Origin of the sequence: Candidatus Nanohalobium constans, from assembly GCF_009617975.1 — an archaeon.
Lineage (GTDB): Archaea > Nanohalarchaeota > Nanosalinia > Nanosalinales > Nanosalinaceae > Nanohalobium > Nanohalobium constans.
Genome location: NZ_CP040089.1, coordinates 165995 through 221416, shown reverse-complemented (window position 1 = coordinate 221416; position 55422 = coordinate 165995). Strand labels below are relative to the sequence as shown.

Here is a 55422-nt window from a genome sequence, read left to right as displayed (position 1 = left end):
TGTATATTTTGTTCTGTTTTCTGTATATCTTGGTTTGAGATTCTTGCATAGGTAAAAAGAGCTTAAGTGAAGAATTAAAACATATGCACTAAATAGAATTTATGAAAAATCAACAGTTCTTGGAAGAAGATTGGGATTATGCAATAATATTGGACTGTGCTAGATATGATGTTTTTCAGGAAGTCTACACAGATTATTTTAGCGGTAATCTAGAGAAGAGGAATAGTAATGCTTCAGCGACGCCAGAATGGGTTGAAAAGAACTTGAACAGGCGGCAAAACATTAACTGGTTTTCTACAAACCCATTTATCAATGGAAGAAACATTAAGTTAAACGAATTTGATTATATTCCCGAGAAATACGAGACTAATCCTTCAAGATACATTGCAAATGTAGTAGACATCTGGGATTCCTCTTGGAACAGCAAAATGGGTACAGTCACGCCAGAAGCAGTAAATAAAGAATTTAAGGATAAAAAAGAGGATATATCTGATCGGAGAACAGTAATACATTATATGCAGCCACATAAACCCTTTATAGGATATGGAAGCAGTCGTATGGAGAATATGAAGAAACAAAGTATTGGAAAGATTGAGTCAGAATCTAGGCAGATACTCCCTGATTCTGTAAGCGAAAGGCTTAGCAGCCTAATTGAGAGACTGGAGAGAAGTGAGACTGCTATGAAAATCGGTTTAATGATGTCTCTTAGCCCAATGAACTTTGTTAAGGCTTTTTTGGGGGATAGCGAAGAAACGATGAAGATTCTCCATGAGGAAAACATGAGAAAAGCGTTGGAATGCGTTCAAGAGCTAGCTACGGATTTAGATGGAAAAGTGGTCATCACTTCAGATCATGGGGAAGCATTTGGAGAACAGGGTGTGTGGGGGCACCACATCGAGACTCATATTCCGCCTCTCATAGAAGTACCATGGCTGGAAGTAGAAAATACTAAGAGTTAGACAGAGACTACTCCTGTTCTACTTCCTCGTATTTTTCCCTGCATTCTTCTCTCAGGTCTTCTCCTTTGTTTTTGTCTCCGTACTGGTCTAGTCGTGCTGCTATTGCCGCCTTATTTGCAAGGAATCTTGCCATTTTTCCTCTTTTGTCTGGGTGTAGTGGGCTTACGTATTCGTGTTTGAAGAGCACACCGTGTTTTGGAGGGTTTCCTCCTTCTCTTAGGAATCTGAACAATGCTTTTTCTGCGCCAAGCATTTGTATTGTGGAGGCAGGTTTCTTCGCCAGGTTTTCCAGCCCCCCTGCCAGATGTGTTATCCTAGCGGCAAGTACCGGTCCAAGCAGTATTGAAAGGTTCTGCATTTCCTGTTTAGCTATCTTCTCAACATAGTCCTCTAAATCCGTGATAAATTCTTGTTTGCTGTTGAGAGAAGTAGCAAACTGTTCAAGTATCTGTTTGTCCTCCTTTTCTAGGTGCATACCTGTTGAGGATTCAGCTAGTTCGCTGAATGCGTCTAGATTATCTTTCTCGATGGTATCGGAAAGTATCTTAAGTAAATGGCTGTCGTCTTCTATTTCTTGCTCCAGCTCCGGGAAATGCACATTGTACCAGTCTCTGAAGGATTCCATTTCCTTGTACTGGTTGTTCTGCAGCTGGTCTAGTGTTTTAACTGCCTTCATCAATAGTTTGATTTTATCAATTTCTTCAAGTTCTTCTCTCGTATCTTTGAGAGCTTTTTTCCTTATCTCTTCTTTATCCATGTTTTTTGTTCACTTCTCTCTTATTTCAGTTCATGTCCTAGTCCTAGCATCTCAATCTTTTTCTCTACTTCTTCTACAGGTCGGTTTAGCTGGTCTGCGATTGTATCAAGGTTTTGGGCCGGGAAGTTTTTCATCACGTATTTTTTCTCGGACCGGGAGAATCTTTCGAATTTGGTTTCTTGGAAATCTGAGTTCTTCATGAAAAACTCCTTTAATTCGTCGTTACTCATGTTCTGGCTGTTGTTCTTCAGGTATTCTATTTCCTGTTCGCTCCAGACACCATCGGTGTTGAGGTCTGTCTCCAGTTTCTCGTCAAACTCATTCTGTTTGTCGACTTCAACCCTGTCACCGCTCATTTCACCGTCTATCAGTTTCTCAGCAGCAACCTCGGCACTTTCCTCAATACTCAAATCTTCAGAACTCATAAACAACAACTGCAATGCAAGATTCAAAAAACCAGCCAAGAACAAGAAAACCATTTTAAGAAACTAACCTACAAAAAACAGTTTTACAGAAAGTCGCTGAAGCACCAGGTTGAATGCGGCTTGATTGCTGCAACAAATCTTTGTTGCGCGGCGATGGTCCAGTGGCTAAGACCCCGGCCTTCCAAACCCTTAGTTCCGTGAGGAACGGGGCACGAGAAAATCTGAGAGGGTTTTCGAAGAAGTTAGCCGGTGACCCGGGTTCAAATCCCGGTCGCCGCATATTTCATATGTGATTTAATTTTTGACCAGACAATCTTCTTTGTATGAAAATTGATGACCGAGTCTATGGGGAGAAAACAATTGAGGAAGATGTTTTAATCGAATTGATTGAATCTAATCCTGTTCAGCGTTTGAAGAGTATCAGCCAGTCTGGTCCGCAGCCGTTTTTTATTGATAAGAGGTTGATGACTCGGTTTGAGCATTCTCTTGGCGTTATGATTCTGCTTAGGGAGCACGGTGCTAGTTTGGAGGAGCAGATTGCTGGTCTGCTTCATGATGTGCCGCATACTGCGTTTTCGCACCTAGTTGATTTTGCTTTCGATAATGAAGACCACGATTATCACGACAATTTTCTAGAGGAAGTGGTAATGGGTTCTGAGATCCCTGAAATATTGAGAAAGCATGGTTTGGATGTTGATTATATTTTGGATGAAGATAGCTTTGGTCTGTTGGAGAGAGACTCTCCTGACCTGTGTGCCGACAGGATCGACTATTTCTTGCGTGATTCTAAAGCTTATGGAGGCTGGGATGTCGGAGAATTTGTTGATGCTCTTGATACCGAAGAAGGCATGTTTGTCTTGACTGACAAGGATGTTGCTGTTGAGTATGGTTTGAAGTTTATTGAGGCTGATGAGAACTGGTGGGCGAATCCACGCGAATCGGCATTGAACAAGGTCTTCGGTCAGGTGATAAATGAAGCTCTTGAAAAAGAGATAATTGAGGAAGAGGACCTGTTTGGAACCGATGAAGAACTGCTTGAAGTTCTAAAAAATAGTGAAAACGATTTGATCCAAGAAAAACTGGATGCCTTGGAGGGCGGATTCGAAATTGTTGTCGGAGCAGATAATCCTGATTTCACAGTTTATCCTAAGCCTCGTTTCGTTGATCCTCCTGTAATTGCAAATCAATCTATCTGTAAGGCTAGCGACTTCTCAGAGAAATTGGAAACGCGAATTAAGGAGCATAGGAACGAAGTCGAATCCGGGTATAGTATTAAGTTGAAGTAAACAAGTTATGCCTTCTTAGAAGAATACCCATATAACCAGCCATATGTACATGAGTGTAAGAAGCAGTCCTATTAGCCGTATCAACATGTTTATACTGAAGATCAGACCAGAGTAGTCTTCCTGCAGTAGCTTCATGTCCTCTGCTTTTTGGTTAGCGAAACCTATTGAAGCTTTAGATAGTTTGTTTTCTGCTTGGTTTACTGCATCGTTTATCCTACTTGTTTCTATCTGTTTGTCGGAGGATAGTTGGTGAATGCTTTGATGAGTATCGGTGGAGAACGCAATGGCATGGTCGTAGTCGTCCCCAAGTTTTTTTCTCAGGTTTCTTACTTCTTCGGAATTGCCATTTCCTTCTAAGCCGAAGAGAACTGTTTTCTGGTCTTTGACTTGTTCTACTAAGGCGAACACAGGTTTTCCTTCTAGTTCTACAGTGAATCCGTTTGAGTAGTCGTATTCTTCCAGGCTCTCTAGCTCTGAAATAAAGTCTTTCAAACATTCTCTCAAGTGTTCTGATTCTTCAGTATTGTACCACACTTCTTCTCTTTCCTCTTCCTTTCTATCCTGGCAGTGAAGATCTACAATAAGCACTTTCTCAGGATCTATTATTTCTCTGAAGACTGAGACCTCATAGTCATCCCATCCAGCATCCATGAAGACCAGTTTTTTACCGCCGACCTTTCTACCATAAAAACTTACCTGTTCATAGTCCTTCCGAACAAGTTTTGATGCCTTACTGGATTCTTCCGGCTTATTCATAGCATCCAGTATTTTGCGGTAGTCCTCAGGATCTGACGGATCTGACTTATGGGTAGACGGCACATGGAAGAAGAAACCCTCCTCATCCTGATTCAACTGTTTTATTATGTCTGATGTTATCCTTCCTCCGCCAAATCCTTCCAGCGGTCCTGGATGTATCCATGGGACGGCGATGCTAGCTTCAGAAGCTTGATTTGAAAGTTTCAAAGTCTGAACATCAGGTTTTGTGCTGTATCCTAAGTCTAGTGCCTCCTGCCTCTTTTGTAGGAGTCCTGCTGTTAGTTGGAGAACAGAAGCATCTTTCAAGTTGGATCTCATCAAGTATTCAGCTACTGCTATAGACAATAGAAACAAGAATCCTCCGATAGCCATTATATAGAGACCCGAAATATAGTTTAAGGCAGTTAAAGTTGTCCTAGCTCCAATAAAGTGGTGAAATGCTGTTAGAATAGTTAAAGGCTGTATGAGTGCTAAGACTGTTATTCTTAGGATGTATTTTTGTCCGAGCGTAAGCAGAAGTACTAAGAGGTTTGAAAGGTATACTGTTGTCAAGCTCAGCCAGAAGATGTGCCAAGCGTTTGTGAATGTGTCTGCTCCCGCCAAAATCAATCCATAAATCGCAAGCAGAGATATATTTGACAGCATCAGGAAGTATCCCCAGTTTCTCGGATAGTTTGGTATAAACCGGTAGAGAAGCTCTCCTGAGAGAACACCTGGCAGTATGAACGCAGATAATGCGATCAACGGTATTGTATATAATGGCAGACCAAATGGCGTGAATAAGTTGAGGCTTACAAAGATTAAAGATGAGTAAACTGTCGAGAGAATTATTATAGCAGCTGATAGCTTCCTTACGCTCGGTATTTTGAATATTACTTTTTTGAAGATATCCAAGTTGTCTGTCATTGTTTTTTACCGTCTAAGTTTTCGTATATTTTTTCTATTTGATCTATGCTAGCCTTTAACGAGTATTTTTGGACCGCCTTCCTTGTCTGCCATTTTTGGTTCAATGCAGTTCTTACCTTTTCCCTGAAGTCCTGTATATTGCCTTTTTCGTATTTAAGACCGTTTCCAGGTTCGATGGTTTTGTCAAATGGGTGTACGTCCGGAGCTACTACCGGTGTTCCGCAGGCATTGGCTTCTAAGGGAGATAAACCTAGTGTGTCTCCTGTTGAGGCAGTGATGAATACATCAAGTTTTGAATAATGATGTGGAAGTTTTTTCCTAGGCAAAAAGTCCTTGAAAACGGTGTCTTCAGGTGCTTCAGCTTCAATTTCCTCCCTGGCAGGTCCTTCACCTACCACAACGAGTTTTGCATCGATTTCTTGACTCATCTCCACAACTTCTTCCAGGTTTTTCTCATTGCTTATCCTGCCGCTGTACCCAATAACCTCCTCTTCCCTAGTATCGGTGTTAGATTCTTGGAAAAACCGCATATCAATCCCTGCATCTATTTTTACTGATGAGACATTTCTTCTGCCTTTCTCTGTATTAGTTATGACCTTATCAAATGTTGAGAGAAATTTTTCCTCTAAGGGGACATAAACTTTCTTCATGAGGTTGGCAAGGCTTTCAAGCTTGACTGCCTGGACAAAGTATTCTTCTATCGGCGTATGATGCGTATAAACCGATGGAACATTATTTCTCATGCTGTAAAGTCTGCCTAACCAACCTACTGGAGCAGGGCTGTGACAGTGAACAACATCAAGATCTGGCAAATCCTGGAACAAAGGTAAAGGAATATTATAGCCCTCATAGAACGGATTAGTTACTGAACGCACAGGAATCTCTCTCCTGCCTGAATCATAGCTCTCAGATTCCGGATATATTATGTAAACTTCGTGACCTCTCTCCTCTAACCTTTCCTTCCAACTATCCAGAGTATATGTAACTCCGTCAATCTCCGGAAAATAACTGTCGGAGAAAAAACCGATCCTCATACCAAAGATTAAACTCGATTACTTTTTCAAACTAGCTCCTTGTAAAGAGAAACCAAATCATCTCCAACAGAATCAAGCTCAAACTCACGGCTCCTGTCCTCAGCATTGCTCCCTATTTTACTCCTTAAACCTTCATCCTTTAATTTCTCAATTTGGGAAGTAAAGTCGTTTTCAGCCTTTAAACAGTTTTCACCATCCTCTAACCATTTATAGACTGAGATATCACGAACCACTAGCGGTTTACTACAGCTCATTGCCTCCAACAAAGCCATCCCCTCATTCTCATTTTTGGATGGGAAGAAAAATATGTCTCCAGCAGCGAAAGCACCTCTGACATCATCTACATAACCTGTGAACTGGCAGTTGTCCGGAGAGTTCTCCACCAATTTCTTGGTATCTCTGCTTTTGAGCAACTCATCAGTGAAGCCTTCTCCTCCAGTCGGGTTCAGAAAACCGAACCACACGAAGTCCGTTTCAGGCATCTCTCTGGCAGTCTCGATGAAGGTTTCTAAGCCCTTCCTCTTGATAACATGACCAACATTGAAGACCACAGGAGGCTTCAAATCGTATTTTTCAAGGTATTCTCCTCTTAGATCTTCAAATCCCTCTAGTTTCTCCGGATCAAATCCGTTGCTGATCACAGTTTTAGAGGCATCAGTATAGTTATCCATTACCTCACGGTTGTATCCTGAAGGACAGATAATATGATCAGCCAAGGAGTAAGCATACTTGAGATAAGGCTTCAAAGGTTTGGATATGACGTTAGAGAATTTAAAGCTGTTCTTAAAGTCTTCAGCCGTCTGATGTGCATGGACAACCACTTTGATATCTTTATTCCTAGCTTTCCTTGCCAGATAAGTCGATCTGGGACCCATGTTGTTGAGATGGAGGATATCCGCGGAGAGATCCGGCTCAGTAGTATACTGTACATCATTTTGCTTCAGAATCTTTCTCTGGTTCTTCACCGACTGCTTTTGACCGCCGGTTATAGTTTCCTCCCATTCAAAGTAGTGGCTGACCCTCACACCTCAAATACTTGAGAACATAACTTTTCAATCAAACGCACCCGTCCAAAGACTTTCCCAGATACCAAAAAATAAAATGCCTGATTAGTCATCTATTTTCCAAATAACCTGGTATAAATTGACTGTAAACTTGGAAAAATTCCATGAGACGTTTAATATTGTAGATAGACCATTAGAGTTGATCAAAGCTAGAAACCATTTACTGATTTAAAAATCAGTGGCAACAACTTTACCATCTGTGGGCAGTCAGAGAATTGCAGAGGAACGGATTAGAATCCTGTTCAACCAGGCGGAAGAGAAGTTTGACTCAGAGCCTGAGCTATCCGACAGATACATGGAGATTGCTCAGAGGATCGGTGAGAGAACACAGACCTCAATACCCGGAAACCTGAAGAAGCATTTCTGCAGCAGCTGCGGCAGTTACTGGAGGCACGGAGACAACTGCGAAGTACGGATTAACTCCGAAAACCAGCTTATAGAGTACAAATGCCTAAAATGCGGTGAAAAGCAGAAACATGGCTACTAGAAAAGTATTGAAAAAGTTAAAGAAGCATAAAGACAACAAATATCTCTGGTTTCTGATTTCTACAGGCATACTAGCAGGTTTAATCTATTTTTCAGACCCTGAGAAATTTCTGCAGTCCATAAGATCCGCAGACCCTCTGCTGCTGATTCCAGCACTGGGTTTCGGCCTAGCCATGTTCCCAGCCTGGAGCTACGTCTGGTACCGAGTATTCCAAAAATCGGAGATACACATGCCCTACAGGAAGGCAGTCCGTATATTCATGGCAGGAAACTTCATGAACGCCATAACACCTCTCGGACAGGCAGGCGGCGAACCCCTGATGGCATACCTAGTCGAACAAAATACAGATGCCAGCTACGAAAGAGCACTTTCCAGCATCTTCTCAGCAGACATAATGAACGGAATGCCGCCAATAACATTTATACTAGGAGGTACGGGCTACCTACTGCTATTCGGATCCCTAAACACCTTCATAATCCAGACAGTATACATGGTCCTGCTCGTAACTGCAGTAGGCAGCATAATAGCATACCTGCTATGGTTCGAATCAGGTACAATAGAAGGAAGTATACTCAAAATAACCCGGAAAATATCCCAGAAAACAGGAAAAGGCAAAGAACTAGTCAAAACACTTGAAGAAAAACTAGAAAAAATAGAAGAAAGCTTCAAAGCCATAGGATCAGACCCAAAATACCTTCTCAAAACATCAATAATCTCACACGCCGGATGGCTGATGCAAGTATTCAACTTCGTAATACTGATGCACGCCCTAGGCTACAACCCGGACTTCACACCAGTATACTTCGTAGTAGTTATCTCAGGTCTCGCAAACTGGAGTCCAACACCAGGAGGAAGCGGGACATACGAAGCAGCAATGGCAACACTAGTAACAATATTCTTCCCACAAATAAACTTCGCAACAGGTCTAACCATAGGAATACTATTCAGACTATCAACCTACTGGCCTGGACTAATCCTAGGATGGTTCGCACTTAACAGTCTCAACGGAGAAGTAGAGAAAAAATGACAGAACTAAGAGTCAAAAACAGAGGACCGAAGACAAGATGACCTACACCTACAGACTGGCAGGAGAAAACCTTGAACTAGCGGAGGCAGAGCTAGAAGGCTTCCTGAAAAGCCAAAGAATAGATGAGAAACCAGAGACAAGAAACAGACTGGCTGAAATAGACTCAGAACCAAACCAATTGAAAAGACTGGCACTGACACACGAAATAACCCAGAAAATAGGTGAAACCAGTAATTTAGATAACTTCACTCCTGATTGGACCCCAGAAGACAGTTTTTCTGTCAAATGCAAGATACTGGAAGGAGAAGCAGACAACCAAAGAATAGAGGAAAAACTGGGAGAAAAACTAAGCACAGAAAATAATGAAGTAGACCTAGAAAATCCAGAGACTGAGATATATGTCTATGTTCTAGGAGGGAATAAGATAATCGGAAAACTGGTCCAAGACATCGACAGAGGATTATTCAACAAGAGGAGCAACGAAAAACGACCCTTCTCATCCCCCGTCTCCCTAGACCCCGTACTAGCAAGAGTACTGGTAAACCTGTCCAAAACACCGGCAGGAGGAAAACTGCTAGACCCATTCTGCGGCACAGGAGGAATACTCATCGAAGCAGGACTCTGCGGAATACAACCACTCGGCACCGACACCAAAAAAGAAATGGTAAAAGGAACCAAAGAAAACCTGGAAAAATACGGCATAATAAGTCATGAAATCAGCCAAAAAGATGCAGAAAAATCACTGTCAAAGTTCGGAAATGTAGATGCAATAGTAACCGATCTACCCTACGGAAAAGCCTCCAAAGTAGAAGGTGAAATAGAAGAAAAATTCCTGGACCTAATCAAAGACTTTGATGGTAAAACAGTCTTTATGTACGACAAACCGAACCTAGGAGACATGAAAGCCGAATTTGAAATCTATGTCCACAAAAATTTGACTAGGTATATCTATAGCCTTAGATGACATGTACCCCTTCATCCAGCTCCTCAACATATTCTGAGACAATTTTACCTATCTCTCTTGGCATCCTATCTCTTTCAGCTGAAGAAACCATTGATGTTAGTTCATGATGACTTACAGAGTCATATTCTAACAGATCATTAGGTGAGGCATTTTCATCCAAATAAGTATCGTCTTCGTGAACTGCTAGAAGCACATCAAATCCCTCAGAATCCTTCCTAACTAAGTAGGTATTATCTTGGAGGAGACTCGAATCCTGAGATATATCATAATCGAGTTCAGGAGAATCATCACGCGGCTCTAGTTCGTGAGCAGAAGGATCTCCGCCGTTTTCGATAACATCAGTTTTCCATTGTGGTTCAGAAACAGCAACCGACTCTTTGGCAGGCTCTATGCCCATACTGTCACTCGAAAATAGCAATTTTATATGGTTTTTCATCATGTGTGATAGGATGTGAATCTTGATATTTCTGAGGGTTTAATTCTTTGATATGAAAGTTTGGACTGTAGGCACTTCAAGCGCCGTACCTTCAAGAAATAGGAATTTGCCTGCTAACTTAATCAGTTTTCAGGGTGAGAGAGTTCTTTTTGATTGTGGTGAAGGCACTCAGAGGACTTTGATGCAGGAGAAACTGGGTTTGATGAAGATAAGCAGGGTTTTTATCTCCCACTGGCATGCCGACCATTTTTCCGGACTCCTAGGGCTTATACAGACCTTGGAGATGGAAGGCCGGGAGGAACCACTTTACATTTATGGTCCACCGAGGACAGAAGAGTTTACAGATAGAATACTTGACACCGGCTACTTTAACAGAAGTTACGATATTTTTGTGGAAGACCTGGTAGAAGGCGATGAGATTGTTGGAGAAGGTTACACTGTGAAGCCTTTCGAAGTTGAACACGGGGTAAATGCTTTTGGCTTTGCCTTTGAGGAAGATACAAGTGTTAAAGCCAATAAAGAGAAGATGAAGGAGCTTGGACTGGAGGAATCGCCCAAGATAGGTAAATTGAAGAATGGGGAAAGCATCGAATGGAATGGAGAAACTATTGAGCCAGAAGAAGTCGTTGAGGAAGTTCCAGGGCGTAAAATAGTTTACTCAGGAGATACAGCAAAGTGCAGAAATACTATTGAGTACTCTGAGAGTGCTGATCTGCTTATTCATGAAGCCACCTGCAGTCATGAGATGATTAAAGATAGGAAAGGCCATACTTCTGCTAGACAGGCGGCAGAAATCGCTGAAGAAGCAGGAGTGAGCGAACTGGTTTTGACACATATATCAAGGAGATACCAGGAAAAAACCGGAGAACTATTGAGCGAAGCTAGAGAAGTATTTAAGGATACTGAGATGGGAGAAGACGGCAGAGAGTTTGACATCAAATCTCATAGACCTGAAGATTAAATCGTGTTTTTGAAAGCTGTTCTCCTGAGTTCTCCCCAAAGCCATTTCAGTTTTTCAGGAGCCGCTACATCATCCCATTTGCCCATACGATACTCCCTGCCACAGCCATCATACAACATAACCGAGTAAGCAGTTCCCCTGTACTGTTCGAACTTTTTGCTGCCTCCTTCCAACATAGCCGCTAACTCATCTCTGTAAACATCTAACTCATCGTTCCCTATCTCAAACCGCACATCTGCCTTATCAGGCTCGACATCCTCATCCGTAACCAGTTGATCTTCTTCAAGGCGTTCACGCATAGCTGCCAAAGACTCGATTTCCCTATAAAGAGCTATACCATTCTCCTCCTCAGGCATTCTATACGCCTCAATTATAGAAGTATCTCCTAAAGGACTGGAATCCTGAGTAAGCTGAAAACTAGGTTCAAGCAGGGACATAACCTGCTTAATAGTAATCCAGGAGTATCGAAATTGTTACAGTTCTTCAGTTATTTTTCTGTCCTCACTTGGATCAACTTTGATATCTGCATCAGAGAAATCCTTCTTCATCTCTCCGTCATTCAGTCTGTCCATGAAGACTGCTAAAGCAGCTATCTCACTGTGAGGCTGATTACCGACCGAGATATTGTAATCGACATGAGTGTAAACCCAGCGAGGAACTTTCTCCGCACCAACAATTATCAAAATATCGTCAGAACTTTCAAACTCTTTCTTTATTTCTTTCATCTCTTCGTTGATCTCAAGACCGTACATCGTCAAGTGCACCTTCAACCCTTCAAAATCTCGGATTTCCTTCTTCCACTCTTCTGTATACCTGATTTCCATGTCTCCACCCCACCGTTCGATTATATCCTCTTGGCTCTCAATCATGTTAGAATCTTCTTCACCAGAGTATACTACTTCATCGGCTCCCCACTGTCTAGCCGTCAAACCAACATGAGTTGAAATACGGTCATCTCTTCCCGCTCTATGACCCAATCTTAACACATTGATCATAAACCTGAAAACGAGGTTCAAAGTATTAAAACCAGATCCACCATCCGCAGATATATTAGCAACAAAACAAGTAAAATCAGTAGACAAGGATCTGCGGATGAACAATACAGCAAAAGGAAAGATAAAGGATTTAGAGACAAACAAGTATTTCTGGTTTTTAATAGCCACAGCCATCTTCACAGCCTTATTATGGATAGCAGACCCTTCAAAAATCCTCTCATCTCTAGAAAAAGCCAATAAACTATACATCCTGCTAGCAGTTGGCGCAGGATTCTAGTCAGCATGTTATGGAGCCTCAACTGGTATGTATTTTTCAGAAGCCTCGGGATAGAATGCTCCTACGCTAAGAGCTTCCGTATCTTTATGGCAGGACAGTTCTTCAACACAGTAACCTCTCTCGGAAGATTTGGTGGACAGCCAATAATGGCTTACCTTATCTCCAAGAAATCTAGCAGTAGCTATGAGAAATCTCTGGCAACAGTAATGTCGGCAGACCTAGTAACAGTCCTTCCAATGTCAATATTCATAGTAACAGGACTATCATTCTTACTAATTTCAGGTTCAGGTTCAGATGAGATCGCTACAGCCGCAGTCACCCTTCTCGGATTTCTGTTGACAGGTGTCGTGATAGGTTTCCTTGCATGGTTCAGATCAGGAACAATGGAAAAATACGGATTCTCCGCGATAAGAAAGCTTACAGAGATCACAGGGAGAGGAGAAAGCTACCTGGAAAAACTGAAATCAAGAATCGACAACTGGGAGAAAACACTGCAGACAATAGGAGAAAACCCCACGACACTGATATACTCCATACTAATAACCGCATCAGCATTCCTGTCAAGAATGGCTGCCTTCTATCTTATACTGGCTTCCCTCAACCTTCAGATGCATCCGCTTGAGATCATGCTCCTCATACCCCTGATAAGCTTCGCCAGCATAAGTCCGACACCAGGAGGAAGCGGGACATACGAAGCAGCAATGGCAGCATCCATAATACTATTAATGGATATCTCATTCGCCACAGCACTGACAGTAACAATCCTATACCGGCTTTGCACATACTGGCAGGTACTAACTATAGGATACATCTCAACCACAACACTGGGGAGAATACCAGGTGTAGACAAGATCGCCCAACAACCAGAAATAAAAGGATAACAAGTATAAGTACAAAATACCAATGAAAGGTGGACATCCTACTCCACGAATGCATGTTTCTCAACCAAGCCAGCTTTAACTCTGGCGCTCAAAACCTTTTCTACAAACAAGCTAACTCTGAAGTTGATTTATAAATGATAGAAGTAGAACTACCTGACGGCTCACAGTTGGAAGTAGAAGAAAACTCCACAGTAGAAGATGTAGCATACGAAATAGGTACCGGACTAGGCGACGACACAGTAGCCGGAAAAATAAACGGCGAACTCGTAGCCAAGGAAGACGAAGTCAGCGAGGGCGACGAAATAGAAATAGTAACAGACCAAAGCGAAGAATACACACAAGTACTTAGACACAGCGCTGCACATGTATTTGCACAAGCACTGAAAAGAATCTACGGAGACCAGGTCAAACTAACAATCGGACCGTGGACAGACGAAGGATTTTACTACGACATCGACGGAGTAGAAATCGAACAGGAAGACTTCGAAGAAATAGAAGAAGAGATGCAGAATATAATCGAAGAAGACCTGCAGATAGAAAGAGAAATGCTCTCAAGAGAAGACGCAGAAGAATTCTTCGAAGACAACGAATACAAAAGACAGATTTTGGACGAAGAAGCTGGAGAAGGCGACACAGTTTCCTTCTACAAACAGGGCGAGTTCAAAGACCTGTGTAAGGGACCTCATGTCGATTCAACAGGAGAAGTAGGCGGCTTCAAGCTTCTAGAAATCGCAGGAGCCTACTGGAGAGGAGATGAAGAAAACGAAATGCTGACAAGAATCTACGGAACAGCATTCTCCTCAGAATCAGAACTAGGAGAATTCATGGAGCAACGCAGAGAAGCCGAGAAAAGAGATCACAGAAGAATCGGAAGAGAAATGGACCTATTCTCAATTCCGGAGTTCGCACCAGGATGCGCACACTTCCATCCAAACGGCATGAAAATCCGCAGAGAACTTGAAGAATACATAAGAGAGAAAAACGCCGAGCTAGGATACACAGAAGTCAAGACACCAGAACTCAACAAAGCAGAGCTATGGAAGAAGACCGGACACTACGAAGCATTCAAGGAAGACGGTGAGATGTTCGCCTGGGAGCAAGACGATACCGAATACGGTTTGAAGCCGATGAACTGCGCCAACCACAGCCACATCTTTGACTCCAACAATAAGAGCTACAAAGAACTTCCAATCAAGCTTTCAGAGTTCGGAACTGTTTATAGAAACGAACAATCGGGTGAACTCTCAGGCTTGATGCGTGTAAGAGGATTAACACAGGATGACGGTCACGCCTACCTTCGTAAAGACCAGATAGAAGAAGAAATCAAGAAGCACCTTGATATAATCATTGAGATGTACGATGAGTTTGGCTTCGAAGTCAACTTCATCATGGAGACCAAACCTCCGAAGGCGCAGGGTCCTGATGAACTCTGGGACGAGGCAGAGGAAGCTCTAGGCAATGCGATGGATGAGAAAGTCGGCGACTACGAAGTCAAGCCGGAAGAAGGCGCATTTTACGGACCAAAGATTGGTGTAGAAGTAGAAGACGCTATCGGAAGAAAATGGCAACTAGGAACAGTCCAGCTCGACTTCGTCATCCCTAGAAACTATGGTCTGAAGTATACAGGAGAAGACAACGAAGAGCATTACCCTGTCATGCTTCACAGAGCCATCCTCGGATCCATTGACCGTTTCATGGGAGTCATGATCGAGCACTTCGCAGGAGACTTCCCGACCTGGCTAGCACCGGAACAGGTTAGAATCCTTCCTGTAACAGATAGAAACCAGGAATACGCGGAAGAAATCAAGGAAGAGCTTTCAGACTTCCGAGTTGAGATAGAAGAAAGAAGTTGGAAGGTTGGTAAGAAGATTCAGAACGCACATGACGACAATGTACCTTACATGCTGATCCTTGGTGACGATGAGGAAGAAGCAGGAAACATATCTGTTAGAGATCGTGAAGAGCGTGAAGAGAAAGAAATCAGTGTGGAAGAGTTCAAGGAAGCGTTAAGAGAGGAAGTTGAGGAGAAGAAGCTGGAGACTGATTTCCTCCAGTAACTGCCCTTCTCTCTTCTTTTTTCCAAAGATTATTTGAATTCTCGAGGTCTAAACTGTGTTTATGAAGGAGTTTGAACTTTCTAGGATTGATCCTATATCGCTTGGTAAAATCTCTGCTGCAATGTATGCAGTTATCGGCGTTCTAATGATCTTAATCTATGCTCCTTTCGTCCTGATTTTTATGATCGGTGCAGGTGAGGCTGCTGTTGCATTAGGCGGATTATTACTTGGTCTTATAGGGGCTGTATTTGGTATAGCTTTCTATGCCGGCTTCGGCTTTGTATTTGGGGCATTGATGGGATACTTCTACAACCTCATTGCAGACCGTTTCGGCGGACTAGAAGTGGAGTTCAAGGAAAACTAAACTTTTTCTCCACCTCCTCTCTTATTTTTGGGATTTAAAAGTTTTTGATTTAAGTCGTGTTGTATGGTAACAGTTTATGATGTAAAAGCAGAGCCTTTGATTATGGAGGCTGCTGAAGATTTGGAAGAGGAGTTCGATGCTCCGGAATGGACTAACCTAGTAAAGACAGGAAGCGACAGAGAAAGACCTCCAGAGCAGGAGAACTGGTATCACATCCGATCAGCCGCAATCCTTCGAAAGATCTACACTGACGGACCACTAGGAGTCTCAAGACTTCGAACAGTATACGGAAAAAGAAAAGATAACGGACACGGACCAGAGCACCAAGGAAAAGCCTCAGGAAAAGTAATCAGAACAGCTCTACAGAACCTGGAAGAAGCAGGACTTGTAGAGACAGAAGAAGGCGAAGGACGAGTAATAACAGAAGAAGGTCAAGCATTCCTAGACGAAAAATCCGAAGAAGTCTACTAAATCTAGGCTCATGGACGAGGATACCGAAGACCTCAGAGAACAGAAAAGAAAAGAGATAGAGAACCAGCAAGAGAATCAGGAAGAAGCTCTGGAAGAACAGAGAAAACAGGTCCAGCAGCAAGCAGCTCAATACCTCACCAAAGAAGCCAAGTCTCGGCTTGGCAACATACGGGCTGCAGACCCGGATAAAGCTGCTTCAGTCGAGATGCAGATTGTCCAACTCGGCAAGAGAGGTCAAATCAGTAAGATAAACGACGATCAGTTGAAGGATATCCTCAAATCAATCAGTGAGGAAGAAAGCGAAAACGAATCGGATATAAAATTCAGGAGGTGACAAAATTATATTATGGGAAGCAACAAGAGCTCAGGAAAAAAGAAGAGACTGGCACGCCTAGCCAACACAGCTAAATCAGCACCACGCTGGGTAAGCCTCAAAGTCCACGGAATGGACAGCGCACAGAAAAAGTCTGTCAAGCCGCGTAAAAGCCGGCACTGGAGAAGAAACGACACAGACGAATAAAAACCGTTTTTCTTTCCTCTCTAATTTTCTAACAGGTACGAACAACAAAAATGGATATCGAAAAATACAACTACACCGGCAACGAAAGCATAGGATTCCACGCCACAGTAACAGAAACACAAGCAATCTTCCCGCCAGACTTCAAGCGGAAAGACAAATTCAATGCTGAAAAAACAGTGGAAACATACATCAACCGTACAAAACTGGTAGGACTGTTCACCGCCGGCAACTCAAACTGCATCCTGATTCCAGAAGAAGCAACAGACAGAGAAAAAGACAAACTAGAAGAAACAGGAATAGAATTCCAAGTTATAGAGACCCCGGACAACGCACTAGGCAACCTAATCCTCTGCAACGATAATGGAGCCTACATCAGTCCAAAGTTGGAAGACCAAAAAGAAGAGATAGAAGAAGCACTCGAAGTACCTGTAACAGTTGGAACAATAGCAGGAATACAGAACCCTGGCGTATGCGGATTAGCAAACAGTAGAGGAGCAGTAATCCACAGAGAAGCCGACGAAGACGACGCAGAAAAAGTCAAAGAAGCACTGGAACTCGAAGACATTGACATCGGAACAATCAACCTAGGATCACCATACATGGGCTCAGGAGGCCTAGCAACAGACGACATGACTTTGGTCGGAGAAAATACCTCAGGACCAGAAATCGGTAGAATCGACCGAACCATGAAATAAATCTTTCAATTTAGCTCTTCTACTCCTTTATTTCAGGAGAAGTTAGTGTGATTAAAGAAATCTTCAAATGTTTAAAGAAAAGTTCAAACTTTCAACTATCTCCAGATAGAGACAATGTACCACCTTTCTATAATAACGGCCGTTTTATATGGCGGCTGGAAGAATTTTCTGGTATGAAGAATGTCCTCTGGTTCGAAGATATCAACTCTGACGACACCGCTAAAGTAGGCGGTAAAAGCGCAAATCTCGGAGAGCTCCGAAACGAAACCGAAGTACCTGTTCTACCTGGTTTCGCGACCACTGCCGATGCATACGACAAATTTATACACGACACCGATCTGAGAGACAAGATCGAGACACTAATCGACGGATTAGACATCGATGATGTCAACAGCCTACAACGAGTAGGCAAGCAGATCCGTGCTCATATCAAGGAAGCTGACATGCCAGAGGATCTAAGAAAAGACTTTGTAAAACAATACGAAGAACTAGAAGAACGATTGGGAGTAGAAAACCCGGAAGTAGCAGTTCGTTCATCTGCCACAGCTGAGGACCTTCCAGGAGCATCTTTCGCAGGACAGCAGGAAACTTATCTAAATGTTTCTGGGAAGCAAGACTTGATCAAGAGGATTAAGGATTGCTATGCTTCTCTTTTCACAAACAGAGCGATTTCTTATCGTGAGGATAAAGATTTCAGTCACTTTGATGTGAAGTTATCAGCCGTTGTTCAGAAGATGGGGCGTTCAGATATCGGTGCGGCTGGAGTAATGTTTACACTGGACCCAGACTCCGGATTCGACAATGTCGTAACAATCAACGGAAGCTACGGACTAGGAGAGTATGTAGTACTCGGAGAAGTCAATCCTGACGAGTTCACTGTGTTTAAGGAGAATCTTGGAATAATTGAGAAAGAAGTTGGCGACAAGGAGAAGAAGCTGGTTAGGAACGAAGATCATGAATCCGGAGATGGACAGGAAAACATTGAGAAGAAAGTGCCTCAGAGCGACCGGGAAAAATTCTGTATAACTGACAACCAGGTAAAAGAACTGGCTAAATACGCCTTACGGATTGAGGAACACTATGGTAAGCCAATGGATATCGAGTGGGTTCTGGACGGACAGACCAACGAACTGTATATTGTTCAGGCAAGACCGGAGACGGTGCAGGCTGAGAAGGACGAAAATGTAATCAAAGACTACAAGCTCGAGGAAGAGTCAGAGGTACTGCTTGAGGGGAGCGCAATTGGCTCCAAGATTGGCTCAGGGAAGGCACATGTCCTCTCATCGCCCAAGCAAATCGACCAGTTTGAAGAGGGAGAAGTACTGGTAACCGACATGACCGATCCAGACTGGGAGCCAATTATGAAGAAAGCAGGAGCTATCATAACCAATAAAGGCGGGCGAACCAGTCACGCAGCAATCGTATCCAGAGAACTAGGAGTACCGGCAGTCATCGGCACGGAGAACGCCACAAGCCAGTTATCCGATGGACAAGAGGTTACTGTAGACTGTTCTTCAAGCACAGGCAGAATCTGGGATGGAGAAATAGAGTTCAATGTCGAAGAACACCACCTGGATGAAATACCAGATACAGATACAGATGTACAAGTCAACATCGGAGAGCCAAGCGAAGTATTCCATGTAGCCCAGCTCCCCGTTGAAGGTGTCGGACTAGCAAGAGAAGAATTCATCATCTCCAGCCATGTCGGAGAACATCCGCTACACTTAATTGAAGAAGGTAGAGACGATGAATATGTTCAGGCGCTCCGAGACGGCCTAGGTAAGATCGGGGCAGCATTCTATCCAGACCAAGTTGTAGTTCGACTTTCCGACTTCAAATCAGACGAATATGCACAGCTTGAAGGCGGTGAAGACTATGAGCCAGATGAAGCGAACCCTATGATCGGATTCAGAGGAGCTTCAAGATACTATGACGAAGTATTCCAGAAAGCATTCGAACTGGAATGTGAAGCACTGCGCAGATGTATCGATGAGCTAGGATTGGACAATATCACCGTGATGGTTCCTTTCTGCCGTACCATCGACGAGGGCAAGAAGGTCAGAGCAAAGATGAAGGAGTATGGACTGGATGAAGGAGATATCGATGTGTATGTCATGGCAGAGATTCCTTCAAACATTATCCGTGCAGAAGAGTTTGCTGAAGTATTCGATGGTTTCTCCGTCGGGACAAACGACTTAACTCAGTTAACACTTGGAGTTGACAGGAACAGCGATAAGATGAAGGAAGTATTCGATGAGAGGGATCCTGCAGTGAAAGAATCAGTCAGGAAACTGATTAGAAAGGCTCACAAGAAGGATAGACATGTCGGCATCTGTGGAGACGCTCCTTCAACCCATGAAGGTTACGCAGAGTTCCTGGTTGAGAACAATATCGATGCGATCTCTGTTTCTCCAGATGTCGCATTGGAGACTATTTTGAAGGTTGCTGATGCAGAGGAAGGAAGAGATTCAGTGGAGAACAGTGATTTCAGTGATGTGAATATTGCAGGTTTGACTCCTGATGATGTTGGTAATGCTGCCGGAGAAGTCTACAATATCTTGAATGACCAGGGCAAAGCTACTGCCAAGAAGCTGAAAAGTCATGCTGACGATGCTATGGATAGTGAAACAGTTAACCAGGCTCTTGGATGGCTAGCAAAGGAAGGTAAGATAGAAGTAGAGGTTAAGAAGGATGGTGAAACTAAGTACCAGTTGGATTAATTCTTAATCCTGATTATCCTTTTTTCTACTCTTTCTCCATTGTGTTTAATTTCTACAGAGTATCTTCCTTCGTTCAGTTCCGAGGTCTCAATATCATACACTCCGGATGCTAGGCAGTCATACCATAAGAAGTCAGGCGCTGCCAGGTTTTGAGACTTAACATTCAATACCATGCTGCTTCCTCCGTTGTAATTGAAGCTCATGTCAGAATTAGTGTTTTCTACCGGAAAGTATCCTTCAAATCTTATAGAGTTATCCTGCTGCAAGCTGATACTCGTTGATTCAGCCCGATCTCCTCGACACTCAGTTTCAAGATCGTTTACATACACCGCATTCGTGTTTCCGGTAGCTGAAAAAATTGTCAGCAAACCAATTACAAAAACTACCCCAACCCCAATCCAGAATCTTGACATAACTACTGTTTAAAGACAAAATGATTTAAAGTCTGCGAAGTAACAAAAACGGTCTGGGTTTCTATGAATTTATTAAACAGCGAATTGCAAAAACTTTCACAAGGATGGCAGATGGAAGAATAGTAGGTCTGATCTCAGGAAAAGGCGGAGTAGGAAAAACCACTTTGACAGTAAACCTGGGAATAGCACTACAACAAAGAGAAAAAGAAGTAACTATAGTCGACGCCGACTTCTCAGCTTCAAACCTAGGAGTTTACCTAGGACGATACGACCACCCTGTCAAAATACAGGACGTACTGCATGGAAACGCAGAAACAGAATCAGCTATCTTCAGACACCCGACTGGGATCAAAGCATTGACCTCAAGCAACGAAATTAACAAGGTGGAACCAGAAACATCCAGCCTCAGAGACATACTTACGGAAGCAAGCAAAGAATCGGACTACGTACTGGTTGACTGCCCACCAGGACTAAATAAGACAGTTGAAAGCATAATAGACGCTTGCGACGAACTAATGATAGTCACAATGCCCACACAGACAGCAGGAATCAACGCAGCACAGATAATCGAAAAATGCAAGGAAATGCAGCAACCAATACTAGGTACAGTCATCAACAAAGTAGAAGACGAACCAGACAAAGAACTAGTAGAAAGAGAAGTCGAAATGATGACAGAAAGCCACATCCTAGGACAAATACCTTACGACGCAGAAATGAAAGAAAGCCTTTTCGAAAACACACCACTCGTGCTCTTCAACGAGTACAGCGAGGCAGCAATCGAAATACAGAAACTAGCAGCCAGTCTAGAAGGCGGAAAATACGAACCACCAAAGTTCGCCAAATTCAAGAGAGGGCTCCGGAATATAAAAAGAAATATCTCAAAATAAAGGAAATTTCTCAGTGAAGCGCCTGTTTGTGAAGCTTCAAACCGGACTCCGTGTCAAACTTATCTCCGCAAGTATCACAGACAAACTCGCCCTCCTCATCGTTTGAACCCGTACCTGAACCACTTTCTTCTTCAACTGATTCTTGCTCCTCTCCGTCTTCAGTATCTTCTTCCTGGTTATCTTGAGGAGAGACATCAGGCTTCTGAACCTTGCCCCTACCAGAGCCACCGGCATGTGATGCAGTGGTCGCACGACCACCCATCCTCCTATCATCCCTATCACCATCATTCTTCCTCTTCCTAACCGTCACAGCCAGGATAGCTCCAAAAATCAGGATAAGCCCTAGAGCCAAGTTCATATCACTTTGACTCTGAATAAACTCTCCGGTCACATTTGAAACATCCTTGGCATCAGGAACATCAAACGAAGAACCGGAGTTATTCCGTTCTTCCGTCTCCGACTCCTGCTGATCTGATTCATCCTCTTGCTGAGCTGGTACAGATGCGTAAACAGTAGCAGAGTTATCCAAGCTCTCATCAGCAGAGTTACCGGAAGCAGATAGAGAAATAGTCTTCCGACCTGGAGCAACATCAGCATCCGAAGGAATATCCAAGTTCAAGGTAGCAGTTACAGAACCCTCCTCACTAATACTGCTTCTACTTGGCAGACTCCAACTATAATATTCCTCATCGATACCCGATACTTCAGTATCAAATGACAGGTCCTCAACCTCCGACTGACCGACATTCTCAACATCAAACTCCACACTGGAAGACTCACCGAACCGAATATCGACATCATCCTCACTGCTGACAGTCAAACCAGTCTCATAATACACTTCCATCTTATCATTATCATCATTCTCTTCTTCAAAAACAAAAGACTCATAAGGACTCTTAGAGACCTCTATATTGGCCGAATAACTGCCAGCCTCACGCACAACATCCGAATACTCAAAATTACCATTCACCCCTGTGTCAATATCCTGGTCAGGAGTAACCTTGTTACCACCACCAGAAACAATCTCAATCGAAACATCAGCATCCTCCACAGCCTCACCAGTAGAACTGTCAATCACAGTACCTGAAATACTAAACTCCTCACCAGCCTGAATCCTACCAGGCAAACCATCCAAACTATTCTCAAGAGTCAAACTAGAACCAACACCCTTAGGAACACCAACCAAGTAAGCATTCCAGAGAACATTCGCATTTCCTCCAAACTGTTCATCATAAGGGTTTATCTGCACATTCAAAGTCTCCTGTCCAAGAGTTCTGACATCCTTCTCCTCCCATTCATTGGCACATGTTTCTCTTTCAAACATCCAGTAGTCACACTCATAGACTACGACATTTCTTGTATCTTCAACTTGACTGCTATCAAATTCAAGGTTCACTCTACTCTCATCAGGATCAGACTCAAAGTCATAATCAGATTCAATTGAGACAAGATTTACTGGTCTAATATCTGAAGCATCTCCCTCAAACTCTATACCCTCAAATTTTTCGTAGTAGTTATATCTGATATCTCTTTCTTGACCATCAGGATACTCTCTGACAAATTCAAAGTTCTTAAGCTCAAACTTTGCCTCTGGGAAATCCATCTCAAATATCGGAGCCTTTGCATCAGGGAAGAACTTCTCAAATGAAGCAGAATCACCGTTCCCAAAAGCAGTATCTCGATTATCAAACTCTGCTGTGAACTTAGCAGGAACCCTGCTTCTCTCTAAGTCACGGACCTCGCCTGAAAACTCGATATCTTTTTCAATTTCTATCTCACCAATGTTGAAAGATTCTTCTTCAAAATCTTGCTCTCTTGGATCAGCACTTAACTCAAAAGTTTCCTCTGTAGGGGCTCTATCATCAACTTTTGGAGTAGATTCAAAGTCAAGGGTATAACTGTCGCCATCAGTACTTACAGAAACAAAGTTATCGCCTGAACCTCCGGCAAATTCAAAGTCATCATCTTCAAAACCGGTGTATGCATCTCCTTTCTTGGTAATCTGGAAAGTTACAGAAAGATCCTGAAAATTCCTGTGCTTAACCTTCTCATCAACCTTATTTTCTACCTGCCAGACAGGTTCAACAGTGATATCTCCTGCAGAAGTCTCATAATTTATCAAACTTATTGAATTTTCACCAGTATCACTCGAAGAAGCATCAACCTGAAAGTCGTACTCTTGATTAACACTTACACCGTTTTCAAAAGATGAATCAAATTCGAGAGAGCTTGGAACAGATTCTATTACACTTCCCTCAGTTGATAGGTCGAGCTGCCCAGATACAGTATCACCAGGGTAGAAGACAGGATCATCAGAACTAGAATCAATACTCCCTACACTGAGTTGGATATTATCGGCAAGAAAACTTGTTTCAGCAGAACTCACATTTTCATTCTCGCACGATGCTTCGATAGTATAATTCGCAGGACCGGAAAGATCGCTTGGAGCAATTTCATAGGTATTCCCGGACTCACTTGTATTCTCAACATCAGTTACCTCCTCTTCACTTGAGAAAACTTCTACAGCAGTATTTTCACATGGGCCGGCGAATTCTACACCGAAACTTTGAATAGCATCATCCTGATTAAGCCAGAACTCGTCTTTGACCTCACCCGTAATGTTATTGGGCTGCGCAGCTGAAATTCCTGTGAATAAGATAAGTGTTAGAAGCAGTATGGTTTTCTTGGATGCCATTAATATTGTATGGTTCGTGACTTTGCTTTAAAGTTTTAACTTGAGTATCGTGGTTAGCGGGTTACGGGTTTCCTGATAGGTGTTTTTTAGTCTTGTTTTTTGAAGTCGGGGAGTTGGTATTCGAGGCTTTGAAGCCTGGCTAAAATACCTTTTTGTTTGAGCACTAGGAGGATATTGAAAAGTATTGAAGCAGTAAGAAGCCCTGTCAGTACCTCTAGTTTCTTGTCGATGATTTTCTCCTTCAGTGTTGGTTCTGGTTTAAATCCTACGGTAGTGCTGCCTATTATCTCTCCGTCTTCTATGACTGTATAGGTTATTTCTTCTTGTCTGTCGAAGATCGGGGCGTCGTACTCTATCTCTGCTGTTCCGTTAATTATCTGTGCTGAACTGGTTTTCCAGTAACTTGGCTCTTCCTGTGGAATAAGCGTATCTCCCTTTATTTCTATCTTTGAACTTTCATGATTTGAGGAAACTGTTCTGGAGTCGACTGTGGAGTTGATTGTGGTGTTTTCTGTTACGTTGAAGTTGAAAGAGTCTATCTGTTTTTCTTGGTCGCAGTACTGCAGAGAGAGATTAGTTTCAATTTTGCCAGTGTAGTTTGTTGGAATGTATTTTATCTCCAATCTCTCGTAGTCTCCCTGCCACAGCGGCTCTGGAGAAGAAAATCGTTCAAAGCTTTCATTTCCCTGTTGGAAATCAGCCTTCATTCTGTAGGTGCAGCCGATGCTGCCGACGTTTTCTACAGTGGCGTTGATTCCCTGAGTTCCGGAAATATCCTCACCATATTCTATATCCTTGACAGAGTGGTCGGTAATTGCTGAGACATCTACATCAAAATTTAATCCAGCAACTGCGGGAAGAATAAAAAGGATTAGAAGTAGTTGTACTGGAAGTTTAGCCATTTCTCTCCCCACTTGTTCTGGGCGGTTTTCAATTCAAGATTTATCTCACCTTCAAAGAATCCAGACTGATTACCGTGTAACTCGAAAGGAATCTGAGTCCTTCCCTCAAAGAGATGTCTCTCCTCGTAATCCAGTCTATCCGAGATATTGCCTTCGACCTCTACCTCGGCAAGAGTCAAGCTATCTGCTGAAAGATTCAAGGACTTGGTCTTGTTAAAATTGGAGGAAAACTTTCCAAAACTCATGCCCTGACCCATAGCAAGACCAGCCGTCAAATTCTCCGACTCATTAGAATCAAGAATGGTAGCATTAGTGCTGAAAGATGCATCCTTATTATTTACATCAACCTGAGAATATGCATAAACCGCACCTGCTGCTAGAAGCACCAAGATTAAGGCTGTTGTTCCCAACAAGATTTTCTTTCTATCCAGCTGTTTCAACTCGTCTAACTCAGGCAGTTCCATGTTTTACATTCCTCCATAGATAACGATACCAACCATGATTAATAATACTACCAACAAGTAATTCGGCAAACCACTCAACAAAACAAACGCCGAAATACCGAGAACTCCCAAAATGGTGACTATCCAGAAAGGCTCAATCTCAAAGCCCCACATCAAAACACCGAGAATAACCAGTACAATAATTACGAACCAGATTGGAACACTGCCCCCATCTTGATTGTCGCTTCCAGGACTATCCTCTGGTCTAACCTCAACAACATCAAAATCTGGCAGCGAGAAGTCTCCTGAGGCAGTAGCGCTCCCAGTCAAATAGTCTACCTGCCCTCCTACTTGGTATTCTCCCTGTTCAATTCCAGAGTTATCTGCCCAGTTTGCCTCCACCCATTGTGATTCTCCCGGAGCAAGCGAAGTTCCTGAAGCAGTCAAGGTTGTCTCTTCATCCCTGCTCGAATCAAGTATATCTAATCTAAGATTCTCTGTAGATGTCGTAACAGTACCTTCATTCACAAGGAGTACCTCGACAGCAGCTTCATCTTCGTCCAATCTAAACCCTCTTACATCCTGCACCTCTATATCTCTTCTTACAGTTCCAGATACTCTAAACGAGTAAGTTAAACGAGTAGGAGATACAATTTTTGCTCCTGAACCGCTGCTTTGGTTAAGAGGAGAAAAGTCAGGGTTTAAGCGAATATGACCATATCGCACTCCTGGTTCTGCATCATTAGGTATTTCCAAGGTAGCAGTTGTAGATCCATGCAGCGTAGGCGGATTCTGAACATTGACCTCTGAATAATCTACTTCAGTTTCAGGGTTTACAAGGCTCCTTTCAAAATTCCACCAGTCCTCCGCACTTTGCTCAGATATTTCTCTTTTGTCTTCAGCATCTCCCGAAAAGAGTGTTGAGGCGTCAACACTGTTTGCACTAGGTCTTATTGAAAAATTTTCAGGCACATTTGTTCCTCTAATATAAATTTCTTGTGTAACTGTTTCTCCTGGATTAACTGTGCCAAAATCAATAGTACCTGGTAATGCGCCTACGGAATTCCCTGCAGCAAGAGTTGAGAACATTAAACCAGATAAAATTAATAGGATGAGTCTTAGCTTCATATATCACAACCTATATTTTTGAAGGATTTTAAACCCAGCGAACAGCATCAGAACAGAATGAAGCGAAAATGGGTAAGTCGGAATATTAGTAAAACCTTTTTATACCGGCTTTGCAAAATCTGAGGTAGGGGATTATGAGGGGCAGAATGAACAAGGTAAATCTAACATGGTAAAAAGATTAGACACATCAACCCAAATTTCCAGTATCGGTTCTTCTAGTAGTTGTTTTGTAGGAATTTTAGATAAGAAATCTTCAACTTTCCAACGGAAAAAACCAGTTATCAAGCATAAGGAGGTGAAATTTTAGATGAAAAGAAAATTAGCACTAACACTATTAACGGCTGCAATAACATTCGGCATGGTCTCTTCAGTAACAGCTCAGGAACAAGAAAGCGATGTAACAGTCAATGTCTCGGATGTGACTCAGATAGATGTTCGCCCTTCCGCTCTAACATACGGAGAAGGTAGCGGCGACTCAGGGATTGCACCCGGTGCAGATGTAGCTATTTCTGACGAAGGATACGAACACATCGACTTAGAAAACATTGGATCTGTTCCAATCGAACAGATACACGCTGAAGCTACAATGCATCAAGACAATCCTTTCGGAGACTCATCAGCAAACAACTTCAACACAGGTAACTTTGTGACACTAAGTACAGAAACGGCATCCAACGAGTATTCAATTCCCGGTGTCAACGGACTAAGTAACATGACCTACCTGAACAGAGTTGAGTACGCTGAAGAGAATCCTCCAGAGTACATCTTCAACGAAGAAACAGATGGAGATAACGATGGAGTACAACTTACAGGAGGAACAACAGCAATTAACGACATTGGCGCTTCAAGAGTAGGAAGATTCCGTGTCGGAGCTGCAGAATATTTCTGGGCACTTTACTCAGAAACAAGCACTCCAAGTACAGGAACAAACGACGACTGGGTACTGAGAGTAGGAGACACTCCTCACACACCAACACAGCTAGGAACAGTAGACTTTAGAAACCCTGACGATGTGGACGGAGAAGTTGACTACACAGAGTACAACGCAAGTAGCCAGTCATCAAGCGGAGAATCAGGAGTCTCAAGAATTGACAGCCATACGCTCGTCTCATTCGACACATCAAGCGACCAGTTCACAGGTCAAAGCTTGATTAACGAAGGATCTGCATCTTCAAACGCAAGCGACATTGACAGTTCAGAAGCTAGAAATTACAATCTTTTTGTAGATGGAGATAACGCTAATGGCACCCAGATTGTCAGAACTCACTTCAACGTCGAGCAACAGAGCCCGCAGCTTTCAAGCGGCAATCCGACATACAGGACAAGTGAGACAAACTCTGGTGCACAGCAGGCAATCTTCTTCGCAAACACTGACGGAGACAGATTACAGCCTGGACAGAACTTCCCAATTAACATTGGAGTTCAGCTACCGAACGGAGTCGACAGAAGCAGAATTGACACAGGTACAGTAACCGTTGTCGCAACTGCAGACTCTCAGCTAGGAAGCAACTAACCTACTTTCTTTTTTCTCTTTCTTATTCAAACACATCTTGAATTAGAGAAACACGAGTGTTTCGCTAGAGCACACAATGATATTTTTTATTTTTTGGCATGGTTAAGCCGAGTGTATGAGTGAGGAAGAGATTACTCTTGAGGATATTCATGAGGATTTAATTCGTGTGAATGAGAGTTCTTGAGGATAGATCTCTGCAGAATTATGTTTTCAGTGCAGGTGTTTTTGTGTTTGCTGCTGTTCAGGTTCTAGACGTTACTAGGCCAGAGTTAGTTGCTTCTCTGGCTAGAGTTTTGTGGGCTGTTTTAGGTTTTCTTGGATTACGTCTTATTGCGGTTTACAGGCCGTTACTTGACTAAAGTTTTTAGCCAAGATATTAGATTCTGTCTTCCAGTTCTTGCCTTGTTTCTGTACCGTAGCCTTTCTGTCTGTGGAAGATTCCTCTGATGTATATCTTGCTGTCTTTTATCTGGTAAAAGATTCTGTGATTTAATCTGGAATTTCTATCTTCTTTTTGCAGTTTCAAACGGAATAAGTCCATGTCGCCGATTTGTATATAGGTTGATTTTTCAGGTGTTGCATTTTTCTGAAGTTTTTCCAGCTCATCTATAATTCTATCTTTGATATCTTTTTCCAGAGCTTCCAGGTCTTCTTCGGCTTCTTCGGTTACTTCAAGCTGCATCAGTTACCTGAGTTCTTCTCTAAGTTCTTCAAGGCTTTTACTGTCTTTTTCTTCTACTTCACCTTGTTTCACCAGTCTTCTTAGTTCGTCCGGGTATAGCTGTGTTTCCTGTTTTATTTTTTCCCTGACAGCCTGTCTGATGTACTCAGAGCTGTTCATGAAGCCTTCTTCCTCCGATCTCTCCTCTATCTGTTTTTTCAGGTTGTCCGGAATCTTGACCGATACAGAAGCCATAATTATTTCACCCTAGTATTCTATAGTTGCACCAAAGTATTAAATCTTTGGTTGATCGTAGTTTTTTATTCCAGAGTTCACGAGTATTCTTTATGGCAAAGTATGATGATCTTTCCGAGTCAGAGATGGAGGAGAAGGCCGAGCATTTCAAGGAGATAATGCACAGGATGGAGAGTGAGATTCAGAAGGGTTACATTGGACAGGAAGAGGTCATCAACAAGATACTACTTACAGTTGCCGCCGGAGGAAACATTTTGCTTGAAGGCGTACCAGGACTGGGAAAAAGTCTTCTGGTCGAACAGCTTGGAAGAGTTGTTGAGAACACAGAGTTCAATCGTATCCAGTTCACGCCGGACAAACTACCTTCCGACATCGTCGGCGTAGAGGCTTACAACGATGACAAAGGTTTCTACGTTGAGAAAGGACCGATTTTCGCTAACTTCATCCTAGCCGACGAAATCAACCGTGCACCGCCAAAAGTTCAAAGTGCTATGCTTGAGGCTATGCAGGAGCACAAAGTATCTATCGGAGATGAAACCTTCCATCTGCCAGAACCGTTCTTCACTATGGCTACGCAGAACCCGGTCGAGCAGGGAGGAACTTATCCGCTCCCAGAGGCTCAGATCGACAGATTTCTTTTCAAGATCTATTTAGACTATCCTAAGAAGAAGAATGAGCAGAAGATCATCGATATGAACGCCAATATCATGGATGACGATGACTTTGATGTTTCGGCTGTTGTCTCGAGAGAGGAAGTGAAGAATCTTCAGGCATTCTCCAAACAGGTTGTTGTACGACCGGAAATCAAGGAATACATCGTTGACCTGGTCGATGCATCCAGAAACCCTGCTGACTATGGCATGGAGTACGCCGATTATATTGAATGGGGCTGTACACCGAGAGCTTCTATTAACCTGGCTTTGGCTGGAAGAGCTCAAGCGCTTTATCAGGGCAGGCATTACGTGACTCCTGAGGACATCAGAGATATTATCGAGGAGGTTTTCGTCCATAGAATCATGCTTAACTACGAGGGAGAGGCTCAGGGAATCGAGGTTGAGGACATCATTGAGAACATCGTGAATCGTGTCCCGGTTAGGTAAGTGGGAAAGAAATTTAATTCTTGGGAACCAAATAAACAATGTGGGATAAAAATGGCTAAAGTTGAAATGGACTCTAGAGGTAGAATCGTCATCCCAAAAGAATATAGAAAGGATGAGAAGGAATATCGTATTGTTAGATTTGAAGGTTCTATCCGGCTTATACCTATACCTGAGGATCCGATAGAAGATTTAAGGGAGAGAACTAAGAGTGTTAGAGAGGACGACAGAAGTGCTAAAGAACTTCAAGAAGAGGCTCGTGAAGCCTTGAAGGAACAGGCAGGTGAGTAGTTATTTACGCCGACTCAGATTTTATCCTAGCAGTCATAAAGGATGAAGATTGGCTGAAGGAAAGCGCTATGGAAGTCTTGGAAGAAAACAGAGGAGATATAGAGACTTCTATATTGGCCTTAGCCGAGGTTGTAATGATTCTTGATAGAGATTACGATATAGAAAATTTCGCACCTCTTGTTAGAGATATACTGAGCTTCTGTGATTTAATGTATACTGATGAAGAGACAGTCCTACAGGCGATGTTCTACATAGATGAGAAGAACTCGACAATATTTGACGCCTTTCACGCAGCACTGTCAGAAGGAATGCCTATACTGAGTTCAGATGAATTCTACGAAGACATTGATACTGAGAACAAGAACTTCAGGAACAAGTAGCTTGATTTTTTATTCCAGAGTTTCCTATCTTCTAATTGTATGACTGAGATGCGTGAGGAGGATTTCTTCGAGACTGACGATGTCGTTGCAGAGGTGGACTCCGAGGTTAAGCGAGTCGCCGATACGTTTCGATTCGCGTTGAAGTACAAGGAGCAGTTCCAGGCTTCGGGCATCGAGTTCTCCGACCTAAGACAGTACAATACCAGTGACGACGCATCAAGAATCGACTGGAAGAACTCGGCCAAGTCAGAAGACCTTTTCGTCAAGGAGTACGAGGAGGAAAAGGACATGGACGTATTCATCGCTCTGGATGCGTCCAACTCCATGATGTTCGGTACTACAGACAAGATGAAGTCAGAGTACGCAGCAGTTGTTGCTGCTGCTATCGCTTACGCTTCTACTGATGCCGGTATTGATGTTGGCTTCGGTCTTTTTGGAGAGGACGAGCTGTATATTGCTCCAGGAGGCGGTAATGCACAGTACCAGAGGATTCTTCATGAGGTGGCTGATTTCGGAAATTATGGCGGCGATTTTAACCTTGAGCATGCTTTAAACAGCATAATTGGACAGATTAAGGAAAATACTTCTGTATTTATTATATCTGACTTTATCAGACCCAAGGGGGACTGGAAGTCTAAGATGCTTGTTGCTTCGAAAAAGTTCCGGCATGTCATGAATGTGATGGTGAAGGACTTGAGGGACTACAAACTCCCGGATAATGGGAACATGCGTTTTGGAGATATCTCTACAGGAGAACAATTAGTCGTCAACACGTCCAAGGTCAAAGAAGAGTATAATGAGGAGGCTCAGAAACGAGAGGAAAGGATTGTTAACAAGGTTGAAGGTGCCGGCGCCTCAATCATAAAGATTGATACACGTGACCAGTTCTCAGCCAAGTTCGCTAAATACTTCGATGAGGCAGGTGAGGACTGGTGAAGCTATCTTTTACCGCAGAATACGCTGGTTTACTACTGTTACTGAATGGTCTGCTAGTATTAATGTTTTTATACGGACGTAAGAAGAAGCGTGAGAGAGTGATGCAATTTGGAAACTACGAGACTTTGAAGAAGGTGGCGGGTGGAAACTTCCTGCGTTCGGATGACCTGATTTTGATTACAAGAATTTTAGCTGTGACCGCTTTACTGATTGGTTTATCGAGCCCTGTACTTGTTCAGGAGGTAATGGGATCTGATTCAGACTTTGTGCTGGTTCTGGATTCATCCGCCTCCATGTTCACATCGGATATTGAACCTAATCGTTTTCAGGCTGCCAAAGATGTTTCAAAAGACTTTGTTTCACAGCTGGGCAACAGTTCACAAGTAGGTCTGATCTCCTATGCTGGAAGTGTAAATGAGGAGCAGGAGTTAACCAACGAGCATTCAGCCTTAAGAAATAGTATAAGCCAGACCAGTATAGGAGGAAGAGGCGGAACTGCGACAGGCGACGCTGTAGCGGCTGGGGTTACGATGCTGACAGGCAACGAAAAGCCTGGAACTGTGATACTGATTACCGATGGTCGTAACACAGTGGGTCAAAGTTTGAATGAATCAGCAAATTATGCCCAGCGACAGAATACCACAGTAAATGCTATTGGGATCGGAGGTAGCTCAAATAACACTCAGGATGATTTCGGAATTATCCAGGGTAACAACGCTTCTCGAATGGAATTTCCTAATCTGAACCGAGATGGTCTGAACAATTTATCGAATTCAACAGGCGGAGAGGCTGTATTCGTGTCAAACAGGCAGGGTCTGCAGGATGCATTCATTGAGTTGGAAGAGAAGAAGAGCAGGAACGATATTTCAACCTGGTTCTTCCTGTTAGCCGGTGGCTTACTTGTTATAGAGGCTGTTTTCAGAACTACGGACTTGCAGGTTATCCCCTAAAATATTATTTAAGCCATGCCAATGATTTTCTATGACCAGTTTGGACAACCTGTCTATAGGGAAAATTTCTGAACTAACAACCAGCGATAGCGAATATTTTAGGGAAGAGGTAAAGAGCATTGACCTGACAGTTCAGGATCTTAAAGCCTTGAAGGAGGCTGAACTATCTGGTAAGAACCGTGAAGAACTTATAAACTTCTTAGACGATCAACTTAACGCGGAGAATGTTGGCAACTATCTTAACCTGGCAGAAAGAGACATGGGACAGGTTGAAAACTTGATCAGTGAAATTGAGAGGGTAGAGGACATAGAACATTTAGATGAAGAGAAAATAGAGATCGATCAGGATAATCTGATAGATCTAATAGGGGGGACAGTAGATGAAATGAAAGAATTTGTCAAAGAAAACCCGTTAACCTCAGAACAACTCGAAAATGTGCTAGATGCAGAAGAAAGAATAAAAGACCGCAAAACAGCTAAACAATTTCTTAAACGACAGATTAAAAAAAGAGAAGTAGGGGAGGATGTAAAGAAAGCTAGAAAGGATGTAGAAAGCCTTGAAAATGATCTTGAAGAGATAAGGAAAGACGAAACAGATGTTTCCAAAACAGAAGATGATAAAGAGGACGATAGAGATGACGAAAATTCTGAGGTGTCTGTTGAAGAATCGGAAGAAGATAAGGAGACAGGAAATAGGAGCCAAGATGAAGACAGAGAAGAAAGTGAAGACAGTTTAGAGCAAGAAAATGAAGGAGAGAAAAATGGGGAAGAGAACTCAGAGCCTGAAGAGGAACCTAGGAATGAGAGTGGCGAGGATAGTAAGCCAGGGGACGAAAATAAAGATGAAGATGAGGACTCCAAGTTTGAAAGGAAAAAGAGGATTTCTGAAGATCTCGAGTTAGATATGAGCGACGAAGAATTAGAGGATTTTTCTCTAGAGCAGCTTGAGGAGATTAAATCGGAGAAAGAACACCGTGAAAGCTTAATTGAAAGGTTAGAAGAAAATGGGATGGATGAAGAAGATCTGAGAGAGGCTAGCACATCAGACCTTGAAAAACTTGCTAACAGTCTGGAAAGTAAGGATGAGAGCCAGGAAGAGCATGAAGAAATGCGTGAAGAGGCTGAGGAAGACCTAGAAATGTTGATGGGTGCTGTCCGAGGAGAGGAAGAGTCCAGCGAAGAAAAAGAAGGAGAAAGCGCCAAGGAGAAGCTTGAAGACCTGAAGGAAAACTTGAGAGATAAACTCAAACACTCCAGCAATGAAGAGGAAAGCAGTTCTAAAGGATTAAGTGTGGAGAAACTAGAAGAAATCCTAGACGAATACAGAGAGCTGGGTGATGAAGAAGCATCTGTCAAGACTGCTCATATCATGAAGGGGTTCCTTGAACAAAAGCTAGGTATTGAAAGAGAGTTGACTTACAAGGAGTTAGCTGGAGAAATGCCAACTGATGAAGGAGAAGAGATCGAAAAACTGGCAGAGTTCTTTGTAAAGATGCACAGAGAGCAATATACCGGCAGACTACAAGTAAATAACCCGGAAGAAATTATAGACACGTGTATCGCAGTAGCTGAGAGCCTAAGCTGAGCTGAAAGGCAGCAATCCTGGCGGCAAGATTTCATAGTAAGCAGAGGACAAGTAGATCAGTATAAATGTTTCGCCCAGTATGAGCAGTACCATTGGTACTTTGACAGTTAGACTGTCCATACCGTATCTTTTTATGACAACAGTATATACTATAAGCATTGCTGTCCATAGCGAGGCGATTATAGGCACTCGAAATTCCTCAGGCACTATACCTTTTTCTTCCACTGTTTCAACAGTCATTTCTGAGAATGCAAAGGAACCTGATGTGGATGAAGCAACTATAGTTGCCTGACATTCCTGCAAGTTGTCAGAAGTATTGAAGTTTACTGAAACTGAAGCTGTTTCACCTGCAGCAATACTCTCAATTTCATCAGCTGTGTAATCTCCACAGTTTTCAGTGTTCTGAAGTTCGATACTGACATTTTCCAGGTCATTATCTCCGCTGTTTTCTAGAAGTACCGGTACCGTATAGTTATTACCCATTTCAAACCGGATGTCCTGTGGTGCCTCGCTGATGCTTAAACCTGAGGTCTGAGCAGGCTCCTCTGTAACCTCCACATTGACATATTGGCTTCCTATATCCTCATCAGGAGTAGAGGCATACACAGGGACCTGATAGATTCCTGGTTCAACACCTTCTCCAGGATTCACAAACACGCTCCGATTCACCGATCCCCCCACCTCCAATGAGTCAATGGTTACAGACTGAGACTGCCAGTCCATTCCTTCTGAAAATCTTGGTGATAGTTCCAGATCGGACAGCGTTTCCTCGCCAGTATTATTCACCTCCATACCTACCTCTGTGAAAGTACCTCTATCCGCAGTATAACTAGTATTCAAAGGTCTTAGATCTACACTAAGCAGGGGTGTGGGCTCGGGAGTAGGCTCGGGTTCTGGTTCAGGTGTTTGTCCTGGAAAGTTTCCGTCACCTTCCTTAGGTTCCGCATCGTTTGATGTTTCCTCTGCATCAGTGTCGAGAGATGCATTTTCAGTTCTGTTGACATCTGTATTTACCTGACCTGTCCTGTTTAACTCCTGTATTAGTGCATCGGAGCTGTAGTTTGCGTACTGGGTTTCCTCGAGAGCTTGGCTGATGTTTGCAGCCTTCCTTAATTCTTCTACTATGGCATCAGCCTTCAGTTCAGCTGACTGCTCTTCATCGATACTTGTATTTACTTCAGCTGACTGCTCCAATGCATCAATCAATGCATTTAGATCCAGATTATATTCTGCTTCGTTCTCGTCAGCAGGCTGATTAGGGCTTTCCCCTGTACCCTCCGTAACCACTATATCAAACTCCACACTCTCGCTGTAATTGAATGGAGTTGTTCTAGCATAAGGCTGGTTAACACTGAAATTTATACGGGAGATAGGCAGACCTGCTAAATCAAGGTTCAAGTCAGATGTATCGCCACTTGAAATATTGTCGCTCTCCCTAGCCTCTCCAAATGTACCGTTAAATACATTTGAAACTATTGAGGAACTGTTCTGAGGTCTGAACTCGCACTGGTGATCGAGGTTTAGTGTTCCTGTATAGTTTCCAGGTTCGTACTCTGCTTTAAATTCAAGTATCCGGGGTGTGGCGTTGAACGGCGGTCCATCCTTGCTGACATTGTGAGAGTAAGGTGCTTTATAGTGGAAATAGCCATCGTTTCCCTCAACATCGTCTTTTAGCTTTGAGGTAGAGTACTCTGCATCTCGGTTAGTAGAGTTAAAGAGGTATGTTTCAGTAAAGTTTTCCTTGGAAAACTGCTGTGGCTCACCATAGAAAATCTCGCTTCCAGAAGAGTTAGTTATCTCCAGAGACATGTTGGTGAAAGACATTTCTCCTGAATTAAACGGAAGGAAAGAGAAATAGCCGGAACCTCCCTCCCCTACAACATTTCTACCACTCTGACTTCCAGCAAAATCAAATCTGTAAGCCGTAGTTCCACACGTAGCATCAACACCTACCGAAACATCAGATTGATCACTATCCGTAGCCGATAAACTCAGCGAAGCCATGAAAACTAGGGTCAATACCATCAAGATCATCGGAAAATTGTTTCTCATGTTACCGCCTCGTAAAACACATAACTGAAAACCAGCAGCACACCCAGCAATAGTGCTGGATTTACTCCTTCACCAGACTCTTTCTTATCGAGTTCTTCCTGTTCACTAGTTTGGTTTTCTTCAGTTAAACTGTTTTCCTCAGAATCCACATCATTTTCCTCAGAAACATTTCTCTCAGCAATATCTCTATCTTCAGTCTCTCCACCAATGAGGCTGCCTTCAAAGTTATAATCCGGAGAATTTTCCGTCAAGTAACTGAAAGTATACTTTCTCTCATGAACCACTCTTGGAGTAGCCCTGCCCTCAGCACTCCCACTTCCATACGCCCTAAGAGTTACAGGAACCTCATATGACTGCCTAACCGGGTCAACAGAACTAACTCTGATACTGAACTCTTTAACAGGTATATTCTGACCCTCACGGTTTATACTTCTAGAGATATTCTCCGGCTCAAACTCAAACTCTTCAATATATGAAATATTCAATCCTTCTTTTTCTGGAGCATCGAGTTCAATCTTGCTGTACTCATCTGATGCAAAACCCACAGTATAACTTGTCTCAGGTCCTTGTTTTTCCATTTGGCCGTGAAAAGTTGCTACTGTGGAGGCTGCAGAGAAACTAAACAACATTACCGCCAAAATCAGTATTTCAGTTTTCATCACTGTGTCCGATTGGCTTTAAAGGTCATAGTGCCTGTGTATCCACCATTGATGATCCCATAAGGCACATTCAACCAGTAGTAAAGGTTTTTAGTTGTTCCCGGCCTCAAATTAGAGTCAAGCAGCGAATAACTTGTTGTGAAGTTCTTAGGGTTGCTTCCATCGGAATTCTCTGATAAGTTCATGTTTACAGGATCTATAGTATAATTACTGTCTTTTTCAGAGACAAGAGGTGAAGCCTTAAACCAGAGATTATCCACCGTGTTACTATCTTCCTCCACAGTTAGGTTGTAGCCTTCAGAGTTGTTTTCTGCAGGATTCTGTTTCTCACCAGGATCTAAGACACCAAAGTCGACCACATTCCAGTCGATATCAATCATCAAGATATCCCTTATTTCGATAATGTTATCCTGTGTGTTATTCGATTCTACACCCGAGTAACTTGAGGAAGCACTGAAGTCAAGCGCATGGAAAGTATTTTGGTCGCCCGTAGCGTTTACATCCCACTCAACAGCACATGATTGTCCTTCCAGAAGGTTTGAGCAGGTACTATTTTGATCTATAACTTCAAATTCAGATCCGGTAAAGGGTTCCTGGTCCGTTGACTCATTCCGGCGAGGCTCAGCTCTGATATCTCCGCAGTCACCATCAATACAGTTTATAGTGCCGTTCAAGTTGAAAATTCTGTTGTTCTGTACGACAGAATTATTAGATGGACTGTCTATATCCGGATCAATGAAGCCATATATCAAAGTCTTTAATTCGTGATGATCTTCATCAGAGGTATCTGAGGATGTAGAAGCATTTAAAACTTGGTTGAAAGTATTTGTTGAGTCCTGAGATATATTTACTATGTATTGGGCGGTCATCGAATCATTTACAGGAACTTCTCCTCCATTACCGGTGCTCCATCCTACTGCACCTGAGGAAAAAGTTCCTCCAGTATAAGTTGTACCGTTAACATTGTAGAAAATATCTTCTGACTCGTTGATGCTCCAAGACTGATTTAGAGTTCTATGTTCCAGAGTATCATCAGTTGTGAGTATCCAGGAGTCAGATCCTTGATTGGAGACATTGAACGAGAATCTGTATTCATTTGGATTACTCTGATTTATTTGGAAAGTCTTATTCAACCCCTCATCCACAAGTGTGCCATCGTTTTCCTGGTCCTGTACTCCAGAAACATTGTAGATCTGGATATTTTCGATCTGTGGCAGTGGCGCTTCAACTCCGGAGGTATATCCCGAAAATTGGGTTATGTTGTAGCTGAAGGTCGAGCCTGAGTAGCTTGTCTCGAACTGTGAAGTGTCCTGTACCTCCCAAGACGAGCAGTCGCCGTTCTGTATTGACGTGCAGCGGGAGATACTATCTGGTTCATTCCTGCTGACCTCGAACTCTGCTTTTGAGAAGTCAAAGCTTTGATCTGTGTAGTATAGCGGATCTGTGTCAGTTAGGAAGTTTTCTTCCGGATTTTCATTTCGGTATATTCTAGGTCTGTAATCGAAGTCCTGGGTTATCGAAAAGTTGTGAACGGTAACATCTGGTCCGTTATCGAGTTGCTGGATCAGAGTATAGTTTTCTCCATCGTTCAGATTTGCCTCCAGAAATCCTGATGAACTCGCTACCTCAGTTCCATCCTGTTCCACAGTTAACTGAGCATCAAGTCTTCCATCAGTGTCCTGTACCTCAACCGTCAGGTTGGATCCAGCTGCTGTACCTGCGAATAACACCAGTAATATAGGGATCAAGATTTTTCTGTGCATGTAGTTGAGAATTGTTGCTGGAGTCTTTTAGATGTATATGACAGTGATGCCTGTCACCAGACCAAGTATTCCGATTAGGGTTGTCCACTGGTATGTTGTCTGCGCATTTTCCAGTTCTATAGAAAGATTCTGCACCCCTTCAACTGAGCTAGAAGCATATTCCAAGTCTGCTATTACCTGTTCTATTCCCTGACCCTGTATAGTTGCTCCTGTTGCTGCCAGGCTTTCCATACTCTGTTGAAAACCATCTGAACCAACCAGTCCAGCCGTAGTTTCCAGTCTTTCAGTTGAATTTGATGCTTGCTGTACTGCACCGTTTATCGTGAAGAGTGCGTGGACTGAGACGACTAGAAGAGCTAGTGAGGCTACTATCATCACTTTCCCGAATTCTCTTTGATCGAACCAGTATTCGTATTCGAGTTCCTGTATCTTGTTTTTCAGGTTTTTCGGTGCCTCTGTATCCATGTTCTGAGTCTTTTGGATACTGGAATTTTAATTAGTGGGGTTGATTTTTTGTTAAGGCTTTAAGCTTAAGGCGCCTAAATCTTGTGTATGACAGTTAAGATTTGGATGGTTTTTGAGGCTGTAGCGGCGACCGAGGATGCTGTAGAAGACTCTTTGGACGATCATTTGGAGAAGTTGGAGAGCGAGTCCGAGGTAGAGATAACTGAGTCTAATGTTGATGAGGTTTCGAAGGTTGAGGATCCTCATCCTGATCTTGAAGAGGGTTTTTCTCAGGTTGCAGAGTGTAAACTTGAGGTTGAGACATTCAGAAAATGCATTCAGGTCACATTTGATTATGGACCGACTTATGTCCAGGTTGAGGGACCTGAGAAGTATGAGATGGATTTGAAGGAAGGTCAGGAAAGCCTTCAGCAGGTTGCAGATGTGATGCATAAGTATGCACAGATGGGTGTAGGAGGCGTTTTAGTATCTAAGTCGACAGAAGAACAATGAAAACAAAATACTTGATCTTAACTTTTTTAGTATTGTTGACAGTTTCTTTGGGAGCAGCTACTACTATCTCTCAGGAAGATGTAGCTGTTGATCTAAGAGATAACAATGTTTCAGTTGTCATGAAGGTAGATACTTTGACTACTACCACATTCAACTATCAGACCTCACACCCCGTAGACGATTTAAGAGTTAAGATTAACGGAGAGAGAGTAGAATGCAGTAACACTGAATTAGCTATCGGTACAAACATCAACTGCGATACATCTGTCTCAGAGAATTTCACAGTAAATATAGACTACACTACAAGCGGCTTGACCACTTCCCAAGGCGATATAAGCGTTTTCCGTTACAGCCAGTCAATCTACCGACCGATCAAAAATTACAGTTTTAAAGTGATTCTTCCCGAAGGAACTGGCTTAGTTGACCAAGCTAATGCCACCACAAGCGTTGTAAACCCTGAAACCGGAGAGCTTGGCAATATGAATGGCAGAAGATTTTTTGTAGAGTGGAACAGTCAGCCAGAACTGGGAGAGCCTGTTAACTACAAAGTTCTTTACGAACCGCTTCAGGAAAAGGAAAAAGAGGACAGTTCTCTGATAATTCCTGGAAGTGTACTGGGTTTGTTGCTGATAGTTTTGATTTCGTACATGGTTTATCGACGGAAGAATGCGGTTAAAACCTCAAATCAGTTGGATGAGTTGTCAGAGGATTGCAGACTGGTTGTGGAAATGTTGCAAGAAGAGGGCGGTGAGATGTTGCAGAAGGATATCGTTGAGGAGTCTGAGTATTCCAAGGCTAAGATTTCTGGAGTTGTGTCAACCTTGGTAGATGAAGATATCGTTTCAAAGGAGAAAGAAGGCAGAAGCAACAAGGTATCCTTGAATAATGAGTTTAGAGATTAAAGGGCTTTGTTAATCGCCCAGAACTGTACTTCTCCTTCAGAGCTTCTTCTGCAGACGCATTTAAGTTCTGCGCTTTCCTCTACTTTATCACTTAAGTTGAACTCTACGGTTCCTGGTTCAAAACAGGCTATAGCTCCTGAGAGACTTGTGTTTTGCTTTATAGCAGCCTCGGTTTTTTCGCAGTATGATTGTTTTGGTTCTTGCTGCATCGATGATGCGACAAAACCCGTGATCAGTCCTAGAAATATTGCTGCTAAGAAAATTTTGGTTTGATTGTTCATATCCTGATTGTTGAGGCTTCGTCTTTTTAAGCTACTCGAATGCCAGTTTCTCAGATCCAAAGAAGTTTAACAGGAATCCTCCGAATATTGCGGCGATGTTTGCTGCAGGCTCCCAGACATTCAGCAATCCGATCAGTACAAATAGCAGGATTTCATAGATGGCGAATCCTCCTAAATTGACTAGGAAGAAATATGTGTACTGGTGTTTGAAGGATTTAGTGGATTTGGAGAAAGTTATTTCTCTGTTCCAGAAAAAGTTCCACTGCAGAGCACCTAGAAATGCTAATCCTCCTGCAATACTGTAGTGAAAGTTGTTTTGGATTGCTGCAAGAAATATGACTGAGTTAACTAGTACTCCTGTAGCACCGACACCCATAAATTCAGCTGCATTCACCAGTCTTTTGGATTGGGGTCTGGTTAAGCCTAGCCGGTTGAACAGTATTGATCCGACATGCTCCATGTACTCTACTATTTCAGCCAGTCCAAGCTTTGAATCACCACTTTTTCTTTCTCCGAAGCTGAACTGAACCTCTTCAATATCCAGATCATTGCAGTGAAGAATCTCAAGCAGTATCTTAAAACCTTCAGGATCCAAGTTTTCTGAGTCAACAGCATCCTTATTGAATGCAAAGAACCCGCTCATAGGATCTGAGAGCCGCATAGGATACATCACGATTTTTGCGGGAATAGCGGCTCCCCTGTTAATAATCTTTCTGGAAAGCTTCCAGTGTTCAACCGAATCCTTTTCCTTGAACCGAGAACCTACTGCGATATCGGAGCCCGAGAGTTTCTGGATAAGTTCTGGTATTTTTTCTGGAGGATGCTGCAAGTCTGCATCCATCACGACAATTTGATCTCCTTTGGCTTCTTCAAAACCTTTTATTACACTTTGAGATAGCCCATGGTCCTTTTCCCGGACGAATACATTTACAGGATAGTCCTGTGAAAGTTCCTCGGCTTTTTCAGCCGTACCATCCGGACTGTCATCATCTACAAGAAGAATTTCGTAGTCTCGATGATTCAGGGCGTTGTCTACTTTATGGAAAAGTTGTTCTAGGTTTTTCTTCTCGTTATATGTGGGGGTTATGACTGAAATCATTTGGAGGCAAATACCTTTATTCAGAGGAGTTTTCTATTATCTGGTTTAGGTCGTTTCTTCCTCTGAAGCCTGTGTACAGTTTCTCATCTATAACCAGAGCAGGATACTCTTCGACTCCGTATTTGGTTTCAAGGTAGTTTATTGTATCCATGTTGAGGCTAGTGTCAAGCGGATAGATTACAGTGTTGTTACTGTTTCTGGCTGTCTGTGATAAGACTGCTCCTTGATCCTTACAGGTCTGGCAGTCGTTTGAGTAGAAGTAGACTACCTCAGTGTAGTTCTGCTGACAGTTCTCCTCCAACCTCTTTACCTGTAAAAGGTTCTGCACCAGCAAATTCATGTATCTCTTTTTCAAAACAGAATACTTAGAGTTCTTAATTTTCCTAGAGTTTTCGTACTGTGCTACGTCTTTCCTAAGCTCCTGAGATTCCTTTACAGTTCCGTTAACCCATTTTTTCATTGCGTTGCAGCTCGGATTTGATTCAGTTGATAATTGGTACGATAAGAGCTGCGAGCGTTGATCAACTTCTATTTCCTGAATTTCCTGTTCAAGAGCACCAACCTTGTGGTCGCTGAGTTGCTTGCCTGCCAGGAAGATTGTTCCAATCAGTATTACTGTAGTTAGTAATCCTATTACGACGTATTCCCAGTCAAAATTTCTTTTCACCATTCTTTACCTCCATTTGCGATCTCTTTGATTAGAGCAGCGATCCAAAATACTGCGTAGGTCGGTCCGTAAATACTCAAAAACAACACATAATGTACTTTCCGTTCCAGTAATTTAAATTTCTCATCAGCACTCTTTATACTCAACACCAGCATCGCAAAACCTGTTATGCCCATAACCAGGTAAAATATGTGGAAAACAGACAGCTGGAAGATGCTTAACCTGAAACCTGGTGAAAATGATCCAAGCAAAAGATAGTTGTTAACAGCGTCAAAAATAGAGTTGAAAATCCGTATCACCATGTGGGATGCTAGGAAAACAATTGTAGAAGTTAGAATCAAGTTAAAAGGCAGTATAACAAGACCAAGATTTCCAAACTGGGGATTAAACCAGAGATCCTTGTACCTAAGGTTATTACTGATGTAGCCCCTGTACCATCTCAGGCGTTGATTAAACAGTCCTCTAAAACTATCAGGAGATTCGGTTATAGTGAATGCGTTCGTGGTGCTTCTCAGTTTACCTCCGTTTTTGAACATTCTGAAGGCTATTTCCATGTCCTCTGTCAATGTTTCTTCGTCCCATCCGTCCAGTTCCTTCAGGTACTGTGTTTCATAGATGCTTCCTGGACCTGGCATAACCCATTGGGCGTCAAAAATCGCGAAAAGTTTTCTCAACAGTATATTGTATGTGAACTCCGTCCAAATCATCTTTTCCGCCCAACTCTCAGGGTTACGCACCTTCATAGCAGGCGTCACACCTTTCACATCTTCCTCCTCAAAGTATCCAACCATATTTTTCACCATGTCTTTATCGGCTATGGAGTCAGCATCCATACAGGCCACGAGATCAGTATCCACTCTTTCAAGAGCCTGGTTCATTGAATTAGCTTTGCCTGTGTTCGGCTTATCGATTATCTCTATCTCGTCTTCAAATTTTTCCAGTTCTTCGAGAGTTGAGTCTTCAGATCCATCGTTTATCGCAATTATGTCAATTTCTCCTTCATAGCTCTGGTTTAACAGAGAATTTATGCAGTCGCTGACATGTTCCTTTTCATTGTATGCTGGTACGAGAAAAGTCAGTGAGGGAAATGTGGATGTCTCAGGATCGGTCTTGACCCTGTTGCGGTTGAATAGGTAGACAGATAGCATCATGGAAGCGGAAAAAATCATTACTCCAAATACAGCAAAATAGGTCAGGTCAATTAACTCCATGGTGTGAGTTTAGATTACCCCAGAATATTGATAAAAGAATAATTCGTCCACTGCAACAGAAAACAGATTAACTTTCAACCCTTCTTCAGCGAAAGCTATTTGCTGTAGTAAAAGAGATGAGATTTACCACTGAAAGATTTTACTTTACTGAAGTCCGATCGCGAGACCATTTCCTCATATGACGGGTTCTGGAATCTTGTGCTGTTGGCATAGTAAACATATCCTGACTGATTGAAGTAGTTGTCTAAAAGCTGCTCAAAGCTATGGTAGTTAGGCAGCTGCATTATCTGTCTCTTAGAGTAGTAACCCAGTATCGGCTCATGGAAATTCGTGTAAAGCACCGCGTCCTCAGAAGTATTTTCCCTCATCCATAATGCTGTCTGAGCCTCAGGATAATAAGTAGAGGAATATGTAGTACCATGTTCTAAAACACCTTCACCAGCTTCAGTTGAAATTGTTGGAGTAAATACAAGAGCAGATAGAATCAAAAAGATGTAGAACCTTTTATCGGTAAAAATGTTTCTAAAGCCGGCAGATGCGAGGATAGCAGCGAAAGGTATTGCAGGAAGGAGGAAACGCGGCTCTTTATTCCTTATTACAAACTGCATAATCAGGTAGAAAAACCCTGGGACAATCAGAGGCAAGAAATTCTCAAACCTGTCGGCATCCATAGTTAGAATATAAATCAGGGAGCCTGCAAAGAAGACGGACGGTATAAGAACATCAAGGCTTGTTAAATAGGTCATCATAGGATCAGTTAGACCTCTATCCGACCAAGCATAGATAAATGTAGAGAAAAAACCGCCATAAGTCAACTTGCTCCACACCAGGTAGGGAGACATCGTGAAAACACAACCTATTACAGCCAAATAATTATTTTTATCCATTAAAAGATCCAAAGCCAGTTTTTTAGGTTTTCTAAACCCTTCAAACGATTTAAAAGCTAGAAGCGATATGCCTAAAATCGGAAGGATAACTAGCGAAGTGAACTTCATGAGCACAGCCAGACCAGCTGAGACTCCGGTAAAAAAGTACATGAAACTAGTAAGCCTTCTTTCAGATGATTGAGTGGCTCTGTAGAATATGAAAATTGTCATCAACCATAGTACAGGCAATAAGGCATCTACCATTATATCTCCTGCCATCTTTATTCGTAAAGGAGAAAGTGCATATATGAGGGCTGCTCCAACTCCGACTTTACTGTCGAAAAGGTCTCTGCCAAGACAGTAGGTAAGTAATATTCCTATTGCTGAAAAGGCAGCCACGAAAATGTGGGCGGATACAATGCTGTGGCTTAACGAGAAGACAGCTCCAAGCATCAATGAGAATAACGGAGGTCTTATATCAAATTCATTAAACGTGTTCGGGCTCTCCCCTGCCAATATTTCGCCATGCTGGAGGTATACTGTTTCATCCCAGTAATGGTATCCTGTGTTTACCGGGAGAAGACCTGCTAAGAAACCTAGCAAGAATATGGAGATCACTGCCAAGTGAACCGGTTTTATTTCCTCAGTTATTTCCCGAATCTCCATGGCTTATCAAATGATATTGGACTCGAATTTTTAGTTCTTCATTATTTCGCGTAGGAATACTGTTGCGTAGCATCCTTTCGGAAGGTCAAATCTTACGCGCATCTTGTTCTTAGCCATGTTAAGGTCGTCCTCTTCTACTTCTGCTACCTTGAAGTTTCTGAAGTCTGCAAAAGCCCTTCTCAAACTGCCTTCGGAGGCAAGTTCAGGTACCTCTGGCAGCCTGAAATCGTCTCTATCAACCTCTTCCTCCTCCATAACCTCTTGGAGAACTTCATCCGGCTTGTTGTCGTTGAATTCTGTTTTGTACCCTACAAGAGGAATCTCGTATTCTTCATCGTACCAGTCTTCTTCAATTAGGCGAGAAAGAGTTCTGTTGAAAATCCATGATTGATAAGCGTGGACGAAAAGTGTTTGAAGACCTTCAGGCAGTCTCTTGATAGCCCCTTGATAGTCTCCAGGGTTCTTGGTCAGGTGATACAGCAGAGTCTTTTCATACTGGAATTTCTCTGGGAACCTTTCTGCTGCTCCTTCAACCTCTCTGGTCTCCCAAAGCTCTTCCCTAACCTTTCTGATTGACTTGTACTCTTCATCGTATGGCTTAGCAATGTACGTCCACACTGCTTCTTCAAAGTCTCCTTTAAGAATTAAGCGTCCGACCTGATGAGTTATAGGTCTTGCCGAACCAAATCTTTGCTCACCAAAGTAGTTAGGCATCTTTCCACCAAGTTCATCAACAATCTTTTGGCTTCTATCTTTTATATCGTCAGCAGGCAGCTTGAGGTTTCTTACAGTTATTTCAAACCTGTTGGCGGAGAGATTTCCCAGTCCTATCTTACCTCCTTTCCCGATTACCTCAATGTCAAACTCGTCAGTATATACATTTCTGACTTCTTCCTCTTCAACGCCTTGGATAGAAACGTACTGTTCTGTGACCGCTCTCTTGTCCTTGTTGCCTGCGTAGCCTATCCTGTTTCGAGAAATATGGAGCATCTTGGAGAGTTTATCGACCGCATCCATCGTAGTCATGTTCTGTTTTCTTAACTTGACGATAAGATGATCGCCTTCTCCAGTATCATGAGAAGCAAGTTCTTTAACTATGAAATCATCTACCTGTTCCTTGATTTCTCCTTTAATTCCGTAAGTATCCGAGTAATGGTTCCAGTCCATTTTGGTGAAGTCTATATCGATGATAGAGTCTTCTTCCATTTCTTCTGTCTCCTCAGGTTCTTCGTTCATTTGATTAATTTTAGTTCGCCCGTAATTTGATCGATTTTATCTGAAGTCGCTGGTCCAATACCCAGAGCCGTGTTCGTTCCTGGTTGTACCTCTGTGTGACCAGCATCGGTGATTAAGGCAGCCGGCACTTGTAAAGTTTTTGCTTCCTCCAATTTTTCCTGGAAAGTATCTTCGCCCGCCTTAAGAGCCACTTTCTTTCCTCCTTGGCTCTCCCAGTCAGCCCTCAACTCATCGTCAGCTTTTTTATAAGCCTTTAACGACGCGTGAGAGGCTTGGGCAATCATTTTGCCGGTTGACATATCCAGATCGCTGCGTAGGACAATCACTTGTTTTAATTCGCTCATATGATATACACAGCACTCCTGCCTTTTGTATAATAGTATTCAAAAACTCATTCTTTATTTACCTTTTGGTGACAAACAACCCAGTGTTGTCTTCGATTAAGATAAAGTGGTTGGGTTCGCCCAGATTCGAACTGGGGATCTTCGCCTAACTTACTCGCTTATACGTAGGTTCGTAAAAACTCTCACGTGATGCGGTTGTAAGGGCGACGTCATAACCAACTAGACCACGAACCCTGTGAATCGTGTAATATAGTTAGGTATAGTTAAGTCTTAAAATACCCTGTCTCTAATCCACCTCTTTCGACAGAATAGGATCATAAACCACCTCATCAGATGAGTAGAACGGGTAGTAAATCAGCGAGACATCTGAAGCCTCCAGCCGTCCGGAAACATCACTCTCCTCAATCTCATAATCGATTATCTCACTTTCGTTGACATCATCCTCGATCTTCTCCAGGTTGAAAACTGATTCAACAACCTCCTGACCATCCAAAAACCCTTCATCCTGCAGCTGCTCTATTTTACCCGCTACCTTGGATATTCCAACATCAAGATCATCAACAATCTCTTGCTTATCCTTTCCACTATTTATACGGTCGAAAACCTTCTTAGTGAGGCTTTGCAGCTTTTTTCTGTCCGCCTTCTTTTTATCCTTAACCCCATCAATCAACATCTTCTCATTATCATTCTGCACCAGATAGAACGGATAGTAAGAGCGTGAGAACTTCTCACCATATTGTTCTTCGACTTCCTGAAGAGAATCACGAGGACTGAAGTAAGTGATCTGCGTCTTCTCCTCGTAACTGTCGCCTGTCTGCGTTTCACCACCATGCTTGGATTTACGCGTCCTTACAGAAGTCATAACAGGATACTCGTTACCTAAGGCAAAGCAGACGCCAGGAGGCAGGGATTTTATCATAGACTCAACCTCCGAGTTGATACCTTCAAAAGACTTCGAAATCGCTTTCAGATCGTTAGGATTAGTTACACGCAAGATAAACTGATTGTTGCACTGGCTTAGTACATTTTTGTCGATACGAGCCGGTCTCTGACTGATAACTCCCATACCCAAGCCGAACTTCCTTCCTTCCGAAGCAATCTTCCTCATTATGTCATTACTGAGAGTCTGACCAAAGCCTTTCTCCGGTACAAAGTTGTGCGCCTCCTCCATAATCATCAGGAAAGGCGGAATCCTGTTCTTCTTCCTCAAGTCGAAAAGCTTCTTCGCAAGCATGTAAGCAGTCATCTCTGTAGCCTCAGGCTCCACCGCCCGCAAGTTAATGATTGTAGCTCTTCCTGGCTCGACCAAATCTTTCAAGTCTATCGGATCCTTACTAAACAAACCTGATTCTTCCAACTGCTCCAAATAATTCAGTAGATTCCACTTAGCAGTTGAATCTTCCTGTGAAACCGCGTCCTCGATATCGAGAAGACCATAGTCCTCATCTTTATCCTTCAAACGCTTCAAAGCATTGTAGAGGACCCCCATCTGAGAGTTAGTCAACGAATCAGGGATAAGAGTCATTAATTCCTTCTTGGAGAGATTCAGCGAGGAGAATCGAAGCGGTAAAGCATCAGGATTAATCTCAGTATTCGGAGAGTACTCCTTCACCTCATAACTTCTCTGCTCCTCCTCGTTCTCAGGATTAGGATGTTGAAGCGACGAATACTCTCCGTGAGGATCAAGTATCAATACCGGAAAGTCATCCTCAAGCATTTCCTCAATTAAAACACCAGTAAGATAGGATTTACCTGCTCCAGTTTGTGCCAGGACAGCAAAGTGCTTGTAGAACTCTTCTGGGTCGACATGAATATCTATTTCTGGATTGGTTTCAAGATTACCGATGTTAAGTCCTTTGTCGTCGAGACCCAGTGTTTCTGATATTAGTTCTTGATCTGCCTGGTAGACGATTGAGTCTGGCTCTATTACTCTTCGTGGTGCTTTAGTTAAGCCCTTGTCTCTGTATCCGATTATACTTGCTTTGGCGTATGTTTCGCCGTCGGATTTTTTGGTTACTTCTTCTACCTGTGCTAGTATCCATTTTTCATTGCTCTTAACCGATACGAAGTCGAATTTTCTGACTTCTTCTGTTGCACGGAATTTAAAGTTGGAAGTATTGACCTCTCCTTCTATTGTTCCTACCTGCATACTTGAACCTTTCTCAGTGAATATTCATAAAATCCTTCGCCCTGTTTGTTACAGGTTTTAAGAAGATGCGTGGACCAGTGTTAGTCATGAATCTGGAGTTTTCAGACAATGTTCGGAAAGATGTTTTCTATCTAGGGGTTTGTGCAGTTCTTGTAGTTAGTGCTGCAGCGTTAAACAATTATTATACTCCAGATGACCCTTTGAAAGTCGGTTATACGGAAGTCGAGACTAACTGTATCGGTATGGATGTAGGTGTCTGTCTGGGCGTCCAGAAGCAGGACCATACTACCTACAACTACGATAATTATACTGAGGTTGAGCCAGGGACTGAAAACTTTTACCGCAGGGTTGAGTCCGAGCTCATGATGCAAGCATACAATATCTGCGACGCTGATATGAGTGGTATGGAATGGACTGATCAGGCAGAGTACAGGAATCAGACCGGAACGGAATGGCTGGAAAATGAGAATGTATCACTGCTTAAGTGTGAGCAGACATTCCATAGAAATATCACTGCCTCGAGATAGGTTAATAATTTCTTCTATCCTCTTCTAACATGTGAGGCTTTTTCTCTGCAGGCACGGACAAACAGAGCACAACTGTACAGATACTATTCAGGGTCAGAGCGAGTCCAAGTTAACTGATAAAGGATTGAAACAGGCAGAGGCACTAGGTAAAAGGCTGAGGTCAGAGGATGTAGATTTTCTATACTCTAGTAGTATGCCTAGGGCTGTCAAGACTGCGAGGAACAGTTGGAAGTTCAGGCAGGAAAACTGCAACATCAATCTTTTTTCTTGGAGTGAGGAAAGAGGATGGATGATCGAATACCTGAACAAGACGGTCCATCTAGAGGATTTGTAGAGCGTTTAAAAAATTCCGGTTGCAGATTTCTTTTATAAGAGGTTGATTAAATTATGTCAGAGCATGTTGAACGAACTTTCGTGGCTTTAAAACCGGACGCAGTTAAGAGAGGGATTGTAGGAGAAATCACATCCCGTTTTGAAGATGCAGGTTTCAAGATCTGCGGGATGAAAATGGTTCAAGCCACAGACCAATTACTAGAAAAACACTATGAAGAACATGTCGATAAACCTTTCTACGATGGTCTAGCTGAGTACATGAAACAAGGTCCTATCGTCGCAATGGTATTGGAAGGAGTTCATGCTGCTGAAAATCTGCGGAAGATCGTAGGCGATACAGACGCTTCGGAAGCACATCCAGCAACTATCAGAGGTCGCTACGGACACATGTCAATGGATCACGCAGACGACGCAGGACGGACATACAAGAACCTGGTCCACGCATCAGAACCAGAAGAAGCAGAAAGAGAAATCGAAATCTGGTTCACAGAAGACGAACTACACGACTACAGTACATCTCACGAAGACGAAGTACAGTAAGAAAAAAGAGAATTTAAAGGAGGGGTTTTTACCCTCTCCTTCCTCACCTTAATTTTTTGATTAAAATTCTATCAGTTTGGTGCAGGCGTATTATAGGCATCGTAAACCGAGTAAATCCAGATAATTGGATATATTAGGAAACCTATCAATACGAGAGCTAGTAAGCCGCTGATAAATGCTCCCAGCATCAGTCCTATACCTTTCCATACCTGTCCCTTTATAATCTGTCCCAGACCAGGCAGGAAGAAAGATAGGAGAGCCGGAATACCGTATGTATCATCTGCCATAACCCGTTTATAAAGAACAACTCTCAAAAAGCTGGTTCAAACATTCCAATACATGAGCGACAACCGACTCTACAGATCTGAAGAAGACAAAATCCTCGGCGGAGTGTGCGGAGGAATAGCAGAAGTCTACGACTTAGACCCTTCCCTAGTAAGAATAGCTACATTACTTCTTGTAATAGGTCAAATAGGAATTCTAGGCTACATAGCTGCCTGGCTGATAATCCCAACCGAAAGCGAAGTCAAGAACCACAAAAATGTCAAAGATGTAGAAGCCGAAAAAGTAGAAGACGAAGAAGAGGAATAAAACAGGGCGTCAGCACTCAAAAATTAGCTGCTGAAAGCGATGCTCAGAAGAGCATGGCTTATGTTGATCAAAATGACAGCAGTTTGTCCCGCAGGGCTCATCATCCGCCCACACACTCTACTTCTTCAATTTCTCATTTATTTTCTCTAAATCCAGCTCGAATCCTGCTGTCGGCTTATCCAGCTCCCAGTTCTCCAGGATTTCCTCGGAGAACTGACCTATGAACCCTACTTTTTCATCTTCGACAACTACTTCTCCTGTCCTTGCATCCATGAAGAACGGTTTTTCACCATCTCTTACTTCCAGGTCCATACCCAAGTCTCTCTCCAAGACTTGAAGCATTTTTCGGGCATCTGTGAAGTCTGTCTCTTCCCCTATCTGTACATAGACCATTTTTGTCTTGTTTGAGGAGCCTGAAGCTGAGTCATCGAGTACTGCGACATTACCTGTTTCAAAGAACTTCTGAGGATAACCTCTATGCTTGTTCTGTTTCAGTACTTCGAGTAGGGAAGGAGTCATCAGGTTTCTTAGTGCCGAGTACTCTTCAGAGATTGGATTGTCGACTTTGACAAACTCCTCGTCTTCTGCACCGATCTTATCTGTAAGATTTTCCCGATTGTCGTGGACATAGGTCATCGCCTCGAGGGCACCGGCTCCGCTCATTATATCGCGTACTACCTGGGCAGTATCCTCTACTTCCTTCTGTCGACCGATTTGATCGACTTCAGGCAGCTCAGGGTCAATGTTAGTGTATCTGTGGGCGATTATGACATCTTCAATCAGGTCGTACTGATGCATTACATCGTTTCTGTAGCATGGAACTTCGACACGGATATTTTCACCGCCCTCCGCACCGTACTTCATCATCTTCAACCGTTCAATAATATCAGACTTCTCCAGGTCTAGACCTGAGACATCCTGGAAGTAGTCTACATCCAGCTCCATCTCCTCTGGAGTTAAATCAGGTAGTTCTTCGCCATCAACTGTTGCTGACTCTATATCGCCGTCCCTCTCAGCCAATGCAGTCGTCAAAATATTCAAAGCCTTCAATACTGTATCCTTATCTTTTCCAGTTACATCGATGAAGATGTCCTCAGTACCGGTTTCAACTTCTGTTAACTGGTTGTTGATGATCGGCGGGAAGCTGAGAACTCTTCCTTCAGAATCTTCAATTATCGGGTATCTGTCCTCATCATCTAGAATCCAGGCGTATTCCTGACCCTTTTCGTGTTCATCTAGGATTTCTCCAAGCTGCATATGCTTATCGTATTCGAGCGGCTTGAATGAGACCTGTTCAGGTTCAACGGCTTTGTAGGTGAACGGAGCTTCTACCGTGGAAAGATCATGAAGACCTATCGCCAGTTTATCCCTCTTCCTGCCCATCGTCTGATGCATCTTCTCCTGCAACTGGATCAAACCATTGATAACCTTCTTAGAAAGGTCCAAGTTCTTGACAACTGCTCCACCAATGTGTGGTCGAACTTCTTCGACAGAGTCATCTACTTCGACTTCAATACTTCCTTCTTCTACTTTGTATTCTGTTCTACCCTTTTCTATATCAAAGAATCCTCTGTATGCACGGGCTAAGCCTTCCACAGACAATAAGTCAGGTCTGTTAGGATAGGTTTCAACCTCACATACATTTCCGTCGATGCTATGCCAGTGGGCTCCGAGGAATGAAGCCTCTTCGATCAGTTTTTCGTCTTCAAATTCTCTTTTTACCAGGGTGTCAAATTCTCTCTTGTCAATTTCAAGTGTTGCCATTCTCCATTCACCTTTTCCAGTCCGGTCTCCATACCGGCGTCTCGTTTATGATTTCGATGTCGTTTCTGTAGAGTTCTCTGATGTCTTCAAGTCCTGCTGCCATGAATGCTATACGCGGTATTCCTAATCCCCATGCTAGGACTTTTGCTTCGAATCCAAGCATTGGTTTGGCAACCTCTGGACGGAACATTCCTGCTCCCCCCATTCCAAGCCATTCTTCAGCCTCCTCATCCCAGACCTGGACCTCTACACTCATCTCAGTGTAAGGATAATAACTCGGAATAAGTCGGAACTTGTCATACCCCATCTTCTCGAAGAACTTCGAGATATATCCTTTCAGATTCTTGAAGTTCAAGTCTTTCCCAACCACTATTCCATCAGTCTGGTAGAACTCCGCTAGGTGTGTTCTGTCTACTGTTTCATTTCTGAAGTTTCTGCCTACGATGAAGAACTTCTTAGGCAATTCTTCTTCGTTTATATCAATATCATGAAGTCTTCGGGCTGAAATCGCTGTAGTATGTGTCCTGATAACATTTTTCTCGGCTTCTTCATGGCTCCAGTCTCCACCGTAACCTGTGCTTCCAGTTTCCCAACCGTTTTCATGCGTCTCTTTGATATGATTTACTTTGTCGCCGTACTCTGATAGATCAGCTGTCTCAGGGTTTTCAACGAAGAATGTATCATGTAATTCCCTTGCTGGATGGTCTTGTGGCGTGTAAAGTGCGTCGAAGTTTAGGAGGCTTGGAACTACATAGTTTCCTTCCATTTCTTCGAAGCCCATTTCCAGCCATGTCTGCCGTGCAAAACGAAGAATTTCCTTGTAATAATGTTTTTTACCAGTAGTAGGTGTTTCCGCCTGGGCTTCGACATTGAAGTCTTCTTCGATCTCTTCTATATCTATTTTTTCGCCTTCTTCAGTTAGATAAAGCGTCTTTGTTTTTTGAGGCTCTGAGCTGATAAGTCCTCGCTCTCCTAGTTCATCATCGAAGTTTTCATTCTCCAGTTTTTCCTTTACTGGGTCGATGTCGATGTTTTCTCCTTTATCTGTTTTTGAGACTTTTCCGTTGTCGATTTCGATCCAGCCTTTCTGCTTGGCTTTTCCGACACCGATGTTTGTGTTGCCTGTAAGGTCTGAGATTGGAGTAATGCCAGAGTCAAGCTGTTCAAGAATGTTGTGTTCTGGCGATCCGTTCTCCAGAACTTTTTCTCCTTTTTCTGTTATTTCCTGGATTATTTCTTCTTGTTCTTCTGTCTTGACCAAGTTTTCTTCTTCTAGTTCTAGAAGAGCTCTATTGACTGTTGCTTGGTCGAAGCCTTCTTCTTCGAATTCTGTCACTGATTTTTCTCCGCTTTGCTTGAGTTTTTCTAGTACGCGGATTGCTTGGCTGGAAAGTCTCACAAGCTAGGTATCTAAACGAATTTTAAATAGGTTTCACGCTGTCTCCAGCAAAGCCCCTGCCAGGATACAGGCAAAACCAATAAGCACCAGCTTAACCAGGTGATCCCATGTTTCCCAATCAAAGTGTTCTCGGTAGACTGCGGCCGAAATCATCGAACCAGAGATACCTGCTAGGATAAATCCTGTCATCTCCAATGTAGCATGCGGGATGTAAGCTATAGGCGTAGCAGCTTGGGAACTACCTGTTAAAACCTCGATTCCATCCAGCCTAGATAGAAGAGATGCGAAGAACTTTCCAAGAACTGAGGCATTCCAAACAAGGATAAAAGCCCCTGCAGAACCTATAACCGCGGAGACAGCCAATATTCCAAAGAATACCATCATATTATTCATGAAGATCGACATGAAGGATACTGGTTGAGTCGCCATACCTGAGATACCTGCTACCTGAGCCTGAAGCGTCAGCATATCAGGTCTTGAAAGCCCGATCATCGTGAAGCCTACAGCCTCTCCAGCAAACAGTGAAAGGTAGATCTTTATTTCCTCTAGATAGGACTCTCCTTCAGCCTTCTCATCTTCCAAAAACTTGGTGGCTAAAGGATAAACCAGTGGGATAGAGGCAAAAACCACGCTTAAAACAGAAACTTCAGAAGGAAACAATGCCTTGGCAGCGAAAAACCCTGCAGCAGAAGAAACAACACCTAACACAAACAATAAAGGAAAATTATCAGCCTGCTCTTCCCGCAAAATCAACTCTGGTAACATGAAGAAGAATTAAGAAAACGGATTTAAACCAGTTTTTCAGATGTCGAACTCAAAGTTCTCCTCAATATACTGCTCAACCTGTGGAGCGACTTCCTCTCTCTTCCTCTGATGTTCAACCAAGAACTCCTCAATCTTCTCCTTGGCAATTTGCTTAAGCTCTCCAGAGAGCATTTCTCCAGAAGCGTACTCTTCTCTAATTCTCTGAAGCTCCCCATCATCTTCGATTAAATGGAATGCAAGCAGTTCGAATACCATGTCTTCTTCGACATCAGCGCCCTTCTCTCTGTGCTCCTCAAGCGAGTCCTGGCCTCCTGTCTTTGCCTGATCAATCTTATCTTTCGCGTCCTCAACTGAATCAGTCAATGCGATATAACTTTTTGGATCAGAGGAGCTCATCTTTCCTCCCTGAAGACCTCTCATGAACTTGTTGTAGGTTGAAGCCGGTTTAACGAAGTCCTGCTCACGATACTTTC

63 protein-coding genes and 2 tRNA genes (2 of these 65 only partly in view) are annotated in these 55422 nt (G+C 42.9%); 31 read left to right on the top strand and 34 right to left on the bottom strand.

The annotated features are described in order from the left end of the window. A protein-coding gene (locus LC1Nh_RS01285) for a fibrillarin-like rRNA/tRNA 2'-O-methyltransferase (protein WP_153549896.1) crosses the window boundary here: on the bottom strand, nt 1-49 show its 5' end (the start). 608 nt of this gene lie to the left of the window's left edge; 49 of the gene's 657 nt are visible here — the first part of the coding sequence; it begins with the start codon at nt 47-49; its stop codon lies beyond the left edge, outside the window. A gap of 52 nt (nt 50-101) precedes the next feature. On the opposite strand from LC1Nh_RS01285, the gene LC1Nh_RS01280 reads away from it, so the two are divergent. After that, the gene (locus LC1Nh_RS01280) at nt 102-959 is read left to right on the top strand and encodes a hypothetical protein (RefSeq protein ID WP_153549895.1); all 858 of its coding nucleotides are present in this window, start codon (nt 102-104) and stop codon (nt 957-959) included. Between the two features lie 7 nt (nt 960-966). On the opposite strand, the gene LC1Nh_RS01275 is transcribed toward LC1Nh_RS01280, so the two are convergent. Together LC1Nh_RS01275 and LC1Nh_RS01270 are read right to left on the bottom strand one after the other, a co-directional pair. After that, complete coding sequence (locus LC1Nh_RS01275) at nt 967-1716, bottom strand: NOP5/NOP56 family protein (RefSeq protein WP_153549894.1); 750 nt, start codon at nt 1714-1716, stop codon at nt 967-969. Between the two features lie 20 nt (nt 1717-1736). Then, nucleotides 1737-2141: a hypothetical protein gene (locus tag LC1Nh_RS01270; protein ID WP_153549893.1), complete on the bottom strand. Its 405-nt coding sequence runs from the start codon at nt 2139-2141 to the stop codon at nt 1737-1739. 147 nt (nt 2142-2288) lie between these two features. Here LC1Nh_RS01270 and LC1Nh_RS01265 point away from each other — a divergent pair. Both LC1Nh_RS01265 and LC1Nh_RS01260 read left to right on the top strand, forming a co-directional pair. Beyond that, nucleotides 2289-2420, top strand: a tRNA-Gly gene (locus LC1Nh_RS01265). Nucleotides 2421-2464: 44 nt separating this feature from the next. Next, nucleotides 2465-3427 carry an HD domain-containing protein gene (locus LC1Nh_RS01260; RefSeq protein ID WP_153549892.1) on the top strand — a complete coding sequence of 321 codons (963 nt, stop codon included), beginning with the start codon at nt 2465-2467 and terminating at the stop codon, nt 3425-3427. 15 nt (nt 3428-3442) lie between these two features. Here the strand turns inward: LC1Nh_RS01260 and LC1Nh_RS01255 are convergent, their stop codons facing one another. The 3 genes from LC1Nh_RS01255 to LC1Nh_RS01245 are packed head-to-tail and all read right to left on the bottom strand — an operon-like array spanning nt 3443 to nt 7148. Further along, the gene (locus LC1Nh_RS01255) at nt 3443-5089 is read right to left on the bottom strand and encodes a DUF2070 family protein (RefSeq protein ID WP_153549891.1); all 1647 of its coding nucleotides are present in this window, start codon (nt 5087-5089) and stop codon (nt 3443-3445) included. After that, the gene (locus tag LC1Nh_RS01250; protein WP_153549890.1) at nt 5086-6123 is read right to left on the bottom strand and encodes a glycosyltransferase; all 1038 of its coding nucleotides are present in this window, start codon (nt 6121-6123) and stop codon (nt 5086-5088) included. The genes LC1Nh_RS01255 and LC1Nh_RS01250 overlap by 4 nt, the downstream gene beginning before the upstream one ends. Before the next feature lie 26 nt (nt 6124-6149). Then, a complete protein-coding gene (locus LC1Nh_RS01245) occupies nt 6150-7148 on the bottom strand; it encodes a glycosyltransferase family 4 protein (RefSeq protein ID WP_153549889.1) in 999 nt (332 codons plus the stop codon). A 238-nt stretch (nt 7149-7386) separates the two neighbouring features. Here LC1Nh_RS01245 and LC1Nh_RS01240 point away from each other — a divergent pair, with 238 nt between their 5' ends. The 3 genes from LC1Nh_RS01240 to LC1Nh_RS01230 are packed head-to-tail and all read left to right on the top strand — an operon-like array spanning nt 7387 to nt 9665. Next, entirely contained in the window at nt 7387-7674 is a 288-nt protein-coding gene (locus LC1Nh_RS01240) for a ribonuclease P protein component 4 (protein ID WP_217907065.1), read from the top strand. Then, nucleotides 7664-8701: a lysylphosphatidylglycerol synthase transmembrane domain-containing protein gene (locus LC1Nh_RS01235; RefSeq protein ID WP_153549887.1), complete on the top strand. Its 1038-nt coding sequence runs from the start codon at nt 7664-7666 to the stop codon at nt 8699-8701. The genes LC1Nh_RS01240 and LC1Nh_RS01235 overlap by 11 nt, the downstream gene beginning before the upstream one ends. A gap of 37 nt (nt 8702-8738) precedes the next feature. Further along, complete coding sequence (locus tag LC1Nh_RS01230; RefSeq protein ID WP_153549886.1) at nt 8739-9665, top strand: class I SAM-dependent methyltransferase; 927 nt, start codon at nt 8739-8741, stop codon at nt 9663-9665. Here LC1Nh_RS01230 and LC1Nh_RS01225 read toward each other — a convergent pair. Continuing rightward, nucleotides 9658-10062 carry a hypothetical protein gene (locus LC1Nh_RS01225; RefSeq protein WP_153549885.1) on the bottom strand — a complete coding sequence of 135 codons (405 nt, stop codon included), beginning with the start codon at nt 10060-10062 and terminating at the stop codon, nt 9658-9660. The two genes, LC1Nh_RS01230 and LC1Nh_RS01225, sit on opposite strands and share 8 nt — an antisense overlap. Nucleotides 10063-10153: 91 nt before the next feature. On the opposite strand from LC1Nh_RS01225, the gene rnz reads away from it, so the two are divergent. Continuing rightward, nucleotides 10154-11062, top strand: coding sequence for a ribonuclease Z (gene rnz, locus LC1Nh_RS01220; protein ID WP_153549884.1), 909 nt, complete (start codon nt 10154-10156; stop codon nt 11060-11062). Here the strand turns inward: rnz and LC1Nh_RS01215 are convergent. Together LC1Nh_RS01215 and LC1Nh_RS01210 are read right to left on the bottom strand one after the other, a co-directional pair. Then, on the bottom strand, nt 11059-11499 hold the full coding sequence (locus LC1Nh_RS01215) for a hypothetical protein (protein ID WP_153549883.1): 441 nt from the start codon (nt 11497-11499) through the stop codon (nt 11059-11061). The two genes, rnz and LC1Nh_RS01215, sit on opposite strands and share 4 nt — an antisense overlap. 36 nt (nt 11500-11535) lie before the next feature. Beyond that, nucleotides 11536-12057: a tRNA (cytidine(56)-2'-O)-methyltransferase gene (locus tag LC1Nh_RS01210; RefSeq protein WP_153549882.1), complete on the bottom strand. Its 522-nt coding sequence runs from the start codon at nt 12055-12057 to the stop codon at nt 11536-11538. Between LC1Nh_RS01210 and LC1Nh_RS01205 the strand changes: the two genes are divergently transcribed. From LC1Nh_RS01205 to ppsA, 9 genes are all read left to right on the top strand, one after another. Then, the gene (locus LC1Nh_RS01205) at nt 12050-12334 is read left to right on the top strand and encodes a hypothetical protein (RefSeq protein ID WP_153549881.1); all 285 of its coding nucleotides are present in this window, start codon (nt 12050-12052) and stop codon (nt 12332-12334) included. The two genes, LC1Nh_RS01210 and LC1Nh_RS01205, sit on opposite strands and share 8 nt — an antisense overlap. Before the next feature lie 5 nt (nt 12335-12339). After that, nucleotides 12340-13215 carry a lysylphosphatidylglycerol synthase transmembrane domain-containing protein gene (locus LC1Nh_RS01200; RefSeq protein WP_153549880.1) on the top strand — a complete coding sequence of 292 codons (876 nt, stop codon included), beginning with the start codon at nt 12340-12342 and terminating at the stop codon, nt 13213-13215. 134 nt (nt 13216-13349) lie between these two features. Continuing rightward, entirely contained in the window at nt 13350-15272 is a 1923-nt protein-coding gene (thrS, locus tag LC1Nh_RS01195) for a threonine--tRNA ligase (RefSeq protein ID WP_153549879.1), read from the top strand. A gap of 61 nt (nt 15273-15333) precedes the next feature. Beyond that, nucleotides 15334-15636: a hypothetical protein gene (locus LC1Nh_RS01190; RefSeq protein WP_153549878.1), complete on the top strand. Its 303-nt coding sequence runs from the start codon at nt 15334-15336 to the stop codon at nt 15634-15636. A 63-nt stretch (nt 15637-15699) separates the two neighbouring features. Next, entirely contained in the window at nt 15700-16107 is a 408-nt protein-coding gene (locus tag LC1Nh_RS01185) for a 30S ribosomal protein S19e (RefSeq protein WP_153549877.1), read from the top strand. 10 nt (nt 16108-16117) lie between these two features. After that, nucleotides 16118-16441, top strand: a complete 324-nt coding sequence (locus LC1Nh_RS01180; RefSeq protein WP_153549876.1) for a DNA-binding protein — start codon at nt 16118-16120, stop codon at nt 16439-16441. Nucleotides 16442-16453: 12 nt separating this feature from the next. Then, nucleotides 16454-16627: a 50S ribosomal protein L39e gene (locus LC1Nh_RS01175; protein WP_153549875.1), complete on the top strand. Its 174-nt coding sequence runs from the start codon at nt 16454-16456 to the stop codon at nt 16625-16627. A 50-nt stretch (nt 16628-16677) separates the two neighbouring features. Then, on the top strand, nt 16678-17322 hold the full coding sequence (locus LC1Nh_RS01170) for a translation initiation factor IF-6 (protein ID WP_153549874.1): 645 nt from the start codon (nt 16678-16680) through the stop codon (nt 17320-17322). A 173-nt stretch (nt 17323-17495) separates the two neighbouring features. After that, nucleotides 17496-20042: a phosphoenolpyruvate synthase gene (gene ppsA / locus LC1Nh_RS01165; protein ID WP_153549873.1), complete on the top strand. Its 2547-nt coding sequence runs from the start codon at nt 17496-17498 to the stop codon at nt 20040-20042. Here ppsA and LC1Nh_RS01160 read toward each other — a convergent pair. Beyond that, nucleotides 20039-20455, bottom strand: coding sequence for a hypothetical protein (locus tag LC1Nh_RS01160; RefSeq protein WP_153549872.1), 417 nt, complete (start codon nt 20453-20455; stop codon nt 20039-20041). The two genes, ppsA and LC1Nh_RS01160, sit on opposite strands and share 4 nt — an antisense overlap. A gap of 104 nt (nt 20456-20559) precedes the next feature. Here LC1Nh_RS01160 and LC1Nh_RS01155 point away from each other — a divergent pair, with 104 nt between their 5' ends. Next, complete coding sequence (locus LC1Nh_RS01155; RefSeq protein WP_153549871.1) at nt 20560-21342, top strand: P-loop NTPase; 783 nt, start codon at nt 20560-20562, stop codon at nt 21340-21342. Between the two features lie 10 nt (nt 21343-21352). Here LC1Nh_RS01155 and LC1Nh_RS01150 read toward each other — a convergent pair whose 3' ends face one another. The 4 genes from LC1Nh_RS01150 to LC1Nh_RS01135 all read right to left on the bottom strand — a co-directional run bounded on the left by LC1Nh_RS01150 (nt 21353) and on the right by LC1Nh_RS01135 (nt 26510). Next, complete coding sequence (locus LC1Nh_RS01150) at nt 21353-24037, bottom strand: COG1361 family protein (RefSeq protein WP_153549870.1); 2685 nt, start codon at nt 24035-24037, stop codon at nt 21353-21355. A gap of 86 nt (nt 24038-24123) precedes the next feature. Continuing rightward, complete coding sequence (locus LC1Nh_RS01145) at nt 24124-24939, bottom strand: hypothetical protein (protein WP_153549869.1); 816 nt, start codon at nt 24937-24939, stop codon at nt 24124-24126. Next, nucleotides 24909-25403 (bottom strand): hypothetical protein, encoded by a 495-nt coding sequence (locus LC1Nh_RS01140; protein WP_153549868.1) that lies wholly within the window; start codon nt 25401-25403, stop codon nt 24909-24911. The genes LC1Nh_RS01145 and LC1Nh_RS01140 overlap by 31 nt, the downstream gene beginning before the upstream one ends. A 3-nt stretch (nt 25404-25406) precedes the next feature. Further along, nucleotides 25407-26510 (bottom strand): hypothetical protein, encoded by a 1104-nt coding sequence (locus tag LC1Nh_RS01135; RefSeq protein WP_153549867.1) that lies wholly within the window; start codon nt 26508-26510, stop codon nt 25407-25409. Nucleotides 26511-26817: 307 nt separating this feature from the next. Here LC1Nh_RS01135 and LC1Nh_RS01130 point away from each other — a divergent pair, with 307 nt between their 5' ends. Further along, nucleotides 26818-28023 (top strand): hypothetical protein, encoded by a 1206-nt coding sequence (locus LC1Nh_RS01130; RefSeq protein ID WP_153549866.1) that lies wholly within the window; start codon nt 26818-26820, stop codon nt 28021-28023. A gap of 170 nt (nt 28024-28193) precedes the next feature. Next, entirely contained in the window at nt 28194-28382 is a 189-nt protein-coding gene (locus tag LC1Nh_RS01125; protein WP_153549865.1) for a hypothetical protein, read from the top strand. A 17-nt stretch (nt 28383-28399) separates the two neighbouring features. Here LC1Nh_RS01125 and LC1Nh_RS01120 read toward each other — a convergent pair whose 3' ends face one another. Continuing rightward, nucleotides 28400-28705: a type II toxin-antitoxin system RelE/ParE family toxin gene (locus tag LC1Nh_RS01120; protein ID WP_153549864.1), complete on the bottom strand. Its 306-nt coding sequence runs from the start codon at nt 28703-28705 to the stop codon at nt 28400-28402. Between the two features lie 3 nt (nt 28706-28708). Continuing rightward, entirely contained in the window at nt 28709-28939 is a 231-nt protein-coding gene (locus tag LC1Nh_RS01115; protein WP_153549863.1) for a ribbon-helix-helix domain-containing protein, read from the bottom strand. Between the two features lie 92 nt (nt 28940-29031). On the opposite strand from LC1Nh_RS01115, the gene LC1Nh_RS01110 reads away from it, so the two are divergent. Genes LC1Nh_RS01110 through LC1Nh_RS01085 form a run of 6 tightly spaced genes read left to right on the top strand, consistent with a single transcriptional unit; the run spans nt 29032 to nt 34178 of the window. After that, nucleotides 29032-30039 carry an AAA family ATPase gene (locus tag LC1Nh_RS01110; RefSeq protein WP_256727643.1) on the top strand — a complete coding sequence of 336 codons (1008 nt, stop codon included), beginning with the start codon at nt 29032-29034 and terminating at the stop codon, nt 30037-30039. A gap of 51 nt (nt 30040-30090) precedes the next feature. Next, entirely contained in the window at nt 30091-30327 is a 237-nt protein-coding gene (locus LC1Nh_RS01105) for an AbrB/MazE/SpoVT family DNA-binding domain-containing protein (RefSeq protein WP_153549862.1), read from the top strand. A gap of 2 nt (nt 30328-30329) precedes the next feature. Continuing rightward, entirely contained in the window at nt 30330-30707 is a 378-nt protein-coding gene (locus LC1Nh_RS01100) for a PIN domain-containing protein (protein ID WP_153549861.1), read from the top strand. Nucleotides 30708-30746: 39 nt separating this feature from the next. Further along, complete coding sequence (locus LC1Nh_RS01095; RefSeq protein ID WP_153549860.1) at nt 30747-31643, top strand: DUF58 domain-containing protein; 897 nt, start codon at nt 30747-30749, stop codon at nt 31641-31643. Beyond that, nucleotides 31640-32593 carry a vWA domain-containing protein gene (locus LC1Nh_RS01090; protein ID WP_153549859.1) on the top strand — a complete coding sequence of 318 codons (954 nt, stop codon included), beginning with the start codon at nt 31640-31642 and terminating at the stop codon, nt 32591-32593. Before LC1Nh_RS01095 ends, LC1Nh_RS01090 begins: the two co-directional genes overlap by 4 nt. 31 nt (nt 32594-32624) lie before the next feature. Continuing rightward, on the top strand, nt 32625-34178 hold the full coding sequence (locus tag LC1Nh_RS01085; protein ID WP_153549858.1) for a DNA topoisomerase 2-like domain-containing protein: 1554 nt from the start codon (nt 32625-32627) through the stop codon (nt 34176-34178). Here LC1Nh_RS01085 and LC1Nh_RS01080 read toward each other — a convergent pair. Genes LC1Nh_RS01080 through LC1Nh_RS01065 form a run of 4 tightly spaced genes read right to left on the bottom strand, consistent with a single transcriptional unit; the run spans nt 34170 to nt 39117 of the window. Then, the gene (locus LC1Nh_RS01080; protein WP_153549857.1) at nt 34170-36230 is read right to left on the bottom strand and encodes a COG1470 family protein; all 2061 of its coding nucleotides are present in this window, start codon (nt 36228-36230) and stop codon (nt 34170-34172) included. The genes LC1Nh_RS01085 and LC1Nh_RS01080 overlap by 9 nt on opposite strands. Beyond that, nucleotides 36227-36889, bottom strand: coding sequence for a hypothetical protein (locus tag LC1Nh_RS01075; RefSeq protein WP_153549856.1), 663 nt, complete (start codon nt 36887-36889; stop codon nt 36227-36229). The genes LC1Nh_RS01080 and LC1Nh_RS01075 overlap by 4 nt, the downstream gene beginning before the upstream one ends. Further along, entirely contained in the window at nt 36889-38652 is a 1764-nt protein-coding gene (locus tag LC1Nh_RS01070; RefSeq protein WP_153549855.1) for a hypothetical protein, read from the bottom strand. The genes LC1Nh_RS01075 and LC1Nh_RS01070 overlap by 1 nt, the downstream gene beginning before the upstream one ends. Before the next feature lie 27 nt (nt 38653-38679). After that, entirely contained in the window at nt 38680-39117 is a 438-nt protein-coding gene (locus LC1Nh_RS01065) for a hypothetical protein (protein ID WP_153549854.1), read from the bottom strand. 87 nt (nt 39118-39204) lie between these two features. On the opposite strand from LC1Nh_RS01065, the gene LC1Nh_RS01060 reads away from it, so the two are divergent. Both LC1Nh_RS01060 and LC1Nh_RS01055 read left to right on the top strand, forming a co-directional pair. Continuing rightward, complete coding sequence (locus tag LC1Nh_RS01060; protein ID WP_153549853.1) at nt 39205-39609, top strand: hypothetical protein; 405 nt, start codon at nt 39205-39207, stop codon at nt 39607-39609. Between the two features lie 35 nt (nt 39610-39644). Continuing rightward, on the top strand, nt 39645-40511 hold the full coding sequence (locus LC1Nh_RS01055) for a helix-turn-helix transcriptional regulator (RefSeq protein ID WP_153549852.1): 867 nt from the start codon (nt 39645-39647) through the stop codon (nt 40509-40511). On the opposite strand, the gene LC1Nh_RS01050 is transcribed toward LC1Nh_RS01055, so the two are convergent. The 9 genes from LC1Nh_RS01050 to LC1Nh_RS01010 form a co-directional block, all read right to left on the bottom strand. Beyond that, nucleotides 40508-40792 carry a hypothetical protein gene (locus LC1Nh_RS01050; RefSeq protein ID WP_153549851.1) on the bottom strand — a complete coding sequence of 95 codons (285 nt, stop codon included), beginning with the start codon at nt 40790-40792 and terminating at the stop codon, nt 40508-40510. The genes LC1Nh_RS01055 and LC1Nh_RS01050 overlap by 4 nt on opposite strands. Nucleotides 40793-40823: 31 nt before the next feature. Continuing rightward, the gene (locus LC1Nh_RS01045; protein ID WP_153549850.1) at nt 40824-41891 is read right to left on the bottom strand and encodes a glycosyltransferase; all 1068 of its coding nucleotides are present in this window, start codon (nt 41889-41891) and stop codon (nt 40824-40826) included. Between the two features lie 16 nt (nt 41892-41907). Next, the gene (locus LC1Nh_RS01040; protein WP_153549849.1) at nt 41908-42561 is read right to left on the bottom strand and encodes a thioredoxin domain-containing protein; all 654 of its coding nucleotides are present in this window, start codon (nt 42559-42561) and stop codon (nt 41908-41910) included. Then, complete coding sequence (locus tag LC1Nh_RS01035) at nt 42555-43769, bottom strand: glycosyltransferase family 2 protein (protein WP_153549848.1); 1215 nt, start codon at nt 43767-43769, stop codon at nt 42555-42557. The genes LC1Nh_RS01040 and LC1Nh_RS01035 overlap by 7 nt, the downstream gene beginning before the upstream one ends. Before the next feature lie 95 nt (nt 43770-43864). Further along, nucleotides 43865-45301: an ArnT family glycosyltransferase gene (locus LC1Nh_RS01030; protein WP_153549847.1), complete on the bottom strand. Its 1437-nt coding sequence runs from the start codon at nt 45299-45301 to the stop codon at nt 43865-43867. A 30-nt stretch (nt 45302-45331) separates the two neighbouring features. Then, nucleotides 45332-46537, bottom strand: coding sequence for a tRNA pseudouridine(13) synthase TruD (truD, locus tag LC1Nh_RS01025; RefSeq protein WP_153549846.1), 1206 nt, complete (start codon nt 46535-46537; stop codon nt 45332-45334). Next, nucleotides 46534-46881, bottom strand: a complete 348-nt coding sequence (gene pth2, locus LC1Nh_RS01020; RefSeq protein WP_153549845.1) for a peptidyl-tRNA hydrolase Pth2 — start codon at nt 46879-46881, stop codon at nt 46534-46536. The genes truD and pth2 overlap by 4 nt, the downstream gene beginning before the upstream one ends. A gap of 111 nt (nt 46882-46992) precedes the next feature. After that, nucleotides 46993-47115 (bottom strand) — tRNA-Val (locus LC1Nh_RS01015). 52 nt (nt 47116-47167) lie between these two features. Next, complete coding sequence (locus LC1Nh_RS01010; protein WP_153549844.1) at nt 47168-49030, bottom strand: ATP-binding protein; 1863 nt, start codon at nt 49028-49030, stop codon at nt 47168-47170. An 86-nt stretch (nt 49031-49116) separates the two neighbouring features. Between LC1Nh_RS01010 and LC1Nh_RS01005 the strand changes: the two genes are divergently transcribed. The 3 genes from LC1Nh_RS01005 to ndk are packed head-to-tail and all read left to right on the top strand — an operon-like array spanning nt 49117 to nt 50430. After that, nucleotides 49117-49557 (top strand): hypothetical protein, encoded by a 441-nt coding sequence (locus LC1Nh_RS01005; RefSeq protein WP_153549843.1) that lies wholly within the window; start codon nt 49117-49119, stop codon nt 49555-49557. Between the two features lie 31 nt (nt 49558-49588). After that, the gene (locus LC1Nh_RS01000; protein ID WP_153549842.1) at nt 49589-49891 is read left to right on the top strand and encodes a histidine phosphatase family protein; all 303 of its coding nucleotides are present in this window, start codon (nt 49589-49591) and stop codon (nt 49889-49891) included. Nucleotides 49892-49944: 53 nt separating this feature from the next. Beyond that, entirely contained in the window at nt 49945-50430 is a 486-nt protein-coding gene (ndk, locus tag LC1Nh_RS00995; protein ID WP_153549841.1) for a nucleoside-diphosphate kinase, read from the top strand. Between the two features lie 71 nt (nt 50431-50501). On the opposite strand, the gene LC1Nh_RS00990 is transcribed toward ndk, so the two are convergent. Next, nucleotides 50502-50717 (bottom strand): DUF5683 domain-containing protein, encoded by a 216-nt coding sequence (locus tag LC1Nh_RS00990; RefSeq protein WP_153549840.1) that lies wholly within the window; start codon nt 50715-50717, stop codon nt 50502-50504. A gap of 52 nt (nt 50718-50769) precedes the next feature. On the opposite strand from LC1Nh_RS00990, the gene LC1Nh_RS00985 reads away from it, so the two are divergent. Then, a complete protein-coding gene (locus tag LC1Nh_RS00985) occupies nt 50770-51021 on the top strand; it encodes a PspC domain-containing protein (protein WP_153549839.1) in 252 nt (83 codons plus the stop codon). A 117-nt stretch (nt 51022-51138) separates the two neighbouring features. On the opposite strand, the gene pheT is transcribed toward LC1Nh_RS00985, so the two are convergent. The 4 genes from pheT to trpS all read right to left on the bottom strand — a co-directional run. Beyond that, nucleotides 51139-52785: a phenylalanine--tRNA ligase subunit beta gene (gene pheT / locus LC1Nh_RS00980; protein WP_153549838.1), complete on the bottom strand. Its 1647-nt coding sequence runs from the start codon at nt 52783-52785 to the stop codon at nt 51139-51141. Nucleotides 52786-52792: 7 nt separating this feature from the next. Then, entirely contained in the window at nt 52793-54184 is a 1392-nt protein-coding gene (gene pheS, locus LC1Nh_RS00975) for a phenylalanine--tRNA ligase subunit alpha (RefSeq protein ID WP_153549837.1), read from the bottom strand. A 33-nt stretch (nt 54185-54217) separates the two neighbouring features. After that, nucleotides 54218-54814, bottom strand: coding sequence for a stage II sporulation protein M (locus LC1Nh_RS00970; protein ID WP_217907064.1), 597 nt, complete (start codon nt 54812-54814; stop codon nt 54218-54220). A 171-nt stretch (nt 54815-54985) separates the two neighbouring features. After that, a protein-coding gene (trpS, locus tag LC1Nh_RS00965) for a tryptophan--tRNA ligase (RefSeq protein WP_153549835.1) crosses the window boundary here: on the bottom strand, nt 54986-55422 show its 3' portion. 667 nt of this gene lie beyond the right edge of the window; only the last 437 of its 1104 coding nucleotides appear in the window; the start codon falls outside the window, past its right edge; it ends in the stop codon at nt 54986-54988.

Bases quoted from the DNA above. Each gene is read 5' to 3' on its own strand.
- LC1Nh_RS01155 (WP_153549871.1), top strand. From the start codon at position 20,560: ATGGCAGATGGAAGAATAGTAGGTCTGATCTCAGGAAAAGGCGGAGTA.
- LC1Nh_RS01130 (WP_153549866.1), top strand. From the start codon at position 26,818: ATGAAAAGAAAATTAGCACTAACACTATTAACGGCTGCAATAACATTC.
- pth2 (WP_153549845.1), bottom strand. From the start codon at position 46,881: ATGAGCGAATTAAAACAAGTGATTGTCCTACGCAGCGATCTGGATATG.
- LC1Nh_RS01250 (WP_153549890.1), bottom strand. From the start codon at position 6,123: ATGAGGATCGGTTTTTTCTCCGACAGTTATTTTCCGGAGATTGACGGA.
- LC1Nh_RS01255 (WP_153549891.1), bottom strand. From the start codon at position 5,089: ATGACAGACAACTTGGATATCTTCAAAAAAGTAATATTCAAAATACCG.
- LC1Nh_RS01160 (WP_153549872.1), bottom strand. From the start codon at position 20,455: ATGTCAAGATTCTGGATTGGGGTTGGGGTAGTTTTTGTAATTGGTTTG.
- LC1Nh_RS01190 (WP_153549878.1), top strand. From the start codon at position 15,334: ATGAAGGAGTTTGAACTTTCTAGGATTGATCCTATATCGCTTGGTAAA.
- LC1Nh_RS01030 (WP_153549847.1), bottom strand. From the start codon at position 45,301: ATGGAGATTCGGGAAATAACTGAGGAAATAAAACCGGTTCACTTGGCA.
- LC1Nh_RS01185 (WP_153549877.1), top strand. From the start codon at position 15,700: ATGGTAACAGTTTATGATGTAAAAGCAGAGCCTTTGATTATGGAGGCT.
- LC1Nh_RS01150 (WP_153549870.1), bottom strand. From the start codon at position 24,037: ATGGCATCCAAGAAAACCATACTGCTTCTAACACTTATCTTATTCACA.
- thrS (WP_153549879.1), top strand. From the start codon at position 13,350: ATGATAGAAGTAGAACTACCTGACGGCTCACAGTTGGAAGTAGAAGAA.
- LC1Nh_RS01105 (WP_153549862.1), top strand. From the start codon at position 30,091: ATGGCTAAAGTTGAAATGGACTCTAGAGGTAGAATCGTCATCCCAAAA.
- LC1Nh_RS01125 (WP_153549865.1), top strand. From the start codon at position 28,194: ATGAGAGTTCTTGAGGATAGATCTCTGCAGAATTATGTTTTCAGTGCA.
- rnz (WP_153549884.1), top strand. From the start codon at position 10,154: ATGAAAGTTTGGACTGTAGGCACTTCAAGCGCCGTACCTTCAAGAAAT.
- LC1Nh_RS01235 (WP_153549887.1), top strand. From the start codon at position 7,664: ATGGCTACTAGAAAAGTATTGAAAAAGTTAAAGAAGCATAAAGACAAC.
- pheT (WP_153549838.1), bottom strand. From the start codon at position 52,785: ATGGCAACACTTGAAATTGACAAGAGAGAATTTGACACCCTGGTAAAA.
- LC1Nh_RS01260 (WP_153549892.1), top strand. From the start codon at position 2,465: ATGAAAATTGATGACCGAGTCTATGGGGAGAAAACAATTGAGGAAGAT.
- LC1Nh_RS01040 (WP_153549849.1), bottom strand. From the start codon at position 42,561: ATGGTGAAAAGAAATTTTGACTGGGAATACGTCGTAATAGGATTACTA.
- LC1Nh_RS01050 (WP_153549851.1), bottom strand. From the start codon at position 40,792: ATGAACAATCAAACCAAAATTTTCTTAGCAGCAATATTTCTAGGACTG.
- LC1Nh_RS01135 (WP_153549867.1), bottom strand. From the start codon at position 26,510: ATGAAGCTAAGACTCATCCTATTAATTTTATCTGGTTTAATGTTCTCA.
- LC1Nh_RS01200 (WP_153549880.1), top strand. From the start codon at position 12,340: ATGTTATGGAGCCTCAACTGGTATGTATTTTTCAGAAGCCTCGGGATA.
- LC1Nh_RS01275 (WP_153549894.1), bottom strand. From the start codon at position 1,716: ATGGATAAAGAAGAGATAAGGAAAAAAGCTCTCAAAGATACGAGAGAA.
- truD (WP_153549846.1), bottom strand. From the start codon at position 46,537: ATGAACGAAGAACCTGAGGAGACAGAAGAAATGGAAGAAGACTCTATC.
- LC1Nh_RS01225 (WP_153549885.1), bottom strand. From the start codon at position 10,062: ATGGGCATAGAGCCTGCCAAAGAGTCGGTTGCTGTTTCTGAACCACAA.
- LC1Nh_RS01230 (WP_153549886.1), top strand. From the start codon at position 8,739: ATGACCTACACCTACAGACTGGCAGGAGAAAACCTTGAACTAGCGGAG.
- LC1Nh_RS01070 (WP_153549855.1), bottom strand. From the start codon at position 38,652: ATGCACAGAAAAATCTTGATCCCTATATTACTGGTGTTATTCGCAGGT.
- LC1Nh_RS01005 (WP_153549843.1), top strand. From the start codon at position 49,117: ATGAATCTGGAGTTTTCAGACAATGTTCGGAAAGATGTTTTCTATCTA.
- LC1Nh_RS01145 (WP_153549869.1), bottom strand. From the start codon at position 24,939: ATGGCTAAACTTCCAGTACAACTACTTCTAATCCTTTTTATTCTTCCC.
- ppsA (WP_153549873.1), top strand. From the start codon at position 17,496: ATGAAGAATGTCCTCTGGTTCGAAGATATCAACTCTGACGACACCGCT.
- LC1Nh_RS01060 (WP_153549853.1), top strand. From the start codon at position 39,205: ATGACAGTTAAGATTTGGATGGTTTTTGAGGCTGTAGCGGCGACCGAG.
- LC1Nh_RS00985 (WP_153549839.1), top strand. From the start codon at position 50,770: ATGAGCGACAACCGACTCTACAGATCTGAAGAAGACAAAATCCTCGGC.
- LC1Nh_RS01035 (WP_153549848.1), bottom strand. From the start codon at position 43,769: ATGGAGTTAATTGACCTGACCTATTTTGCTGTATTTGGAGTAATGATT.
- LC1Nh_RS01065 (WP_153549854.1), bottom strand. From the start codon at position 39,117: ATGGATACAGAGGCACCGAAAAACCTGAAAAACAAGATACAGGAACTC.
- LC1Nh_RS01075 (WP_153549856.1), bottom strand. From the start codon at position 36,889: ATGAAAACTGAAATACTGATTTTGGCGGTAATGTTGTTTAGTTTCTCT.
- LC1Nh_RS01010 (WP_153549844.1), bottom strand. From the start codon at position 49,030: ATGCAGGTAGGAACAATAGAAGGAGAGGTCAATACTTCCAACTTTAAA.
- LC1Nh_RS01280 (WP_153549895.1), top strand. From the start codon at position 102: ATGAAAAATCAACAGTTCTTGGAAGAAGATTGGGATTATGCAATAATA.
- LC1Nh_RS01045 (WP_153549850.1), bottom strand. From the start codon at position 41,891: ATGATTTCAGTCATAACCCCCACATATAACGAGAAGAAAAACCTAGAA.
- LC1Nh_RS01210 (WP_153549882.1), bottom strand. From the start codon at position 12,057: ATGATCAATGTGTTAAGATTGGGTCATAGAGCGGGAAGAGATGACCGT.
- LC1Nh_RS00990 (WP_153549840.1), bottom strand. From the start codon at position 50,717: ATGGCAGATGATACATACGGTATTCCGGCTCTCCTATCTTTCTTCCTG.
- LC1Nh_RS01120 (WP_153549864.1), bottom strand. From the start codon at position 28,705: ATGCAGCTTGAAGTAACCGAAGAAGCCGAAGAAGACCTGGAAGCTCTG.
- LC1Nh_RS01110 (WP_256727643.1), top strand. From the start codon at position 29,032: ATGGCAAAGTATGATGATCTTTCCGAGTCAGAGATGGAGGAGAAGGCC.
- LC1Nh_RS01180 (WP_153549876.1), top strand. From the start codon at position 16,118: ATGGACGAGGATACCGAAGACCTCAGAGAACAGAAAAGAAAAGAGATA.
- LC1Nh_RS01115 (WP_153549863.1), bottom strand. From the start codon at position 28,939: ATGGCTTCTGTATCGGTCAAGATTCCGGACAACCTGAAAAAACAGATA.
- LC1Nh_RS01175 (WP_153549875.1), top strand. From the start codon at position 16,454: ATGGGAAGCAACAAGAGCTCAGGAAAAAAGAAGAGACTGGCACGCCTA.
- ndk (WP_153549841.1), top strand. From the start codon at position 49,945: ATGTCAGAGCATGTTGAACGAACTTTCGTGGCTTTAAAACCGGACGCA.
- LC1Nh_RS01080 (WP_153549857.1), bottom strand. From the start codon at position 36,230: ATGAGAAACAATTTTCCGATGATCTTGATGGTATTGACCCTAGTTTTC.
- LC1Nh_RS01170 (WP_153549874.1), top strand. From the start codon at position 16,678: ATGGATATCGAAAAATACAACTACACCGGCAACGAAAGCATAGGATTC.
- LC1Nh_RS01270 (WP_153549893.1), bottom strand. From the start codon at position 2,141: ATGAGTTCTGAAGATTTGAGTATTGAGGAAAGTGCCGAGGTTGCTGCT.
- LC1Nh_RS01140 (WP_153549868.1), bottom strand. From the start codon at position 25,403: ATGGAACTGCCTGAGTTAGACGAGTTGAAACAGCTGGATAGAAAGAAA.
- LC1Nh_RS01085 (WP_153549858.1), top strand. From the start codon at position 32,625: ATGACCAGTTTGGACAACCTGTCTATAGGGAAAATTTCTGAACTAACA.
- LC1Nh_RS01095 (WP_153549860.1), top strand. From the start codon at position 30,747: ATGACTGAGATGCGTGAGGAGGATTTCTTCGAGACTGACGATGTCGTT.
- LC1Nh_RS01215 (WP_153549883.1), bottom strand. From the start codon at position 11,499: ATGTCCCTGCTTGAACCTAGTTTTCAGCTTACTCAGGATTCCAGTCCT.